Origin of the sequence: Streptomyces cellostaticus (genome assembly GCF_023630175.1) — a bacterium.
Classification (GTDB): Bacteria; Actinomycetota; Actinomycetes; order Streptomycetales; family Streptomycetaceae; genus Streptomyces; species Streptomyces cellostaticus_A.
This window is the reverse complement of sequence record NZ_JALLIN010000032.1, coordinates 1-55,360: the sequence shown is the minus strand read 5'-3', so window position 1 is coordinate 55,360 and position 55,360 is coordinate 1. Positions and strand designations below refer to the sequence as shown.

At 72.9% G+C, this 55,360-nt stretch carries 57 protein-coding genes and 1 pseudogene (1 of these 58 cut by a window edge); 31 read left to right on the top strand and 27 right to left on the bottom strand.

Annotation, left to right across the window (positions count from 1 at the left end):
* Positions 1-309, bottom strand: the 5' end (the start) of a protein-coding gene (locus MXD57_RS20890; protein ID WP_250403214.1) for an inorganic phosphate transporter. It extends 975 nt beyond the left edge of the window; only the first 309 of its 1,284 coding nucleotides appear in the window; its start codon is at positions 307-309; its stop codon lies off the left edge, out of view.
* 143 nt (positions 310-452) lie between these two features.
* Positions 453-1,235 (bottom strand): lysozyme, encoded by a 783-nt coding sequence (locus MXD57_RS20885; protein WP_250403212.1) that lies wholly within the window; start codon positions 1,233-1,235, stop codon positions 453-455.
* Positions 1,236-1,426: 191 nt separating this feature from the next.
* Here MXD57_RS20885 and MXD57_RS20880 point away from each other — a divergent pair, with 191 nt between their 5' ends.
* The 3 genes from MXD57_RS20880 to MXD57_RS20870 all read left to right on the top strand — a co-directional run bounded on the left by MXD57_RS20880 (position 1,427) and on the right by MXD57_RS20870 (position 4,974).
* Positions 1,427-2,095, top strand: coding sequence for a class II aldolase/adducin family protein (locus tag MXD57_RS20880; protein WP_250403211.1), 669 nt, complete (start codon positions 1,427-1,429; stop codon positions 2,093-2,095).
* A 142-nt stretch (positions 2,096-2,237) separates the two neighbouring features.
* Positions 2,238-3,365, top strand: a complete 1,128-nt coding sequence (locus MXD57_RS20875) for an alpha/beta hydrolase (RefSeq protein ID WP_250403209.1) — start codon at positions 2,238-2,240, stop codon at positions 3,363-3,365.
* Between the two features lie 181 nt (positions 3,366-3,546).
* A complete protein-coding gene (locus MXD57_RS20870) occupies positions 3,547-4,974 on the top strand; it encodes a hypothetical protein (protein ID WP_250403208.1) in 1,428 nt (475 codons plus the stop codon).
* Positions 4,975-5,023: 49 nt separating this feature from the next.
* Here the strand turns inward: MXD57_RS20870 and MXD57_RS20865 are convergent, their stop codons facing one another.
* Positions 5,024-5,434: a VOC family protein gene (locus MXD57_RS20865; RefSeq protein WP_250403206.1), complete on the bottom strand. Its 411-nt coding sequence runs from the start codon at positions 5,432-5,434 to the stop codon at positions 5,024-5,026.
* Between the two features lie 216 nt (positions 5,435-5,650).
* Here MXD57_RS20865 and MXD57_RS20860 point away from each other — a divergent pair, with 216 nt between their 5' ends.
* From MXD57_RS20860 to MXD57_RS20850, 3 genes are all read left to right on the top strand, one after another.
* A complete protein-coding gene (locus MXD57_RS20860; protein WP_250403205.1) occupies positions 5,651-7,249 on the top strand; it encodes an ABC-F family ATP-binding cassette domain-containing protein in 1,599 nt (532 codons plus the stop codon).
* Between the two features lie 335 nt (positions 7,250-7,584).
* Entirely contained in the window at positions 7,585-7,806 is a 222-nt protein-coding gene (locus MXD57_RS20855) for a helix-turn-helix domain-containing protein (protein ID WP_004002281.1), read from the top strand.
* A gap of 128 nt (positions 7,807-7,934) precedes the next feature.
* Positions 7,935-8,738, top strand: a complete 804-nt coding sequence (locus MXD57_RS20850) for an enoyl-CoA hydratase/isomerase family protein (protein WP_250403203.1) — start codon at positions 7,935-7,937, stop codon at positions 8,736-8,738.
* 33 nt (positions 8,739-8,771) lie between these two features.
* On the opposite strand, the gene MXD57_RS20845 is transcribed toward MXD57_RS20850, so the two are convergent.
* Positions 8,772-9,500, bottom strand: coding sequence for a nucleopolyhedrovirus P10 family protein (locus MXD57_RS20845; protein ID WP_250403201.1), 729 nt, complete (start codon positions 9,498-9,500; stop codon positions 8,772-8,774).
* Between the two features lie 87 nt (positions 9,501-9,587).
* Here MXD57_RS20845 and MXD57_RS20840 point away from each other — a divergent pair, with 87 nt between their 5' ends.
* From MXD57_RS20840 to amaP, 5 genes are all read left to right on the top strand, one after another.
* A complete protein-coding gene (locus MXD57_RS20840; protein WP_250403199.1) occupies positions 9,588-10,061 on the top strand; it encodes an Asp23/Gls24 family envelope stress response protein in 474 nt (157 codons plus the stop codon).
* 63 nt (positions 10,062-10,124) lie between these two features.
* Complete coding sequence (locus MXD57_RS20835; RefSeq protein WP_250403197.1) at positions 10,125-10,319, top strand: hypothetical protein; 195 nt, start codon at positions 10,125-10,127, stop codon at positions 10,317-10,319.
* On the top strand, positions 10,316-10,735 hold the full coding sequence (locus MXD57_RS20830; protein WP_284505870.1) for an Asp23/Gls24 family envelope stress response protein: 420 nt from the start codon (positions 10,316-10,318) through the stop codon (positions 10,733-10,735). The genes MXD57_RS20835 and MXD57_RS20830 overlap by 4 nt, the downstream gene beginning before the upstream one ends.
* A complete protein-coding gene (locus tag MXD57_RS20825; protein ID WP_250403193.1) occupies positions 10,732-11,367 on the top strand; it encodes a DUF6286 domain-containing protein in 636 nt (211 codons plus the stop codon). The genes MXD57_RS20830 and MXD57_RS20825 overlap by 4 nt, the downstream gene beginning before the upstream one ends.
* Positions 11,367-11,954 (top strand): alkaline shock response membrane anchor protein AmaP, encoded by a 588-nt coding sequence (amaP, locus tag MXD57_RS20820; RefSeq protein ID WP_250403191.1) that lies wholly within the window; start codon positions 11,367-11,369, stop codon positions 11,952-11,954. Before MXD57_RS20825 ends, amaP begins: the two co-directional genes overlap by 1 nt.
* 22 nt (positions 11,955-11,976) lie before the next feature.
* On the opposite strand, the gene MXD57_RS20815 is transcribed toward amaP, so the two are convergent.
* The 5 genes from MXD57_RS20815 to MXD57_RS20795 form a co-directional block, all read right to left on the bottom strand.
* The gene (locus MXD57_RS20815; RefSeq protein WP_250403189.1) at positions 11,977-12,732 is read right to left on the bottom strand and encodes an SDR family oxidoreductase; all 756 of its coding nucleotides are present in this window, start codon (positions 12,730-12,732) and stop codon (positions 11,977-11,979) included.
* Positions 12,733-12,737: 5 nt separating this feature from the next.
* Positions 12,738-14,522 carry a glycoside hydrolase family 15 protein gene (locus tag MXD57_RS20810; RefSeq protein WP_250403187.1) on the bottom strand — a complete coding sequence of 595 codons (1,785 nt, stop codon included), beginning with the start codon at positions 14,520-14,522 and terminating at the stop codon, positions 12,738-12,740.
* A 99-nt stretch (positions 14,523-14,621) separates the two neighbouring features.
* Positions 14,622-15,419 carry an SURF1 family cytochrome oxidase biogenesis protein gene (locus MXD57_RS20805; RefSeq protein ID WP_250403186.1) on the bottom strand — a complete coding sequence of 266 codons (798 nt, stop codon included), beginning with the start codon at positions 15,417-15,419 and terminating at the stop codon, positions 14,622-14,624.
* Positions 15,420-15,468: 49 nt separating this feature from the next.
* On the bottom strand, positions 15,469-15,702 hold the full coding sequence (locus tag MXD57_RS20800; RefSeq protein WP_250403185.1) for a hypothetical protein: 234 nt from the start codon (positions 15,700-15,702) through the stop codon (positions 15,469-15,471).
* 79 nt (positions 15,703-15,781) lie between these two features.
* Positions 15,782-16,768: a DEDDh family exonuclease gene (locus MXD57_RS20795; RefSeq protein ID WP_250403183.1), complete on the bottom strand. Its 987-nt coding sequence runs from the start codon at positions 16,766-16,768 to the stop codon at positions 15,782-15,784.
* A gap of 241 nt (positions 16,769-17,009) precedes the next feature.
* Here MXD57_RS20795 and MXD57_RS20790 point away from each other — a divergent pair, with 241 nt between their 5' ends.
* Positions 17,010-17,720 carry a VIT1/CCC1 transporter family protein gene (locus MXD57_RS20790; protein ID WP_250403181.1) on the top strand — a complete coding sequence of 237 codons (711 nt, stop codon included), beginning with the start codon at positions 17,010-17,012 and terminating at the stop codon, positions 17,718-17,720.
* A 121-nt stretch (positions 17,721-17,841) separates the two neighbouring features.
* Positions 17,842-18,888, top strand: coding sequence for a zinc-dependent alcohol dehydrogenase family protein (locus tag MXD57_RS20785; RefSeq protein WP_250403180.1), 1,047 nt, complete (start codon positions 17,842-17,844; stop codon positions 18,886-18,888).
* Between the two features lie 341 nt (positions 18,889-19,229).
* Here the strand turns inward: MXD57_RS20785 and MXD57_RS20780 are convergent.
* From MXD57_RS20780 to MXD57_RS20770, 3 genes and pseudogenes are all read right to left on the bottom strand, one after another.
* Positions 19,230-19,589, bottom strand: a pseudogene (locus MXD57_RS20780) (hypothetical protein); the annotation flags it as partial.
* Positions 19,590-19,632: 43 nt separating this feature from the next.
* Positions 19,633-21,012: a CoA transferase gene (locus MXD57_RS20775; protein ID WP_250403178.1), complete on the bottom strand. Its 1,380-nt coding sequence runs from the start codon at positions 21,010-21,012 to the stop codon at positions 19,633-19,635.
* A 103-nt stretch (positions 21,013-21,115) separates the two neighbouring features.
* A complete protein-coding gene (locus MXD57_RS20770; RefSeq protein WP_250403176.1) occupies positions 21,116-22,642 on the bottom strand; it encodes a S8 family peptidase in 1,527 nt (508 codons plus the stop codon).
* 286 nt (positions 22,643-22,928) lie between these two features.
* Here MXD57_RS20770 and MXD57_RS20765 point away from each other — a divergent pair, with 286 nt between their 5' ends.
* The 3 genes from MXD57_RS20765 (at position 22,929) to moaA (ending at position 26,052) form a co-directional block, all read left to right on the top strand.
* Positions 22,929-23,285, top strand: a complete 357-nt coding sequence (locus MXD57_RS20765; protein WP_250403175.1) for a DUF485 domain-containing protein — start codon at positions 22,929-22,931, stop codon at positions 23,283-23,285.
* Positions 23,282-24,907 (top strand): solute symporter family protein, encoded by a 1,626-nt coding sequence (locus MXD57_RS20760; RefSeq protein ID WP_250403173.1) that lies wholly within the window; start codon positions 23,282-23,284, stop codon positions 24,905-24,907. The genes MXD57_RS20765 and MXD57_RS20760 overlap by 4 nt, the downstream gene beginning before the upstream one ends.
* A gap of 155 nt (positions 24,908-25,062) precedes the next feature.
* Positions 25,063-26,052, top strand: a complete 990-nt coding sequence (gene moaA, locus MXD57_RS20755; RefSeq protein WP_250403171.1) for a GTP 3',8-cyclase MoaA — start codon at positions 25,063-25,065, stop codon at positions 26,050-26,052.
* Between the two features lie 127 nt (positions 26,053-26,179).
* Here the strand turns inward: moaA and MXD57_RS20750 are convergent, their stop codons facing one another.
* On the bottom strand, positions 26,180-26,413 hold the full coding sequence (locus tag MXD57_RS20750) for a hypothetical protein (protein WP_250403169.1): 234 nt from the start codon (positions 26,411-26,413) through the stop codon (positions 26,180-26,182).
* Between the two features lie 222 nt (positions 26,414-26,635).
* Positions 26,636-27,037 carry a DUF3099 domain-containing protein gene (locus tag MXD57_RS20745; protein ID WP_250403167.1) on the bottom strand — a complete coding sequence of 134 codons (402 nt, stop codon included), beginning with the start codon at positions 27,035-27,037 and terminating at the stop codon, positions 26,636-26,638.
* A 244-nt stretch (positions 27,038-27,281) separates the two neighbouring features.
* On the opposite strand from MXD57_RS20745, the gene MXD57_RS20740 reads away from it, so the two are divergent.
* Positions 27,282-27,566 carry a GlsB/YeaQ/YmgE family stress response membrane protein gene (locus tag MXD57_RS20740; RefSeq protein ID WP_250403165.1) on the top strand — a complete coding sequence of 95 codons (285 nt, stop codon included), beginning with the start codon at positions 27,282-27,284 and terminating at the stop codon, positions 27,564-27,566.
* 64 nt (positions 27,567-27,630) lie between these two features.
* Here MXD57_RS20740 and tyrS read toward each other — a convergent pair whose 3' ends face one another.
* Genes tyrS through MXD57_RS20725 form a run of 3 tightly spaced genes read right to left on the bottom strand, consistent with a single transcriptional unit; the run spans position 27,631 to position 31,870 of the window.
* Entirely contained in the window at positions 27,631-28,899 is a 1,269-nt protein-coding gene (tyrS, locus tag MXD57_RS20735) for a tyrosine--tRNA ligase (RefSeq protein WP_250403164.1), read from the bottom strand.
* A gap of 56 nt (positions 28,900-28,955) precedes the next feature.
* A complete protein-coding gene (locus MXD57_RS20730) occupies positions 28,956-30,350 on the bottom strand; it encodes a TldD/PmbA family protein (protein ID WP_250403163.1) in 1,395 nt (464 codons plus the stop codon).
* On the bottom strand, positions 30,347-31,870 hold the full coding sequence (locus tag MXD57_RS20725; protein ID WP_250403161.1) for a TldD/PmbA family protein: 1,524 nt from the start codon (positions 31,868-31,870) through the stop codon (positions 30,347-30,349). Before MXD57_RS20725 ends, MXD57_RS20730 begins: the two co-directional genes overlap by 4 nt.
* 332 nt (positions 31,871-32,202) lie before the next feature.
* Here MXD57_RS20725 and fabG point away from each other — a divergent pair, with 332 nt between their 5' ends.
* The 3 genes from fabG to MXD57_RS20710 all read left to right on the top strand — a co-directional run bounded on the left by fabG (position 32,203) and on the right by MXD57_RS20710 (position 34,232).
* A complete protein-coding gene (gene fabG, locus MXD57_RS20720) occupies positions 32,203-32,907 on the top strand; it encodes a 3-oxoacyl-[acyl-carrier-protein] reductase (protein ID WP_250403160.1) in 705 nt (234 codons plus the stop codon).
* A 5-nt stretch (positions 32,908-32,912) separates the two neighbouring features.
* Positions 32,913-33,680 carry an enoyl-ACP reductase FabI gene (gene fabI, locus MXD57_RS20715; RefSeq protein ID WP_250403158.1) on the top strand — a complete coding sequence of 256 codons (768 nt, stop codon included), beginning with the start codon at positions 32,913-32,915 and terminating at the stop codon, positions 33,678-33,680.
* Positions 33,681-33,881: 201 nt separating this feature from the next.
* Positions 33,882-34,232, top strand: a complete 351-nt coding sequence (locus MXD57_RS20710; protein WP_250403156.1) for a hypothetical protein — start codon at positions 33,882-33,884, stop codon at positions 34,230-34,232.
* Here MXD57_RS20710 and MXD57_RS20705 read toward each other — a convergent pair.
* Entirely contained in the window at positions 34,210-34,902 is a 693-nt protein-coding gene (locus MXD57_RS20705) for a FadR/GntR family transcriptional regulator (RefSeq protein ID WP_250403154.1), read from the bottom strand. The genes MXD57_RS20710 and MXD57_RS20705 overlap by 23 nt on opposite strands.
* Positions 34,903-35,026: 124 nt before the next feature.
* On the opposite strand from MXD57_RS20705, the gene MXD57_RS20700 reads away from it, so the two are divergent.
* The 4 genes from MXD57_RS20700 to MXD57_RS20690 all read left to right on the top strand — a co-directional run bounded on the left by MXD57_RS20700 (position 35,027) and on the right by MXD57_RS20690 (position 37,475).
* Positions 35,027-36,292, top strand: coding sequence for a CynX/NimT family MFS transporter (locus MXD57_RS20700; protein WP_250403267.1), 1,266 nt, complete (start codon positions 35,027-35,029; stop codon positions 36,290-36,292).
* 94 nt (positions 36,293-36,386) lie between these two features.
* Positions 36,387-36,506, top strand: coding sequence for an SGM_5486 family transporter-associated protein (locus tag MXD57_RS31565; protein WP_284505867.1), 120 nt, complete (start codon positions 36,387-36,389; stop codon positions 36,504-36,506).
* Between the two features lie 166 nt (positions 36,507-36,672).
* Positions 36,673-36,879, top strand: coding sequence for a hypothetical protein (locus tag MXD57_RS20695; RefSeq protein ID WP_250403152.1), 207 nt, complete (start codon positions 36,673-36,675; stop codon positions 36,877-36,879).
* A gap of 77 nt (positions 36,880-36,956) precedes the next feature.
* Positions 36,957-37,475, top strand: a complete 519-nt coding sequence (locus MXD57_RS20690) for a SixA phosphatase family protein (protein WP_250403150.1) — start codon at positions 36,957-36,959, stop codon at positions 37,473-37,475.
* A 101-nt stretch (positions 37,476-37,576) separates the two neighbouring features.
* Here MXD57_RS20690 and serB read toward each other — a convergent pair whose 3' ends face one another.
* Together serB and MXD57_RS20680 are read right to left on the bottom strand one after the other, a co-directional pair.
* Positions 37,577-38,785, bottom strand: a complete 1,209-nt coding sequence (gene serB / locus MXD57_RS20685) for a phosphoserine phosphatase SerB (RefSeq protein ID WP_250403148.1) — start codon at positions 38,783-38,785, stop codon at positions 37,577-37,579.
* A gap of 132 nt (positions 38,786-38,917) precedes the next feature.
* The gene (locus MXD57_RS20680; protein ID WP_250403147.1) at positions 38,918-40,801 is read right to left on the bottom strand and encodes a streptophobe family protein; all 1,884 of its coding nucleotides are present in this window, start codon (positions 40,799-40,801) and stop codon (positions 38,918-38,920) included.
* 241 nt (positions 40,802-41,042) lie between these two features.
* On the opposite strand from MXD57_RS20680, the gene MXD57_RS20675 reads away from it, so the two are divergent.
* Complete coding sequence (locus MXD57_RS20675) at positions 41,043-43,640, top strand: ABC transporter ATP-binding protein/permease (protein WP_250403265.1); 2,598 nt, start codon at positions 41,043-41,045, stop codon at positions 43,638-43,640.
* Between the two features lie 94 nt (positions 43,641-43,734).
* Here the strand turns inward: MXD57_RS20675 and MXD57_RS20670 are convergent, their stop codons facing one another.
* From MXD57_RS20670 to MXD57_RS20660, 3 genes are all read right to left on the bottom strand, one after another.
* Positions 43,735-44,478, bottom strand: coding sequence for a transglycosylase SLT domain-containing protein (locus MXD57_RS20670; RefSeq protein ID WP_250403144.1), 744 nt, complete (start codon positions 44,476-44,478; stop codon positions 43,735-43,737).
* A gap of 279 nt (positions 44,479-44,757) precedes the next feature.
* A complete protein-coding gene (locus tag MXD57_RS20665) occupies positions 44,758-45,918 on the bottom strand; it encodes an S-adenosylmethionine:tRNA ribosyltransferase-isomerase (RefSeq protein WP_250403142.1) in 1,161 nt (386 codons plus the stop codon).
* Positions 45,915-46,610, bottom strand: coding sequence for an SDR family NAD(P)-dependent oxidoreductase (locus MXD57_RS20660; RefSeq protein WP_250403140.1), 696 nt, complete (start codon positions 46,608-46,610; stop codon positions 45,915-45,917). Before MXD57_RS20660 ends, MXD57_RS20665 begins: the two co-directional genes overlap by 4 nt.
* 242 nt (positions 46,611-46,852) lie before the next feature.
* On the opposite strand from MXD57_RS20660, the gene MXD57_RS20655 reads away from it, so the two are divergent.
* Both MXD57_RS20655 and MXD57_RS20650 read left to right on the top strand, forming a co-directional pair.
* Complete coding sequence (locus tag MXD57_RS20655; RefSeq protein WP_250403139.1) at positions 46,853-47,998, top strand: GAF domain-containing sensor histidine kinase; 1,146 nt, start codon at positions 46,853-46,855, stop codon at positions 47,996-47,998.
* Positions 47,991-48,632 (top strand): response regulator, encoded by a 642-nt coding sequence (locus tag MXD57_RS20650; RefSeq protein WP_250403137.1) that lies wholly within the window; start codon positions 47,991-47,993, stop codon positions 48,630-48,632. Before MXD57_RS20655 ends, MXD57_RS20650 begins: the two co-directional genes overlap by 8 nt.
* A gap of 178 nt (positions 48,633-48,810) precedes the next feature.
* Here the strand turns inward: MXD57_RS20650 and MXD57_RS20645 are convergent, their stop codons facing one another.
* Positions 48,811-49,599 carry a hypothetical protein gene (locus MXD57_RS20645; RefSeq protein ID WP_250403135.1) on the bottom strand — a complete coding sequence of 263 codons (789 nt, stop codon included), beginning with the start codon at positions 49,597-49,599 and terminating at the stop codon, positions 48,811-48,813.
* A 151-nt stretch (positions 49,600-49,750) separates the two neighbouring features.
* On the opposite strand from MXD57_RS20645, the gene MXD57_RS20640 reads away from it, so the two are divergent.
* From MXD57_RS20640 to MXD57_RS20630, 3 genes are all read left to right on the top strand, one after another.
* The gene (locus tag MXD57_RS20640; RefSeq protein ID WP_250403133.1) at positions 49,751-50,542 is read left to right on the top strand and encodes an ABC transporter ATP-binding protein; all 792 of its coding nucleotides are present in this window, start codon (positions 49,751-49,753) and stop codon (positions 50,540-50,542) included.
* 61 nt (positions 50,543-50,603) lie between these two features.
* Positions 50,604-51,035 (top strand): NfeD family protein, encoded by a 432-nt coding sequence (locus MXD57_RS20635; RefSeq protein ID WP_250403131.1) that lies wholly within the window; start codon positions 50,604-50,606, stop codon positions 51,033-51,035.
* Between the two features lie 111 nt (positions 51,036-51,146).
* Positions 51,147-52,115: an SPFH domain-containing protein gene (locus MXD57_RS20630; protein ID WP_250403128.1), complete on the top strand. Its 969-nt coding sequence runs from the start codon at positions 51,147-51,149 to the stop codon at positions 52,113-52,115.
* 80 nt (positions 52,116-52,195) lie between these two features.
* Here the strand turns inward: MXD57_RS20630 and MXD57_RS20625 are convergent, their stop codons facing one another.
* From MXD57_RS20625 to MXD57_RS20615, 3 genes are all read right to left on the bottom strand, one after another.
* Entirely contained in the window at positions 52,196-52,702 is a 507-nt protein-coding gene (locus MXD57_RS20625; RefSeq protein WP_250403126.1) for an HNH endonuclease, read from the bottom strand.
* A gap of 167 nt (positions 52,703-52,869) precedes the next feature.
* A complete protein-coding gene (locus MXD57_RS20620) occupies positions 52,870-53,409 on the bottom strand; it encodes a YbhB/YbcL family Raf kinase inhibitor-like protein (RefSeq protein WP_250403124.1) in 540 nt (179 codons plus the stop codon).
* A gap of 43 nt (positions 53,410-53,452) precedes the next feature.
* On the bottom strand, positions 53,453-54,235 hold the full coding sequence (locus MXD57_RS20615) for a sporulation protein (RefSeq protein ID WP_250403122.1): 783 nt from the start codon (positions 54,233-54,235) through the stop codon (positions 53,453-53,455).
* 100 nt (positions 54,236-54,335) lie between these two features.
* On the opposite strand from MXD57_RS20615, the gene MXD57_RS20610 reads away from it, so the two are divergent.
* The gene (locus MXD57_RS20610) at positions 54,336-54,986 is read left to right on the top strand and encodes a DNA-3-methyladenine glycosylase (protein ID WP_250403120.1); all 651 of its coding nucleotides are present in this window, start codon (positions 54,336-54,338) and stop codon (positions 54,984-54,986) included.
* Positions 54,987-55,360: the final 374 nt, after the last annotated feature.

The window sequence follows — 55,360 nt, the reverse complement described above, 5'->3', positions numbered from 1 at the left end:
GGAGGGCAGTCCCACCAGCCAGGTCAGCAGGTTCCAGAGGATCGCGCCGACCAGGGCGGCGAAGATGACCTCGGGACGGATGCCGTTCTCATCGACGAGACCCTTGGAGATCGTGTTGGCGACCTCCACGGAGAGGAAAGCGCCCACAAGGTTGAGCGCGGCGGACATGGCCACCGCGACCTTGGGCTTGAGCGCGCCGGTCGAGATGGTGGTGGCCATCGCGTTGGCGGTGTCGTGGAAACCGTTCGTGAAATCGAACGCGAGAGCGGTTACCACCACTATCGCGAGGATCAGCGAGAAGCTTTCCATTTACCCAGGCAATCGTTCGAGCGTCATTGGCGGGTTGAACGTAGGCAACCTGGGTGAACGGAAGATGAACTGGGTCGGGCGCAGGGGTGTCGGAAGCGGGGGGCGGAGCTTCCGTTTCGGGCCGGAGTCCGGGCGCCCCTTGGCTACCGGCCGCGCGCGAGGGCCCGCAGCCGGTCCGGCGGCCCGTGAAAGAGATTCTGGTCACCCGGCAGGCCGCCCTCGGCGCCGTACTGCCAGAAGGTCCAGGACTGCCAGCCGCCGGGCAGCGCTCCCGGTTCCGACGTGCCGTGACGGGCGATCCACAGCGGGTGGTCGGAGGCGAAGGCGCGGCTGTCCCCGGTGCAGGAGGCCCACCAATGGGCGGTCGTGTAGATCACCGGGCGGCGGCCGGTGAGCCGGGCCACTTCGTCGCTGAACGAGCGGATCCAGTCGACCATCCGCCCGCGGTCGAGCCCGTAGCAGACGTTCCTGTCGTCGTACGGGTTGTACTCGATGTCGAGGGCCGGCGGCAGGGTCCAGCCGTCCGCCCGCCAGTCGCCGCCGTTGCGTACGAAGTACGCGGCCTGCGCGGCTCCGGAGGACCGGTCGGGCCGGGCGAAGTGGTAGGCGCCGCGGATCAGGTGCGCCCGGCGCGCGCCCGCGTACTGCCGGGCGAAGTAGGGGTTGCGGTAGGTCGTGGACTCGGTCGCCTTGACGTAGGTGAACCGGGCTCCGTCCGACCGGGCGGCGGGCCAGTCGACATGTCTCTGGTACGACGACACGTCGTGCCCCAGGGGCAGACCGGCCGCGGGCGCGGCCGGCGCCGCCGCGGCCCAGGCGCAGCCGGGGCCCGCCAGGACGAGCGCCGCCGCTGCGGCCGCTGCGGCCACGACGGCCGCGCGGCGGGGGCGGCGGCGGGGGCGAGAGGATGAACGGTCGCGGGCCATGGGTCCCCCTGGTGTGACGGCCGTACGTCGTGCGGCTCCGGGCATGGACGATCATTGAAGGTCCCGCCCTCGCTCAAAAAGTGTGTTCATGGGTGTTTCGTACCGGTGTCCACCCGTCCGGCGGCACGGGTTCCGGTCCGGAGTCCGCCGACGGCCCCGCCCCGCCCCGGGTGGGCTGGCAGGATCACGGCATGGCTGAACAGCGGCGGTACCCGCAGGAGCAGCAGGAGCGGAGCTGGGCGGAAGTGGTCGCCACGGCCCGCCGGACCGTGGCCGACGGGCTGGTCGTCGGCACCTCGGGCAACGTCTCCGCGCGCGTGGGGGACCTGGTGCTGGTCACCCCGTCGGGCGTGCCCTACGACCGGCTCACCCCGGCCGACATCACCGGCGTCGACCTCGACGGCCGGCAGGTGCTCGGCACCCTCGTGCCGACCAGCGAACTGCCCATGCACCTCGCCGTCTACCGCACCACCGACGCCCGCGCCGTCGTCCACACCCACGCCGTGCACGCCACGGCCGTCTCCACCCTCGTCACCGAGCTGCCCCCGATCCATTACATGACCGCCGCCCTCGGCGGCAGCGTGCGCGTCGCCCCCTACGCGGCCTACGGCACCGACGAACTGGCCGCGAACATGCTCGCCGCGCTCGACGGCCGCTCCGGCTGCCTGCTGCGCAACCACGGCGCGATCACCCACGGCGCCACGCTCGACCAGGCCTACGACCGCACCGCCCAGCTCGAATGGATGTGCCGGCTGTGGCTGACGGCGTCCTCCGTGCCGGGTCTCACGCCCGCACTGCTGACCGAGGCACACATCGCCGAGGCCGGGGCACGCTTGAAGGGATACGGCCAACGGAGGTGACCCCTTGTCGTCGCACAGCCACCCGCTCCGTCCCCCCGCCGTCCGCACGCTCCTCGGCGGGCCGACCCGCGGCCGCCGCTCCGGGCCTGCCGCGGCGGTCCTCCGGCTGGCCGGTTCCGGCGCCCGCCACGAAACTGGAGCCGTGCGCACCGTCAGAGCGACCGCCGCCGCCCTCGGCGCCGTCCTGGCCGCCGGGGCGGCATCCGTCGCCGCCGGCCGACTGGCCAGCGACGCCGCGCTGAAGGCGCCTCCCGGCCGTCCGCTGCCCACCGAACCCCGGCTCACCGTGCACGAAACCGCGCCCGGGCGGATCGCCCTCACCCGCGACCTGGCCTCGCTGCGCCCCGGCACCTACGGCCTGGCAGGCGACGGCTCCCACGCGGTCGTCGGGCCCCCGCTGGACGCGGCCGCACACACCGCCGACACCGTCGTCAGACGTCTGGAACGCGTCACCCACGGCACCCTCGCACCCGGCGACGCCGTGTGGCTCACCCCGAACGTCCATGTCGGCAACCCCGGCGCCGCGCTCGGCCTCGACCACGCCGACATCGACGTCCCCGGTGAACTCGGCCCGCTGCCCGCCTGGTTCGTACCCGGTCACCGGGACACCTGGGTGATCGCGGTGCACGGCCTGGGCACCACCCGGGAGCAAGCCATGAACGTCATGGCGTATCTGCACGGCCGCCACGTCCCCGTCCTCGCCCTCGCCTACCGCGGCGACCTGGGCGCCCCGAGCCCCCCGGACGGCCTGAACCACCTCGGCGAGACGGAGTGGCGCGACGTGGACGCGGCGATCCGCTACGCCGTCCGTTACGGCGCCCGCCGGGTCGTCCTGCTGGGCTGGTCCACCGGCGCCACCATGGCCCTGCGCGCCGCCGAGCACTCCGCCGTGCGCGAGCGCGTCGCCGGGCTGGTCCTCGACTCCCCGGTGCTGAGCTGGCAGGCCACCCTGCGCGCGCTCGCCCATGCCCGCCACACCCCCGACGCCCTGCTGCCGCTCGCGGTACGGGCCGCGCAGGGCCGGGCCGGGCTGCACGCCGAACGCGGTGCCGGGACCGCCGACCCCGACCGGCTCGCCGTGCCCACGCTGATCGTGCACGGCCCCGACGACGTGGTGGCCCCGTGGGAGTACTCCCGCCGCCTCGCCGCCCGCCGCCCCGACCTCGTGGCGCTGCACCCCGTGCCCCGTGCCCCGCACGGGGCCATGTGGAACGCCGACCCGGAGGGCTACGAGGAGCGGCTGCGCCGCTTCCTGACCCCGCTGGTGTGACCGCCCCGCGGCACCTCCGGTACGGGCCGGACCCGCCGCGTCCGGCCCGGCCGTCAAACGGTGTACCACTGGCCTGATCCCGCCTTCCGTCCCGCCCCCGGACCGGGCGCGCCGGCCGCCCCGGTGGCCCCCCGTGACATTCCGTTTGGGATTTCGGACCGTCAACCGGAAGACTGCTCCTGTGACGTCCCGTATCCCGCGCGACTCCAGGCTTCGACTCGTCCGACCGCGACCCCTGGCCGCCGCCCCCAGAGCTGTGAACCAGCGGCGCCCGCGCCGCCTCGCGCCCCGGCCGCCGGAGGGCACCCCCGCCCCGGCCGAACTGGCCAGAATGGCGCGCACCGGCCTGGCCGGCGCGGTCCGCGTCGCGCGCTGGGCCGACTCGGCCCTCGGACCCGGCGGCGACGCCGCCACCGCGGACGGCAAGGCCACGCTCTCCGACGCGACCGCCGAGCGGGCCGCGGCCGGCCTCGGCCTGGACGCCGACCGGATCCGCGCCGACTGGGACACCGCCCGGCTCGCCGGCCTCATCGAGGTGCACGGGGACAAGGCGCGCCCCGGCTGGCGCCTGCGTGCCTGGGACCGTGACGACAGCGCCGTGCTGCGCGGCTGGGTCGCGCTGTTCGACGCGTGGTCGCTCGCCAGCCCGGAGCCCGCGGAGTTCGAGCCGGCCGCCGTCGCCGAGGTCGTCTCCGCCATGCCCCAGGTGCTCTCCTTCCTCCAGCTCTCCGCCGGCCCCGTGCCCGTCGAGCAGCTCCTCGACCTGCTCCAGCAGCGGGTCACCGAACTGCGCACCGAGCGCTGCGAGATCTCCTACGCCCCCGGTGCCGCCGGCTCCCGGGCCCCCGCCGGGAGCGCCGCCCCCGCGGAACCCGGACCCGCCGGGGACACCCCGCTCGCCCCGCTCCTGGAGTGGGCCCTCACGGCCCTCGCGTCCGTGGGCGCCCTGACCTACGGCGCCGGCCAGGCCACCCTCACTCCGCTGGGGAGCTGGGCGGTCTGGGTCAAGCTGGAGCAGATCTGCGTGGCCGCGCAGAGCCCCGCCGGCAACATCGAGCAGTCCGCCGAGGACATGCTCCGCGGCTGTGCCCAGCTCCGCCCGAACGCCGCCCGCGCCGAGTACCGCGCCTGGCTCGCCGCCCGCCCCGTCGGCAGCGCCGTCACCGAGCTGCTCGCCGCGGCCCGGGGCGACGACGCCCTGCTGCGCGGCCTCGCCTTCGAGGCGCTGCGGGTCGTCGGCGCCCCCGCCGAACCCGAGGTGCACGCGGTACTGGACGACTCCGCCCTGCGGCCCTACGCGCTGCTGTGGCTGGCCGAGCACGACGGCGTCGACCCGGAGGACGCCCACGAGGTCCTCACCCGCGAGGAGGCCACCTGGCTGTGGGTCGACACCGCCGCCGCCGTCGCCGACCACGGCGAGACGTCGATGCTCGTACGGCACCTGGAGGCCGCGGTGCAGCCGACCGTCCCCCTGCTGCTGGACGAAGTCCGCGCCGTCGGCCACCCGCGCACCGTGCAGGTCCTGGTGGCCCTCGCCGCCGCCCACCCCGACCCGGCCCTGGCCAAGGCCGTGCGACGGGCCGCCTTCCAGGTGCACACCGGCGGCTGATCCGCTGCGCCGGGGCCGGCCGGGAGCGCCCGCGGCCGGCCCGGTCCGGTCAGCCGCCGATCTCGGGCGCGTAGGTGCCGAAGCTCCAGACGTTGCCCTCCGCGTCCCGGGCCATGTAGTCCCGCGAGCCGTAGTCCTGGTCCGTCGGCGGCATCAGGATCTCCGCGCCGTGCGCCACGGCCCGCCGGTGATGGGCGTCGACGTCGTCCACGACGACGTACACCCCGGCGGGACCAGCGCCCCGCATGGCCGCGTCGAAGAGCCCGCCGCGGCCCTTGGAGCCGAGCATCACCGCGCCCTCGCCCTGGACCAGCTCGGCGTGCATCACCGTGCCGTCCTGCGCCTCGTACACCGACAGCTCGGTGAAGCCGAAGGCCTCGGTGAGCTGCCTGATCGCGGCTTTCGCGTCGGTGTACAGCAGCGTCGGAAAGACGCTCGGCCGTCCGCCCGTGCCCGCCATGCCGATCACTCCCTCGTGCGCCGGTCGCCGCCCCCGCTCCCTCGAGTCTCGCAGCCGCCACCGGCACCCGGCGGCCGTCCCGGACGCACGGGCGCCGAAAAATCCGCTTGCACGGTCCCGTTAGACTTGGCCCATGGCCATTCTCCTCGCGCATTAGACGGCGGGAACGTCCTCAGCCGCCCACCGCCAACCCTCAGTACGCCCTGGAGTCTGTCCGTGATCTCCGCTTCCGGTATCGAGCTGCGCGCCGGTGCGCGCGTCCTCATCGAGAACGCCACCTTCCGTATCGCCAAGGGCGACCGCATCGGCCTCGTCGGCCGCAACGGCGCGGGGAAGACCACCCTCACCAAGTGCCTGGCGGGCGAGGGCATCCCGGCCGGCGGCCAGATCGCCCGCTCCGGCGAGGTCGGCTACCTGCCGCAGGACCCCCGCACCGGCGACCTCGACGTCCTCGCCCGCGACCGCGTCCTCTCCGCGCGCGGGCTCGACACCCTGATCCGCAAGATGCGCGAGAACGAGGAGCGCATCGCCAACGGCAAGGGCGCCACCCGTGACAAGGCCCTCAAGCAGTACGAGCGCCAGGAGACCGAGTTCCTGACCAAGGGCGGTTACGCGGCCGAGGCCGAGGCCGCCACCATCGCCGCGGCGCTCAACCTGCCCGACCGGGTCCTCGGCCAGCCGCTCCACACGCTCTCCGGCGGTCAGCGCCGGCGCATCGAGCTGGCCCGCATCCTGTTCTCCGACGCGGACACCCTGCTGCTGGACGAGCCGACCAACCACCTCGACGCCGACTCGATCATCTGGCTGCGCGACTACCTGAAGTCCTACCGCGGCGGCTTCATCGTGATCTCCCACGACGTCGACCTGGTCGAGACGGTCGTCAACAAGGTGTTCTACCTGGACGCCAACCGCGCCCAGATCGACGTCTACAACATGGGCTGGAAGCTCTACCAGCAGCAGCGCGAGGCCGACGAGAAGCGCCGCAAGCGCGAGCGCGCCAACGCCGAGAAGAAGGCCGCCGCCCTGCACTCGCAGGCCGACAAGATGCGCGCCAAGGCCACCAAGACGGTCGCCGCGCAGAACATGGCCCGCCGCGCCGACAAGCTGCTCTCCGGCCTGGAGGCGGTCCGCCAGTCCGACAAGGTCGCCAAGCTCCGCTTCCCCGAGCCCGCGGCCTGCGGCAGGACCCCGCTGATGGCGGAGGGCCTGTCGAAGTCGTACGGCTCCCTGGAGATCTTCACCGACGTCGACCTGGCCATCGACAAGGGCTCGCGGGTCGTCATCCTCGGCCTCAACGGCGCCGGCAAGACCACGCTGCTGCGCCTCCTCGGCGGAGTCGAGCAGCCCGACACCGGCGAGGTCGTGCCCGGCCACGGCCTCAAGCTCGGCTACTACGCCCAGGAGCACGAGACCCTGGACCCCGACCGCACGGTCCTGGAGAACATGCGCTCGGCCGCGCCCGACATGGACCTGGTCGAGGTCCGCAAGGTGCTCGGCTCGTTCCTGTTCTCCGGCGACGACGTCGACAAGCCCGCCGGGGTGCTCTCCGGCGGCGAGAAGACCCGGCTGGCCCTCGCCACGCTGGTCGTCTCCTCCGCCAACGTCCTGCTGCTGGACGAGCCGACCAACAACCTGGACCCGGCCAGCCGCGAGGAGATCCTCGGCGCCCTGCGCACCTACAAGGGCGCGGTCGTCCTGGTCACCCACGACGAGGGCGCGGTCGAGGCCCTGCAGCCGGAGCGCATCATCCTGCTGCCGGACGGCGTCGAGGACCTGTGGGGCTCCGACTACGCGGATCTCGTCGCCCTGGCCTGATCGAAGGCGTGATCCACGGCGTATGGATCATTCGGCCGAGCCGTGATCCATCATCTGCGTGAGATCTCCTCGTACCGACGTGTGTCGTACACCGATTTCGCGGCCGATCCCTTCCGTACCAAGGGGTCGGCCGTCGCGCGTCTCTGACCTGGCACTTCGCGGAACCACTCGTTCGGCCGTGTGTCCCCGAGATCGCGGAATCGTCGATTCCGCATGTGGGGACGTGCTCCTGTCGTCACGTCGATGTCCCACGGACCTTGCCGAATGGGTGGCCATCGCGCCCCGGAGGGGTGATCATGAGGAGACCAGAGCGCACTTCCCATGAGGAGGCACGGGTGGCCGAGACTCTGAAGAAGGGCAGCCGGGTGACCGGCGCCGCGCGCGACAAGCTCGCGGCAGACCTGAAGAAGAAGTACGACTCCGGTGCGAGCATCCGGGCGCTGGCCGAGGAGACCGGCCGCTCGTATGGCTTCGTACACCGGATGCTCAGCGAGTCGGGCGTCACGCTCCGTGGGCGTGGCGGAGCGACCCGGGGCAAGAAGGCCGCTTCGTCCTGACTCCGGGCGGCCCATCGGCTTCGATGGTGGCCACCCGGTCGGCGGTCTGAACGACCGGGTGGTTACTGTGCAGTCACTTAGCATGCCGTACGGCAATGTGTGATGACCGCACTCATCGGAGGCGCCCCATGGCTTCGCCCGACCAGGACCTCGCTCCTGTACTCGACAAGGACGGCGTACGGCTCACCGTCGACGACGCGCTCGCCACGGTGACGCTGGCCAATCCGGCCAAGCGCAACGCGCAGAGCCCCGCCATGTGGCGGACGCTCGCCGAGGCCGGCCGGCTGCTGCCGGGCTCCGTCCGGGTCGTGGTGCTGCGGGGTGAGGGCCAGTCCTTCTCCGCCGGGCTGGACCGTCGGATGTTCAGTCCGGAGGGGATCCCGGGCGAGCCGACCTTCATCGAACTCGCGCGTCGTGACGACGCCGGGCTCGACGCGACCATCGCCGAATACCAGGAGGCGTTCACCTGGTGGCGGCGCAACGACATCGTGTCCGTCGCAGCCGTCCAGGGGCATGCCATCGGTGCCGGGTTCCAGCTCGCGCTCGCCTGCGACCTGCGGGTCGTGGCGGACGACGTGCAGTTCGCCATGCGCGAGACCGCGCTCGGCCTCGTTCCCGACCTGACCGGCACGCATCCGCTGGTCGGGCTGGTCGGGTACGCCCGCGCACTGGAGATCTGCGCGACGGGCAGGTTCGTCGGCGCAGCGGAGGCGGTGGCCTCCGGCCTGGCCAACCTCGCGGTGCCCGCGGCCGAGCTCGACGGCGCGGCACGGGACCTCGCCGCGGCGATGCTGGCGGCCCCGCGCGACGCCGTGGTGGAGACCAAGGCACTGCTGCGGGGCGCGCCGGAGCGGGACTACGACGCCCAGCGCGCCGCCGAGCGGGCCGCCCAGGCCCGGCGGCTGCGGGACCTGGCCGGCGTGGGCGAATGAGCCCGTGGGGCGGAGCGCCCCCCGGCCGGACGCTCAGGCCACGCTCGTGACCAGCACCGCCACGGTCGGGTGATCGTCCAGCGCGTCCCGCACCGCCGCGCGCACCCGCCGGGCCACCTCAACGGCCCGGTGGCCCGCACCGACCGCCAGCTCCACCCGGACGTGCCGGTGCGGCAGCGCGGCCGCCCCGGCGCGTTCCTCGACGTGCACGGCCGCCCGGCCCAGACCACCGAGCGACCCGGTCAGCCGCGCCACCCCGGGCACGGACAGCGCGGCCGCCGCCGCCCGTGACTCCTCGGGGTCCGTGCTGTCCCGGGCGGCCGGCGGCCGCGGCGCCTCCACCGGCGTGACCTGCCCGTCCGCCGTCTCCAGCAGCTCCGTCACCCGCAGGTCCACCTCCGTGACCGTGAGACCCAGCTCCTTGGTGGCGGCCGCCACCAGGGCGAGCCGCAGCCGGGACGCCGTCGCCGGCAGCGGCCGGGCGGCCGGGGCCGCGAAGTCCGCCGTCACCCGCAGGGCACCCGGAGGCAGCGCCCCCGGCGGCCGCGGTACGACGGGTTCGCCGACGTCGTCCGGGTCGGCGAGCGAGATCCGCGGGATGCCGAGACGCACGCCCGGTACCCCGTTCGCCGCGCGCCGCAGTACCGCCCCGACCGCGCCCTCGACGATCCACGCGCCGTCGCGCGGGCCGCCGAGCGGCAGCAGTCTGTCCAGGGCCAGCCGGTGCTGCCCCGACACCCGTGTCCACCGATCCGCCGTCATTCCTCCAGCCTGCCGTATCCCTGGCGCGCGATCGCGCAACCCCGCTTACGGTGGTCGGAGAACGACGACCGAAAGGGACGTACGGCGATGACCGATATGACGACGACCCCAGCCGGTGAGAACGAACGACAGCCCGCGAGCCGCAAGGTCACCGGTCGCGGTGGCGGTGACGCGGCGACCCGCGGGCGGACGACCATCGCCGACGGCGTCGTGGAGAAGATCGCCGGGATGGCCGCCCGCGACGTGGTGGGTGTGCACGCCCTGGGCAGCGGCCTGGCCCGGACCTTCGGGGCGGTGCGCGACCGGGTGCCGGGCGGTTCGAAGTCCGTGACCCGGGGAGTGAAGGCCGAGGTCGGCGAGGTTCAGGCGGCCCTCGACCTGGAGATCGTGGTGGAGTACGGCGAGGCCATCTCCGAGGTCGCCCGCTCGGTGCGGGAGAACGTGGTCACCGCCGTGGAGCGGATGGCCGGACTGGAGGTCGTCGAGGTCAACATCGCGGTGAGCGACGTCAAGCTGCCCGACGAGGAGGACGAGGAACCCGAGCCGCCCCGGATCCAGTGACGCCCCGCCCGCCCGGGGCCACCGGCCCGGAACCGCACCGCCGACGGACACGAGGAGCGCTGCATGAGCATGGCCATGGTCGGCATGATCGCCGGGATGGCGCTGGGGTTCGCCGGGTACTTCGGCGGCTTCGGAGCCTTCCTGCTGGTGGCGGCGCTGGGCGCCGTCGGGTTCGTCGCCGGCCGGTTCCTGGAGGGCGACCTGCAACCCGGTGATCTCTTCCGGAGCCGCGGCGACCGGCGCGACCGGCGGGGTTGACCGCCGTGAGCACCGAGACCGGCAGGGCGCGCCCGCGCCAGGACCCGGTGCCGCCCGGCGAGCGCGGCGCTCTCAGGATCGCGGACCGGGTCGTGGCCAAGGTCGCCTCGCGGGCCGCCCGCGAGGCGCTCGGCCCGCTGCCGGCGGAGGCCGGAGCCCCGCACGCCGTGGTCGTCGTCCACCCCCGCCCCCGGGCCGGCTCGGGCCCCGGGAGCCCGGTGGGAACGGCCCGCGTCCGGGTCCAGATCGAACTCGCCCACCCCGACGACATCGGCGCCCGGTGCGCCGCGGTGCGCCGGCATGTGACCGAACGGGTCACCGAGCTGGCGGCCATGGAGGTGCTGGAGGTCGCCGTCCGGGTCGAGCGGCTGCATCTGGCGACGCTGCCCGGCGCCCACGGCGGGAGGATTCGATGAGCGGACCCGAGCCGTCCGAGGACACCCGGCGACTGCCCGTCCTCGGCCTCGACGAGCCCCCCGGCGCCCCACCGCCCCTGCTCGACCGGGGCAGCGGCCGCTTCTGGTCGCCGCGCCGGGTCCCCGCCGGCGTCGTCGCCCTGCTCCTGCTGGCCGGCGCGGGCGTCCTGCTGTACGACGTCGTCGCCGTACGCGCCCACCACCCCGCGATGCACTGGCGCCGCGCGCTGGCCCGGCAGCTCGCCGAACGCCCCCTCGACGACGTCTGGGTGCTGACCGGCGCCGGTGTGGCCGCCGCCCTCGGCCTGTGGCTGATCGTGCTCGCCGTCACGCCCGGTATGCGCTCCCTGCTGCCCATGCGGCGCCCGCACCCCGACGTCCGTGCCGGACTGCGCCGCGAGGCGGCCGCCCTGCTGCTGCGCGACCGGGCCCTGGAGGTCTCGGGCGTGCGGGAGGCGCGGGTGCGGATGAGCCGCCGCCGGGCCCGCGTCCGGGCGGTCGCGCACTTCCGCGACCTGGACGAGGTGCGCTCCGACCTGGACGTCGTGCTCGACGACGCGGTGCTCGGGCTCGGGCTGGGCCGGCCGCCCGCGCTGTCGGTGGACGTCCGGCGGCCCGGACGGAAGGGGTGATGACGGTGCGCACCGGTCGTGTGAACCGCGTACTGCTCTGTCTCGTGGGGCTCCTGCTGCTCGTCGCCGGCGGCTCGGTACTGGCCGTGGGCCTGGGCGCCCCGCCGCCGCGCCACTGGCCGCACACGGGCCCGCACGACGTCCTGCTCAGCACCGCCGAGCGCACCCGGTGGCGGGACGCGCCCTGGTGGTGGCCGGCGGTCATCGCGGGCCTCGCCGTCCTCGTCCTGCTCGCCCTGTGGTGGCTCGCCGCGGTCCTGCGCCGGCGCCGGCCGGCCGAGATCATGGTCGACACCGGGGACGGCGAGGGCGCCCTGCTGCGCGGACCGGCCCTGGAGGCCGCGCTGGCCGGGGACGCGTCCCGGCAGCCGGGCGTGGCCGACGCCGACGTGCTGCTCACCGGCCGCCGCACCGGTCCCGCGGTACGGGCCGGGCTCCGGCTGGAACCGGCCACCGACCCCGCCGCCGCCCTGAGCGGATTCACCGCCGGGCCCCTCGCCCGCGCGCGTGACGCGGCGGGCCTGGAGCACCTCCCGGCCGAGGTGCGGCTGCGGGGTGTCAGGCACCGCGCGGAGCGCGTCTCATGACCGTCCGCGGTGGCGGGGCACCTCAGAACCCGTGCCGCATCCCGCCGTCCACCGGCACCATGATCCCGGTCAGGTAGGAGGCCGCGGGGGACAGCAGGAACGCCGCGACCCTGCCGAACTCCTCCGGGGCGCCGTACCTGCGCAACGGGATCCGGGACTCGCCGGCCGCCCGGGTCGCCTCCGGATCGGCGGACAGCGCGTCCAGCTCACGCACCCGGTCCGTGTCGATACGGCCCGGCAGCAGACCCACGACGCGGATCCCGCGCGGCCCCAGCTCGTCGGAGACGGACTTCGCGAACCCGGCGAGCCCCGGCCGGAGCCCGTTGGAGACGGTCAGCCCGGCGATGGGCTCGTACACCGATCCCGACAGCACGAACCCGATGACGCCGCCCGGCTCCAGTTCGGCCGCCGCCGTACGGGCGAACCGCACCGCCCCGAGGAACACCGACTCGAACGCGTCCCGCCACTGCTCGTCCGTGTTGTCCGCGACGAACCCCGGCGCCGGCCCGCCGACGCTGACCAGAACGCCGTGGAAGCCGCCGAAGTGCTCCCGTGCGGCCGCGATCAGCCGCTCGGCGGCCTGCGGGTCGGCGTTGTCGGCGGCCACGCCCACCGCGTTCGGCCCCAGTTCGGCCGCCGCGCCGGCGACCCGCTCCTCGTCACGGCCGGTGACGACCACCTTCGCCCCGTCGGCGACCAGCTCCCGCGCGGCGGCGTTGCCCAGCCCTCGCGTCGCGCCGGTGACGACGTACACCCGGTCCTTCAGTCCAAGATCCATGGCGTCTATCCTGCCCCCTCGCCGCCGAACAGGGCGAGGGCGGTGTTCACCAACGCGATGTGGCTGAACGCCTGCGGGAAGTTGCCGAGTTGGCGGCCCGGTTCCGGGTCGTACTCCTCCGCCAGCAGCCCCACGTCGTTGGCCAGGCCCACCAGCCTCTCGAACAGCTCGCGTGCCTCCTCCTCGCGGCCCGTCAGGTGCAGGGCCTGGGCGAGCCAGAACGAGCAGGCCAGGAAGGCGCCCTCGCCGCCCGGCATGCCGTCGACGCCGACCGCGTCGGTGTCGTAGCGCCGGACCAGACCCCCGTGGTCCAGGTCGTCGCGGATGGCGTCGACCGTGCCGATCACCCGCGGGTCGTCGGGGGGCAGGAACCCGTAGTGGGGGATCAGCAGCAGGGCGGCGTCCAGTTCGCGCGAGCCGTAGTACTGGGTGAACGTGTTGCGCTCGGGGTCGTATCCCCGCTCGCACACCTCCCGGTGCACCTCCTCGCGCATCGCCCGCCAGCCGTCGAGGTCACCGGGCAGCTCCGGATACCGCTCCAGGGTCCTCACGGCGCGGTCGGCGGCCACCCACACCATCACCTTCGAGTGCACGAACTGGCGCCGGCCGCCGCGCACCTCCCACAGGCCCTCGTCGGGCTGCCGCCAGGCCGACTGCAGGAACGCCATCAGCGCGCACTGCAGGGACCACATGTGCGGCTTGGTCGACAGTCCGGAGGCGCGGGCCAGGAACAGCGAGTCCATGACCTCGCCGTACACGTCGAGCTGGAGCTGGTCGACCGCGCCGTTGCCGACCCGCGCCGGCGCGGAGTCGGCGAAGCCGGACAGCCAGGGCAGCTCCCACTCGGGCAGTCGCCGCTCGCCCGCCAGGCCGTACATGATCTGCAGGTCCGCCGGGTCGCCCGCGACCGCCCGCAGCAGCCAGTCGCGCCAGGCCGCGGCCTCGCTGTGGTAGCCCGCCGCCAGCAGGGCGCCCAGGGTGAGGGTGGAGTCACGCAGCCAGCAGTAGCGGTAGTCCCAGTTGCGCACCCCGCCCGGCTCCTCGGGCAGGGAGGTGGTGGCCGCGGCGACGATCCCGCCGGTCGGGGCGTAGGTGAGTGCCTTGAGGGTGATCAGGGACCGTACGACGGCGTCCCGGTGCGGCCCGTCGTAGCGGCAGCGTGACGTCCAGCGCCGCCAGTCCCGCACGCTGGTGCTCAGCGCCGCGTACGGGTCGACGAGCGCGGGACGCGGTTCGTGCGAGGGGTGCCAGGTCAGCACGAACGCGACCCGCTCGCCCTCGGCGAGGGTGAACTCCGAGTGGGTGCAGAAGTCCTCGCCCCAGGTGCGCACCTGGGGCTCGGCGCGCAGCCACACCGAGTCCGGTCCGGCGACGGCCACCCGGTGACCGTCGGAGCGGCGCATCCACGGAATGATCGAGCCGTAGTCGAAGCGCAGGCGCAGCACGCCGCGGACGGTGACCCGGCCGCTGACGCCCTCCACGATCCGTACGACGTCGGGGGCGCGGTCGCGCTGCGGCATCAGGTCGGTCACCCGCACGGTACCGTCGGCGGTGTCCCACTCGGTGTCGAGGACCAGGGTGTCGGGCCGGTAGGCGCGGCGGGTGCAGGTGCCCGCGCCCTGCGGCGCGATCCGCCAGTGGCCGTTCTCCTCGTCACCCAGAAGCCTGGCGAAGCAGGCGCCGGAGTCGAAGCGGGGCAGACACAGCCAGTCGATCGAGCCGTCCCGGCCCACCAGGGCCGCGGTCTGCTCGTCCCCGATGACGGCGTAGTCCTCGATGCGCTCGTTCACAGCATCCGGTTTCCCGGGGGCTCGCGCGGCCAACCAGGTGGTGCGCCGGGGGAGTGACGGCCACCCCGGGCGACCGCCGCCTCCGGAGGACCGGTGCCGTCACACGGCGGCCGGTTCGCTCTTCTCCGGCGCCGGCTGGGCGGCCGCCTCGTCCTGGTCCCGGATCTCGCGCCGGACCAGGAACCACCAGCCCACCGGGACGGCCGCGGCGAACAGCCACCACTGGAGCATGTACGCGTAGTTCAGCGGGGCGTCCTCGCGGCCCGGGTCGGAGATCTGCTCCGGGGTGCCGCCCCTGGCCGCCGGCGCCGTCTGCTCGACGTAGCCGCCGAGCACCTTCGCACCGAGCCGTCGCGCCTCCTCGGCGCTGTCGATCAGCATGATCTGGCGGTCCGGCAGGCCCCTGACGTTCTTGATCCCGCTCGCCGAGGTCGTCTCGTCGGCCTCCAGCCGCCCGGTGACGGTGAGCCGGCCCGCGGGCGGCGCGGGGATCTCGGGGAAGTCGGTCTGCACGCCGTTCGCCGGGATCCAGCCCCGGTTGACCAGCAGCACCCGGCCGTCGGTCAGGACGAACGGGGTCAGGACGTGGAAGCCGACCTCGCCGTCGGAGTTCGTCCGGCGCCGGACCACCACCTCCCGGGAGGCGTCGAAGGCGCCGGTCGCGGTGACCGTGCGGTACTTCTCGGTCCGGGTCACGGAGTGACCGGGGGAGGTGAGCCGTTCCACGGGGACGGGATCGGCGTGCAGCGCCTGGGAGACGAGGTCGTTGCGGGCGGTGCGCTCCTGGTACCGGTGCTGCTGCCAGAAGCCCAGCTCGATCATCGTCGGGATCAGCGCGATCGCGACGACGGTGAGGATCACCCACTGGCGGGTCAGCAGGAAGCGGTAGCGGTGCACCCCACGACGGTACCTCCGGGTCGTGGGGTGCGTTCGCGCGGGTACCGGGTCACACCCGGTCCACCACCCCCGTCTTCCCCTCCGCCCGGGCGCAGTGGGCGCCGCAGTACCAGTGGCCCTCGACCTCCACGCCCTGCCCGATGATCTGCACCCGGCAGTGCTCGCAGATCGGGGCCATGCGGTGGATCGCGCAGGAGAAGCAGTCGAACACGTGCACGGCGCCCTGTGCGTGCACCTCGAAGGTCATTCCGTAGTTGTTGCCGCATACTTCGCATGTCGCCATGGGGCCCAGCGTGAGCCGTGGCCGACCCCCGGGCGAGCGGGCACGGGGCGAGTCGCGCGCCAATCACCCGTCCGTACGGTCACCCGTCGGCGGGCTCGACGTCCCGCAGCAACTGCCCGAAGGCGGCCTCGTCGACCACCGGCGTCCCGAACTGCCGCGCCTTGACCACCTTCGAGGTGCCCGAGCCGGGGTCGTTGGTGACCAGCAGACTGGTCAGCCGGGACAGGGACGTCGCCACGTGCAGTCCGGCCTCGGTCGCCCGGTCCTCCAGCAGTTCGCGCTCGGTGGAGGTGTCCCCCGAGAACGCCACCCGCATGCCCTGTTTGAGGCGTTTGCCCGTCTCGTAACGGCCGGGGTTGGGGTAGGGGCAGGCGGGCCGCTTCCGGGACGGGCGCCAACCGCCGTGACCCTGGCCGCCGTGGCCGCCGCTCGCCTGCCGGCCGATCCGGGGGGTGTCCGACCACTCCGTCAGCGGCCGGCACTCCAGCAGCGGAAGCCGTACGTCACCCGCCGCCGCGGCCCGCAGGCTGGGCCGGAACGCCTCGGCGAGCACCCGCGCGTCGTCCAGCGCGTGGTGCGCCCGCTGCTGGACCACCCCGAAGTGCGCGGCCAGCGACTCCAGCTTGAAGTTGGGCAGCGGCAGCCCCAGCTCCTTCGACAGCGCGATGGTGCACAGCCGCTGCCGCACCGGTGCCTCGCGCCGCGCGCGTGCGTACTCGCGCGCGATCATCTGCCAGTCGAACACCGCGTTGTGCGCGACGAGCACCCGGCCGTCGAGACGGGCCGCGAACTCCTCCGCCACCTCCCCGAACAGCGGCGCCCCTTCGAGCACCTCGCTCGTCAGGCCGTGTATCCACACCGGTCCCGGATCGCGCTCCGGGTTGACCAGCGTGTACCAGTGGTCCTCGACCTCGCCCCGCGCGTCCAGCCGGTACACGGCCGCGGAGATGATCCGGTCGTCCCGGGCCAGGCCGGTGGTCTCCACGTCAACGACCGCGTATCCCTTGGGATACGCGGCCGGCCACCGGGTGGCGGAGGACACTGCGGTCGCACGGTCTTCGAGCATGGTCACTGAGGATACGGGCCACGACCGACATCCCCGTCCCCCAGGTCCGGCGGCGGTGCCCCGGACCCGTCCCCCCGCTCGGTGCCCGCACGCGCGTACGGGCCGCCAACCCGCTCCGGACGCACGGCGGTTCCGGAGACCGGGCCCGAACCCGGCGCGCCGGCGCGGGAGTACGCCGGGGAGCGGCGGCACGGTCCCGGCGACGCTCCGGAGCGGCCGCGGCTGTGCGATTCTCCCTGCTGTGACGGAACCAACCCATGACGAGACGCACGGCGGCGCGCTGGGCTCCCGCCTGAACTGGCTGCGGGCGGCCGTCCTCGGCGCGAACGACGGCATCGTGTCCACCGCCGGCCTGGTCGTCGGCGTGGCAGGCGCGACCGGCTCCCGCGCCGCCCTGCTCACCGCCGGCCTGGCCGGCCTGCTCGCCGGGTCGATGTCGATGGCGGCCGGGGAGTACGTGTCGGTCTCCACCCAGCGGGACTCGGAGAAGGCCGCGCTGGCCCAGGAACGGCGGGAGCTGCGCGAGCAGCCGGACGCGGAACTGCAGGAGCTGACCCAGATGCTCGAGGAGCGCGGCCTGTCCGAGGAGGTCGCCCGGGAGGCCGCCGAACAGCTCACCGAGCGGGACGCGCTGAGGGCCCACGCACGCGTGGAACTGGGCATCGACCCGGACGAACTCTCCAACCCCTGGCACGCGGCCTGGGCGAGCTTCCTCGCCTTCACCGTGGGCGCCCTGCTCCCGCTGCTGGCGATCGTCCTGCCGCCGGCCGCCCTGCGGCTCCCGGTCACCGTGCTCTGCGTACTGGCCGCGCTCGTGCTCACCGGCTGGAGCAGCGCCCGGCTCGGCGCCGCCGCGCCCGGCCGCGCGGTGCTGCGCAACACGGCGGGCGGCGCCCTCGCCATGGGGGTGACGTACGTGGCCGGGACGCTGCTGGGCGCGGTGGGGGTGTAGCCGGCCGGTGAGCGGACCCGGGCCCCGCCCGCGCGGCCCGCGGCCGCCAGGACGTACCGTGAGGTGCGCTCGACCACCCCCCGGGCACCGCACGACACCCCGCACGAGAAGGATCCTCGACATGCGCGCCACCACCATCCACGCCCCGTACGACATGCGCGTGGAGGACGTCCCCGAACCCGTGGTGCAGCTGCCCACCGACGCCGTCGTGCGGGTGCTGCGCGCCTGCATCTGCGGCAGCGACCTGTGGGCCTACCGGGGTGAGGCGGCCCGGCAGCCAGGGCAGCGCATCGGCCACGAGTTCCTCGGTGTCGTCGAGGAGACCGGCTCCGAGGTGTCCACCGTCCGGCGCGGTGACCTGGTGGTCGCCCCGTTCATGTGGTCCGACGGCGTGTGCGACCACTGCCGCGAGGGTCTGACCACCTCGTGCGAGCACGGCGGTTTCTGGGGCTCCGTCGGGTACGACGGCGGCCAGGGCGAGGCGGTGCGCGTGCCGTTCGCCGACGGCACCCTCGTCCAGCTGCCCAAGGACGCCGCCTCCGACGACCATCTGCTGTCCGCCCTGCTGACCCTCTCCGACGTGCTCGGCACCGGCCACCACGCGGCCCTCGGCGCGGGCGCCCGCCCGGGCGCCACGGTCGCCGTGGTCGGCGACGGCGCCGTCGGTCTGTGCGCCGTGCTGGCCGCCAAGCGCCTCGGCGCCGAGCGGATCATCGCGCTCGGCCGGCACGAGGTCCGCACCGACATCGCGCGCCGCTTCGGCGCCACCGACGTCGTCGCCGAGCGCGGGGACGCGGCCGTGGAGGCCGTGCGCGAGCTGACCCGAGGCCAGGGCGCGCACGCCGTGGTCGAGGCGGTCGGCACCGAGCAGTCCATGCGGACGGCCGTGAACATCACTCGCGACGGCGGCGCCATCGGCTTCGTCGGCGTACCGCACGGCAGCGGCACCGGACTGGACCTCGGCGTCATGTTCGACCGGAACATCGCCCTGCGCGGCGGTGTCGCGCCGGTCCGCGCCTACATCCCCGACCTGCTGCCCGACGTCCTCGACGGCACCATCGACCCCTCTCCGGTCTTCGACCTGACCGTCGGCATCGAGGGCGTCCCGGACGGCTACAAGGCGATGGACGAGCGCACCGCCCTCAAGGTGCTCGTCACCAACGGCTAGAGGTACTGATCACGAGCGTTGTCGACACCGGTCGCGCTTGAGCACGGCGAAGGCCTCCGGTGTGGTGGAGCCGTCCGGGACTGCACCGCACGGAGGTCTTCGTGTCCCACACAACGCTCCGCTGACCCCGGCCGGGAGGCCGCGTCCGGCGCTGTGACCGCTGTGGTTCGCCGGGTCGAGAGGGAGGACCGGGGTGTTCGCCGAGATCGTGTTCGTGGGGCCGCCGGTCGATCGTGACGAGGTCGAGGAGGCTCTGGAGACGGCGTTCGCGTTCGACGGCGAGGTCACCGGCGCGGACAGCGGCATGGGGCGCGGCCATCTCGATCAGCCCTCGCCAGATCCTATTCCTCCGGCTCCCAGGCGCGGAGCAGGTCGAGCAGCCCTGCGTCTCCGTCAACGTGCAAGGAGTCGGCGGGGATACGGTCGTACAAGTAGAGGACCAGCTCACTGGCCGTGCCGTGGATGGAGGCGCCGGCTGTGTCCGAGTCCTCGCCGGTCGCGGCAGTGGGCGCGGGGATACGGGTGGAGCGTGCGCCGTCGCCGTCGACCGTGAGGCGCCAGGAGCGGCCCTCGGCGGCGTGGAAGTCGAAGGCCGTGGGCTTGTGCGGCCAGGCGGTGGGCGTCGCGACGCAGGTGAACAGGAACTCCTCGACACCGTCGAGGGCGACCTCGGCCGGCAGCGGCTGCGGGGCGCCCGCGGCCGCGCCGGTCGCCGGTACGGGGGGCTCCGGCCCACCCCCGGGCTCATTGCCAGCGGGCGGGGTCCGACCCCCAGGGCACCGGGGGCCGCGCCCAGCCGGCCGGGCCGCCCGTGAAGGACACCGCCGGCAGGGCGTGGCGCAGCCGTCCGAGCCGGCTGCCGGTCTCCGTCAGCCAGGCGTCCGGGCCCCCGTACCCGGCGCCCCCGCCGCCGGGGGCGGCCGGCATCCCGTCCGTCAGCCAGTGCGCGGTACGGGCGAGCGCCAGCCGCACCAGCCGGCCGCCGCCGTCGTACGACTGCTCGGTCACCGCCCGCAGCACGGCCGCCGCCAGCAGGTATCCGGTGCCGTGGTCCAGGGCCTGCGCGGGCAGCGCGCCGGGCCGCTCGGCGGAGCCCTCGGTCACCGCGACACCGGTCGCGGCCTGCACCAGGCTGTCGAAGCCGCGTCGTCCGCCCCAGGGCCCGTACGCGCCCCACGCCGACACCTGCGCCACCACCAGCCCGGGGTGCCGCTCCGCCAGCGCCTCCGGGGAGAGCCCGAACCGGTCCAGGGAGCCGGGCCGGTAGCCGGTCACCACGACGTCCGCCGCGGCCAGCAGCTCCTCCAGTGTGTCCCGGCCGGTGGAGAGGTCGAGGGCGGCCGAGCGCTTGCCGAAGCCCGTGTCGGCGTGCAGGTCGGGGAGTTCGGGCGCGTGCGGGGGGTCCAGACGCAGTACGTCCGCGCCGAGCAGCGCGAGCGTGCGGGTGGCGACCGGGCCTGCCAGCACCCTGGTCAGATCCAGGACGCGCAGCCCGGCGGCGGGCAGCAGCCGGGCCGCTGCCGGGTCGAGCGCGGGCCGTACCCGCGCGGGGGAGGTGTCCAGCCGCTCGCGTTCGACCAGCGGCCGGGCGGCCACCTCGGCGGCCTGCCCGTGCGCCGCCCACTCCCGCGGGGTGCGCAGGGCCACGGCGAGCCCGCCGGCGCGGTGGACCGCGTCCTCCACCTCCAGCGCGGACCGTCCGGCGATCCGCTCGCCCGCGTCCGCCACCGAGACGTCCTCGGGCAGGCCCAGCGCCTGCAGCAACCGGGCCCGGTGGTGCGGATAGTTGGCATGGGTGCGCACCCAGCCGTCCGCGCTCCGCCAGAACCGGGACAGCGGCGCGAAGGCCACCGGCTCCCGGCCGTCCACCCGCAGCAGCCGCTCGCTGTGGAAGGCGGCGGCGACCGCGCCGTCGTCCACCTCGGCATCCGGCAGCCGGCCGAGTCCGGCCCGTCGCGCCCCCAGCTCGGCGGCGGCCAGCGCACACGCGCCGACGCAGGCGCGCGCCAGCCGGTTCACCGGCAGCCGTGCCGGCAGGGTCCCCGCGCGCTCGACGACCGACACACACGACACCTGGGCGGGGTCGCCGCCCAGCGCGGTCCAGGCGAACTCGATCTCAGTCATGACTGAACTATGCAGTATTGATTCGATCAATCCAGCAGCCCGGGTCGTGGCCGCACGGGTGCCGCCGGAAGCCTTCCGGCGGCACCCGTGCGCGGGGGAGGGGTCAGCGCACCGCGCGCAGCGCGTTGACGATCCCGAACCCGTAGAAGCCGTTGACGCGCTTGCCGCCGACGCAGGTCGCGTCCACGACACCGTCGCCGTTCCCGTCGTACGGGCCGGCCGGGCAACCCGGGTTGTCGGCCTGCGCCTTGAGCAGCATCTGGAGCTGGGCCGGGGTGGCGTGCCGGTGCGCCGACTTCAGCAGCGCGGCCACGGCGGCCACGTGCGGGGACGCCATCGAGGTGCCCTGGAGGAAGCCGTACTCGTTGTTCGGCAGCGTGGACAGGATGCGGCCGTTCTTCGACGGCGTGTCCGGGATCTGGTACTTGTCGCCGCCCGGTCCCGCCACGTCGACCACGCCCCTGCCGTAGCTGGAGTAGTACGACTTGGCGCCCTTGACGCCCACCGCGCTCACGGTGACCACACCGGGGAGCTGGGTCGGCACGTCGTAGCACTGGTGCGGGTCGATCGTCCGGGTGGTCGCGGTCGAGTCGTCCGGACTGGAGTCGTCCACGATCGCGTCGGAGTCGAGGTCGTCGTTGGAGTTGCCCGCCGAGGCCACGTTGAGCGTGCCCTTGCGCTGTGCGTACGACTGCGCCCGGTTGACCGCGTCCACGATGGCCCGCTGGTCGGGGTCGTCCTTGCAGTTGTACAGCCACGGGTCCACGTAGTAGCTGTTGTTGGTGACCTCGATGCCGTGGTCGGCCGCGAACACGAAGGCGCAGACCACGCTCTCCGGGTAGAAGAGCTGGGTGGAGTCGGGCTGGGCGACGGTGATGCTGGCGACCTTCACCCCGGGCGCCACGCCCGCCACGCCTATGCCGTTGCGGGCCGCGGCTATCTCACCCGCGACGTGCGTGCCGTGGTAGTGGTCGGCGTCCGCCGGCCGCCAGGCGCCGTACGTCGTGTCCGCCTTGCCGCTCACACAGTTCGCCGACTGCGACGGGGAGAAGTTCGGGGCGATGTCCGGATGGGTGTCGTCGACGCCGGTGTCGATCACGCCGACGGTCACCCGCCGGCTGCCCGGGTTGATCGTCGCGGCCTTGTCGGCGCCGATCGACCGCAGGTCCCACTGGTCGGCCTCGAGGGGTTCCTCGCCCGCCGCCGCGCCCCGGGCGAGCTTCGCGGCCTCCGTCTTCGACAGGACCTGGACCGCGCCCTCGTCGGTCGTCCCCGCCGCGCTCAGCGGGGCGGTACGGGTGGCGCCCGCGGACTGCACCCCGCGCACCGCGCGCATCCGCTGGCCGAAGTCCGCCTGCGCGGAGTGCGCGACGATCACGCCGATCCGGGCGTAACTCGCCACGATGGTGCCGCCGTTGCGCGAGATCGCCCGCTTCACCGACTCGATCGTGCGGTGGTCCGTCCTGGTGTTGACGACGTACGCCAGGGCCGGGCCGTCCGCCGCCCGTGCCGTGGTGGCGGCCTCGGTCGCAGCCGAGGCCGCCGTCGGCAGGAAGCCGAGCGAGGCGGTCAGTGAGAGCACGACCGGCACGGCGAGCGCCAGCCTGCGCCTGGAGCGCAGATGAACCATGGGATCTCCACATCATCCGGTTACGGAACCGCCCGAGGCACAGGTGGTGCTTGGGCGCGTACATGACGGGTGGTGCAGGGCGAAGTTATCTCCCCGATCTGATCTCCGAAAGGGGCAGGCCGACTTGAACCGGTTCGCGCGCGGCGCCGTGACCGTGGACGGAGGGCCCGGCACGATCGTGGCCCCCCACCGGGATCACTCAGCGGAGCCGGACGGCGACTGCCGGTAACGTGATCCCTTGTCCGTGTGAGGTCGACGCACCGCAGGTCCGACGCGAGGAGAGCCCGTGGCCACCGAGACACCGCCACCCGCGAAACCGCAAGCCCACCTTCCCTCCACCGAGGAGTTCGTCGAGGTCCAGCAGAGCGCGGAGTTCAGGGAGTTGCGCCGCGCCAACCGCTCCTTCGCGTTCCCCCTGACCATCGCCTTCACCACCTGGTACCTGCTGTATGTGCTGCTCTCCTGCTACGCGGGCGGCTTCATGGGCACCAAGGTGGCCGGCAACATCAACGTGGCCCTCGTCCTGGGCATCGCGCAGTTCCTCACCACGTTCCTCATCGCCTGGTGGTACGCGCGGCACGCCGCCGCCAGGCTCGACCCGCGGGCCGAGGCCATCAAGTCCCGGATGGAGGGCGGAGCATGAACCCCGCACAGCACGTCCTGCTGGCCGCAGGTGAGGCCAGCGAGCACCGGACGCTGATCGTCACCCTGTTCGCGGTGTTCGTGACCGCGACCCTCGTGATCACCGTCTGGGCCGGCCGGCAGACCAGGGACGCCGCCGACTTCTACGCCGGCGGACGGCAGTTCACCGGCTTCCAGAACGGCCTGGCCGTCTCCGGCGACTACATGTCCGCCGCGTCCTTCCTCGGCATCGCCGGCGCCATCGCACTCTTCGGCTACGACGGCTTCCTCTACTCCATCGGCTTCCTGGTCGCCTGGCTGGTGGCCCTCCTCCTGGTCGCCGAGCCGCTGCGCAACTCCGGCCGGTACACGATGGGCGACGTCCTGGCCTACCGGATGCGCCAGCGGCCCGTGCGTACCGCGGCCGGTGTCTCCACCATCGTCGTGTCGATCTTCTACCTGCTCGCCCAGATGGCCGGCGCCGGTGTGCTCGTCTCGCTGCTGCTCGGCATCACCAGCGACGGCGGCAAGATCGGCATCGTCGCCCTGGTCGGCGTCCTGATGATCGTCTACGTCACCATCGGCGGTATGAAGGGCACCACCTGGGTCCAGATGGTCAAGGCGGTGCTGCTGATCCTGGGTGCCCTGCTGCTGACCTTCCTGGTCCTGCTGAAGTTCCACTTCAACATCTCCGACCTGCTCGGAAAGGCCGCCGACAACAGCGCCAAGGGTTCGGCGTTCCTGGAGCCCGGCCTGAAGTACGGTGCCACCGGCACCACCAAGCTGGACTTCATCTCCCTCGGTATCGCCCTGGTCCTCGGCACCGCGGGCCTGCCGCACATCCTGATCCGCTTCTACACGGTGCCGACCGCCAAGGCCGCCCGTAAGTCCGTCATCTGGGCGATCGGCCTGATCGGCGCCTTCTACCTGATGACCCTCGCCCTCGGCTTCGGCGCGGCCGCGCTGATCAGACCGGACGAGATCATCGCCTCCAACAAGGCGGGCAACACCGCCGCCCCGCTCCTCGCCCTGCACCTGGGCGGGGTCGACTCCAACTGGGGGGCGATCCTGCTCGCCACCATCTCGGCCGTCGCCTTCGCCACCATCCTCGCGGTGGTCGCCGGCCTCACCCTGGCCTCGTCGTCCTCCTTCGCCCACGACATCTACGCCAACGTCATCAAGAAGGGACAGGCCACCGAGCGGCAGGAACTGGGCGCGGCCCGCTGGGCCACCGTCGGCATCGGCGCCGTCTCCATCCTGCTCGGTGCCATGGCCCGTGACCTGAACGTGGCCGGCCTGGTCGCGCTCGCCTTCGCGGTCGCCGCCTCCGCCAACCTGCCGACCATCCTCTACAGCCTGTTCTGGAAGCGGTTCACCACCTCGGGCGCCCTGTGGTCGATCTACGGCGGCCTGGTCACCGCGGTCGGCCTCGTGCTGTTCTCGCCGGTGGTGTCCGGCAAGCCGACCTCGATGTTCCCGGACGTCGACTTCCACTGGTTCCCGCTGGAGAACCCGGGCATCATCTCGATCCCGGTCGGCTTCCTGCTGGGCGCCGTGGGCACCCTGCTCTCCAAGGAGGTCCCGGACGCCGGGAAGTACGCGGAGCTGGAGGTGCGGTCCCTGACCGGAACGGGAGCGCACTGACCTGCACGACGACGGCCGCGTCGTACGGGATCGTACGGTCCTACGACGCGGCCTCGCCGTGCCTCGTGGGATCGGGCCACCGCCGTTGTCGGTGCTCTCGCGTAGGCTCGCAGGTGACGAACAACGATGATGCGGTACCGAGGGAGGGGGCCCACGTGCTCATCGACACCTACGGCCGAGTCGCCACCGACCTTCGGGTCTCACTGACCGACCGGTGCAATCTGCGCTGCACCTACTGCATGCCCGAGGAGGGCCTGCAGTGGCTCGCCAAGCCCGACCTGCTCACGGACGACGAGATCGTCCGGCTCATCGACATCGCGGTCCGCCTGCTCGGCATCGAGGAGGTCCGCTTCACCGGCGGCGAACCCCTGCTGCGCCCAGGACTGACCGGCATCGTCGAGCGCGTCGGCGCCCTGGAGCCCCGGCCCCAGATGTCCCTCACCACCAACGGCATCGGTCTGCGGCGCACCGCGTCCGCCCTGCGGGCGGCCGGCCTGGACCGGGTGAACGTCTCCCTGGACACCCTCCGCCCGGACGTCTTCAAGACCCTGACCCGCCGCGACCGCCTCCGGGACGTACTGGAGGGCCTCGAGGCCGCCCGCGAGGCGGGCCTCGAGCCGGTGAAGGTCAACTCGGTCCTGATGCCCGGTCTGAACGCCGACGAGGCCCCGGACCTGCTGGCCTGGGCGGTGGAGCACGACTACGAGCTGCGCTTCATCGAGCAGATGCCGCTCGACGCCCAGCACGGCTGGAAGCGCGAGGGCATGGTCACCGCCGGGGACATCCTGACCTCCCTGCGCACCCGCTTCGACCTCACCCCCGAGGGCGCCGAGGAACGCGGCTCCGCCCCGGCGGAGCGCTGGCTGGTCGACGGCGGGCCGCACCGCGTGGGCGTGATCGCCTCGGTCACCCGCCCGTTCTGCGCGGCCTGCGACCGTACCCGCCTCACGGCCGACGGCCAGATACGGACCTGCCTGTTCGCCACCGAGGAGACGGACCTGCGGGCGGCCCTGCGCTCCGGCGCCCCCGACGAGGAGATCGCCCGCCTGTGGCGCCTGGCGATGTGGGGCAAGAAGGCCGGAGCGGGTCTCGACGACCCCTCGTTCGTACAGCCGGACCGCCCGATGTCGGCGATCGGCGGCTAGTGCCGCGTCGGTCGCGGTTCGCCCGTCGAGGAGCGGCGTCCGGCGGGTGGCGAGAGAGCGCCTGCCGGACGCCGCGGCGTCGGCTTCCTCGGCCGACGCGGTAACGGGGCCCGCGCCTGCGGCGTGATCAGCCGGGCAGGCCTCCGGAGCCCTCGGGAGCCTCCCAGTCCGCGAAGCGCACCACGTCCTTGAGGAACCCGCGGACCCCGAGGAACTGCGAAAGATGCTCGCGGTGCTCCTCGCAGGCGAGCCAGGTCTTGCGCCGCTCCGGCGTGTGGATCTTCGGGTTGTTCCAGGCCAGCACCCACCCGGCGGCGGCACGGCAGCCCTTGGCGGAGCAGATGGGGGTCTCGTCACTCACAGGTTCGTCACTGGTTCCGTCGCACAGCCCCCGCAAACAAGGCGACGCCGAGCAGCCACGGGGGGAGCTGCCCGGCGTCGGTCCGTCGCTCCGACGGGGGATGCGGAGCGCGTACGCAGTATGTCATGGGTCACCCTGCGTCCGGCACTGAACCGCACGAATGAATTGAGCTTTTCTTGAGCTTGGCCGCGCCCCCGGTCCGCCGCCCCGCATCCCCCGTGGTCAGGCCCGGTCCGGCCGCTCACCGGGCCCCGGTGGCCCGGGCTCCGCGGACCGGTCCTCCGGTACGGATTCCGCCCGCGCGCCCTCGTCCCCCGCGGGCGGCGGCGTGATCATCGGCCGGGTCGGGACCGTGACGAAGGTCGACGGAAGAGTGGGCGGCCGCTCCCGGCCGGCGTTAGCGATCACCACCGCCACGTAGGGGAGCAGCGCGCCGAGCACCAGCGCCACGATGGCGACGTACCGTTCGACGTTCCACAGGGTCGCCGCGAGGATCACCGAGGCCGTCCGGATCGTCATCGAGATGACGTACCGCCGCTGCCGGCCCCTCACATCCTCGGCCAGGCCGGTCCGGGCGCCGGTGATCCGGAACACCTGGACGTTGCCGCCGTGCTGCTTCCGCATCACCATCCACCATCCGCCCGCATCGGACTCCGTGGTCCGCAACCGTCGCCCGCGCGTGGGCGCGAGACCCGTGCGGAACAACTCCACCGTACGCCGCGCCCCGACCGCCCACGAGACCGGGTCGCCGCCCGCCCGCACGGACGCCGTCGGCCGGGCCACGTACGGGTGTGCCCGACATGCGCCGCACGGACCTCACCCGGAGACTTGCGGTAGTGCTCACGCCGATCGGTACGAGGAGGCAGCCATGGGCTGGTTGTGGGCGATCATCGTGGGGTTCGTGCTGGGCCTCATCGCCAAGGCGGTCATCCCGGGCAAGCAGCACAGTCCGCTGTGGCTGACCACCATCGGCGGCATCCTCGGCGCGATCGCGGGCAACGCGATCGCCGCAGCCCTCGGCGTCGCGGAGACCAGGGGCATCGACTGGAGCCGGCACGCCTTCCAGCTCGTCGCGGCGATCATCATCGTCGCCCTGTTCGACGCCCTCTACATGGCGACGATCGGCAAGCGGAAACAGCAGCAACGCGTCTGACGGCGGACACACCGACATGCCGAAGGGCGGCCCCCGGGAACCGGGAGCCGCCCTTCGGCATGTGTCACGCGGGCTTGACCTCGACCGCGGCCAGGTTCCTCTTGCCCCGGCGCAGCACCAGCCAGCGCCCGTGCAGCAGGTCCTCCCGGGCGGGAACCGCGTCCTCCGCGGCGACCTTCGCGTTGTTCACGTAGGCACCGCCCTCCTTGACCGTCCGCCGGGCGGCCGACTTGCTGGCCACCAGCCCGACCTCGGCGAACAGGTCGACCACCGGACCCAGCTCGGTGACCTGGATGTGCGGCACCTCGGACAGCGCCGCCGACAGCGTCCGGTCGTCCAGCTCCGCGAGCTCGCCCTGACCGAAGAGGGCCTTGGACGCGGCGATCACGGCCGCCGTCTGGTCGGCGCCGTGCACCAGCGTCGTCAGCTCCTCGGCGAGCGCGCGCTGCGCGGCGCGGGCCTGCGGGCGCTCCTCGGTCTGCCGCTCCAGCTCCTCCAGCTCGTCCCGGGACCTGAAGGAGAGGATCCGCATGTACCGCGAGATGTCCCGGTCGTCCACGTTCAGCCAGAACTGGTAGAACGCGTACGGCGTCGTCATCTCCGGGTCGAGCCAGACGGCTCCGCCCTCGGTCTTGCCGAACTTGGTGCCGTCCGCCTTGGTCATCAGCGGGGTGGCCAGGGCGTGCACGTCCGCGTCCGGCTCCAGCCGGTGGATCAGGTCCAGGCCGGCCGTGAGGTTGCCCCACTGGTCGCTGCCGCCCTGCTGGAGCCTGCAGTCGTACCGCCGGTAGAGCTGCAGGAAGTCCATGCCCTGCAGGATCTGGTAGCTGAACTCGGTGTAGCTGATGCCCTGGTCGGACTCCAGGCGGCGGGCCACGGAGTCCTTCGTCAGCATCTTGTTGACCCGGAAGTGCTTGCCGATGTCCCGCAGGAACTCGATCGCGGACAGGCCCTGCGTCCAGTCGAGGTTGTTCACCATGACCGCCGCGTTCTCGCCCTCGAAGGACAGGAACGGCTCGATCTGCCCGCGCAGCCGGCCCACCCAGCCGGCCACCGTCTCCGGGTCGTTCAGCGTGCGCTCGGCGGTCGGGCGCGGGTCGCCGATCAGGCCCGTCGCACCGCCGACCAGCGCCAGCGGCCGGTGCCCGGCCTGCTGGAGCCGGCGCACGGTGAGCACCTGCACCAGGTGCCCCACGTGCAGCGACGGCGCCGTCGGGTCGAAGCCGCAATAGAACGTGACGGGACCGTCCGCGAGCGCCTTGCGCAAGGCGTCCTCGTCGGTGGACAGGGCGAACAGCCCACGCCACTTCAGCTCGTCGACGATGTCCGTCACGGTTCTCGTGTCTCCTTGAAGATCTTCGGGCAGCCGGGTGACAGCCGAGTACGAGGTTATACGCCCTGACTGACAGAGCTCATGTTGAAGTCGGGGATCCGCAGCGCCGGCATCGCGGCCCGGGTGAACCAGTCGCTCCACTCGCGCGGCAGCGTCTTCTCGGTGCGCCCGGCCTCCGTGGCCCTCCCCAGCAGGCCCACCGGCGACTCGTTGAAGCGGAAGTTGTTCACCTGTCCGGTGACCTCGCCGTTCTCCACGAGGTAGACGCCGTCCCGGGTCAGACCGGTGAGCAGCAGCGTCGCCGGATCCACCTCGCGGATGTACCACAGGCAGGTCAGCAGCAGTCCGCGTCCGGTGTCCGCGACCATCTCCTCCAGGGAGCGGTCCCGCCCGCCGTCGAGGACGAGGTTCCCGAGCGCCGGGGCGACCGGCAGCCCGGTCAGGCCCGCGCTGTGCCGGGTGGTGGTCAGGTTCCGCAGCACGCCCTCGCCGACCCAGTCGGTGGCCCGCACCGGCAGCCCGTTGTCGAACACGGACTGGTCGCCGCCGGAGGAGTGGGCGACCACGAACGGTGCGCACTCCAGGCCCGGCTCGTGCGGGTCGCTGCGCAGGGTCAGCGGCAGCCCGCTCAGCTTCTCGCCGACCCGGGTGCCGCCACCGGGCTTGGAGAACACCGTCCGGCCCTCCGCCGCGTCCCGGCCCGAGGCCGACCAGAACTGGTAGATCAGCAGGTCCGCGACCGCGGTCGGCGGCAGCAGCGTCTCGTACCGGCCCGCGGGCAGCTCCACGCGCCGCTCGGCCCAGCCGAGCCGTACGGCCAGCTCGGCGTCGAGCGCGCCCGGGTCGACGTCCTTGAAGTCGCGCGTCGACCGGCCCGCCCACGCCGAGCGGGTGCCGTCCGGCGACTTCGCGTTCATCTCCAGCGTGCCGGTGGGCTGGTCGTGCCGCAGCCGCAGCCCGGTGGAGGTGCCCAGGTACGTCGACACCAGCTCGTGGTTGGCGAAGCCGTACAGCTCGCGGCCCCCCGCACGCGCGCGTGCGAAGGACTCGCCGAGTGCCGGGGCGAAGTCCGCGAACACCGCGGAGGAGGTCTCGGCCGGCGCGTCGGTGAAGTCGGGGGACGCGGGCACGTCGCCGACGAGCGGCTGCGCGTCCTCGGCGGGCCCGGCGCCGCGCGCGGCCGCCTCGGCGGCCCGCACCAGCGGCTCCAGCTCGGCGGCCGTCACCGCCGACCGGGACACGACACCGGAGGCGGTGCCCTCCCGGCCGTCCACGGTCGCGATCACGGTGAGCGTGCGGCCCCGCGTCACACCGTTGGTGGTGAGCGCGTTCCGCGCCCAGCGCAGGTTGGCGGTCGACTGCTCGTCGGCGATGACCACGCAGCCGTCGGCCCGGGACAGCGCCAGCGCCTGCTCGACGACCTCGTGCGGCTTGTGGGTACGGGCGCTCATCGACCGGCCTCCTGGGTGGTGTTGAGAATGTTGACGCCCCGGAACAGGGCCGAGGGGCACCCGTGAGACACGGACGCCACCTGCCCCGGCTGGGCCTTTCCGCAGTTGAAAGCCCCTCCTAGCACGTAGGTCTGGGGGCCTCCGACAGCTTCCATGGAGCCCCAGAACTGGGGGGTGACCCCCTGATATGCAAAGTCCTTGATCTGCCCCTCAAGGCGGCCGTTCCGGATCATGTATGCCCTCTGACCCGTAAACTGGAAGTTGTAGCGCTGCATGTCGATCGACCAGGACCGGTCGCCGACGACGTAGATTCCCCGGTCGACGCCCCCGATCAGGTCCTCGGTGGACAGCCCCGCCGGATCCGGCCGCAGCGACACGTTGGCCATGCGCTGCACCGGCACGTGACCCGGCGAGTCGGCGAACGCGCACCCGTTGGACCGCGCGAACCCGGTCAGTCGCGCGATCCGCCGGTCGAGCTGGTAGCCCACCAGCGTGCCGTCCTTCACCAGGTCCCAGGACTGGGCCTCGACGCCCTCGTCGTCGTACCCGACGGTCGCCAGGCCGTGCTCGGCGGTGCGGTCGCCGGTGACGTTCATCCGTTCGGAGCCGTACCTGAGCTTGCCGAGCTGGTCGAAGGTGGCGAAGGAGGTGCCGGCGTAGGCGGCCTCGTAGCCGAGGGCGCGGTCCAGCTCGGTGGCGTGCCCGATGGACTCGTGGATGGTCAGCCACAGGTTGGACGGGTCGACCACGAGGTCGTACACGCCCGCCTCCACGCTGGGCGCCCGCATCTTCTCCGCCAGCAGCTCCGGCATCCGCTCCAGCTCGGTGTCCCAGTCCCAGCCGGTGCCCGTCAGGTACTCCCAGCCCCGGCCCACCGGCGGCGCGACGGTCCGCATCGAGTCGAACTCACCGCTCGACTCGTCCACCGACACCGCCGTGAGCTGCGGGTGCAGCCGGACCCGCTGCTGGGTCGTCACGGTGCCGGCCGTGTCCGCGTAGAACTTGTTCTCGTGCACCGTGAGCAGCGAGGCGTCGACGTGGTTCACCCCGTTCGCCGTGAGCAGCCGGGCGCTCCAGTCCGCGAGCAGCGCCGCCTTCTCCTCGTCCGGCACGGTGAACGGATCGATCTCGTACGACGAGATCCACGTCCGGTCGGCGTGCGCCGGCTCGTCGGCCAGCTCCACCCGCTCGTCGGCCCCGGCCGCCTTGATCACCTGCGCGGACAGCTTCGCCATCGCCACCGCCTGCGAGGCGACCTTGGCGGCCGCGTCCAGGGTCAGGTCCACCCCGGACGCGAAGCCCCACGTACCGCCGTGCACCACGCGGACCGCGTAGCCGAGGTCGGTGGTGTCCGACGACCCCGCGGGCCTGGCGTCCCGCAGCCGCCAGGACGCGCTGCGCACCCGCTCGAACCGGAAGTCGGCATGCTCGGCCCCCAGCGCACGCGCGCGTGCCAGCGCGGCGTCGGCCAGGGCCCTCAGCGGCAGCGCGAGGAACGATTGATCGATCTCATGGGCCACGGGCGGCGTCTCCTTCGGTCGGGGCACGGTCGGGGTGAGAGAACCATGTCGCAAAGGGTCGTGGTGTGGCCACCTGATAGTGACGGAAGCCCTCGGGACCTCAGGACGCGCGGGACGGCTCGCGCCGAGGGGTTGCCCGCCCACGCCCCCGGGCCGGCCGGCCGACCCGGCGGCCGACTGTAGAAACCCCACAGTGACGCACTTCAGCCACTGTCGGTGCCCGCTTGCCCACGGAAGGGGCGCTACCGATAGGTTTTCGATGAAGCCGCCTGTCATCGAGGTGTTCGGGCGGGTGCCGTACCGCATCAGACCGCTATCGAAAGGGTGATCCGTTGAGCCGCTCGGTTCTCGTCACCGGAGGCAACCGGGGCATCGGCCTCGCCATCGCCCGCGCTTTCGCCGACGCCGGCGACAAGGTCGCGATCACGTACCGCTCGGGTGAGCCGCCGGCCGGCTTCCTCGCCGTCAAGTGCGACATCACCGACCCCGAGCAGGTGGAGCAGGCCTACAAGGAGATCGAGGAGCAGCACGGCCCGGTCGAGGTCCTGGTCGCCAACGCCGGCGTCACCCGTGACCAGCTCCTGATGCGCATGTCCGAGGAGGACTTCACCTCGGTCATCGACACCAACCTCACCGGCACCTTCCGCGTCGTGAAGCGCGCCAACCGCGGCATGCTGCGGGCCCGCAAGGGCCGCGTCGTCCTGATCTCCTCGGTGGTCGGCCTGCTCGGCTCCGCGGGGCAGGCGAACTACGCCGCCTCCAAGGCCGCCCTCGTCGGCTTCGCGCGCTCCCTCGCCCGTGAGCTGGGCTCGCGCAACCTCACCTTCAACGTCGTCGCGCCCGGCTTCGTCGACACCGACATGACCAAGGTGCTCAGCGACGAGCAGCGCAAGGACATCGTGTCCCAGGTGCCGCTCGGCCGGTACGCGCAGCCGGAGGAGATCGCCGCGACGGTGCGGTTCCTCGCCTCGGACGACGCCTCGTACATCACTGGAGCCGTCATCCCCGTTGACGGCGGACTGGGAATGGGTCACTGATCACCATGAGCGGAATTCTCGAGGGCAAGCGCATCCTGATCACGGGTGTGCTGACGGAGGCCTCCATCGCCTTCCACGCCGCGAAGCTGGCCCAGGAGCAGGGCGCCGAGGTCATCCTGACCGCGTTCCCGCGGCCCACGCTGACCGAGCGCATCGCGAAGAAGCTCCCCGCGCCGGCCAAGGTCATCGAGCTGGACGTCACCAACGACGAACACCTCGGGCGCCTGGCCGACGTCGTCGGCGAGGAGCTGGGCGGCCTGGACGGCGTCGTGCACTCCATCGGCTTCGCGCCGCAGGACGCGCTCGGCGGCAACTTCCTCAACACGCCGTTCGAGTCGGTCTCCACGGCCATGCACGTCTCGGCGTTCTCCCTGAAGTCGCTGACCACGGCCTGCCTGCCGCTGATGCAGAACGGCGGCTCGGTCGTGGGCCTCACCTTCGACGCGCAGTTCGCCTGGCCGCAGTACGACTGGATGGGCCCGGCCAAGGCCGCCCTCGAGGCGACCAGCCGCTACATCGCGCGCGACCTGGGCAAGCAGAACATCCGCTGCAACCTGATCTCGGCGGGCCCGCTCGGCTCCATGGCCGCCAAGTCCATCCCGGGCTTCAGCGACCTGGCCGCCGTGTGGGACTCGCGCTCCCCGCTGGAGTGGGACCTGAAGGACCCCGAGCCGGCCGGCCGCGGCATCGTCGCCCTGCTGAGCGACTGGTTCCCGAAGACCACCGGCGAGATCGTCCACGTGGACGGCGGCCTGCACGCCATCGGCGCCTGAGCCGCGCACGTCACCCGGTGACCCGCGCACCGCGCGGGTGAGCGCCGTACGACGTCGACGCCCCGTTCCCCGCGCACCCCGGGGAACGGGGCGTCACTCGTTCGGCGTACCCGGCCGGGCGGGACGGGCGGCCGTCGGCGCACCCTGGAGGCAGCGTTCACCTCGCGCATCCCTCCGCAGCCCGGCCGAGGAGGTCCGCTTGTGCGCCTGTACCGCAGCCTGGCCCCGGTGACCGTGGCCGCCGCCCTCGTGTTCTGTCTGCCGTACGCCGCGCTCGCCCACACGCGCGTGGGCGACGGCAAGCCGCCGGAGCCGAAGCTGTTCGGCGCCGCGTGCCGCACGGCCGTCACCGGCTCGCACGTGGTCGCCCACTGCCACAACCCCTACGTCGACACCGACCGCGTGCGCCTGCACATCGAGTGCGCCCGCTGGTGGGACATCGACACCGACAGCGCCCCGGTGGACACCGGCGCCGCCATGACCGTGCGGCTCACCGGCCGCTGCTGGAAGGAGGTCCGCTCGGTGTGGGTCAGTCACCAGCGGGCGCGCTGAACCGGTCCGGACGGCACAGGAACGGATAGCTCGCTGCCTCCTCGGCCGCCGCCGCCGCGTCACCCGCGCGGATCGCGTCCACGAGGCGGGCGTGGTCCATGTGCGTCTCCGGGGTCAGGCGCGCGCCGACGTCGGCGCGCAGCCAGTCGCGCAGCACCTCGCCGAGGTCGGCGTACATCGCCGTCATGACGTCGTTGTGGGAGGCCGCCACCACGGCCAGGTGGAAGGTCGCGTCGGCCGTCACGAACGCCTCGGCCTCGCCGGACTCCCAGGCCTCCTCGCGCCGCGCCAGCAGCGCGTCGAGCTGCTTGAGGTCCTTCTCGGTGCGCCGCTCGGCCGCCAGCCGGGCGGCCGCCGACTCCAGCGTCGAGCGCAGCTCCGCGATGTGCCGTGGATCCGCCCCCGCGAAGCGGCGGTGCATCACGCCGGCCAGCTCGCTCGTCGCCGCGACGTAGGTGCCCGAGCCCTGCCGGATGTCCAGCAGGCCGTTGTGCGCGAGTGCCCGCACGGCCTCGCGGACGGTGTTGCGGGCGACGCCGAGCTGCTCCACCAGTTCCGGCTCGGTCGGGATGCGCGAGCCCACCGGCCACTCGCCGGAGGCGATCTGTGCGCGCAGTTCGGCGATGACCTGCTCGGAGAGCGCCGAACGGCGCGGGTGGCTCAGAGGCATGGCACACCTTCGCACGGGAATCCCGGCCGTGATCGCCGGGGGAGTGGACAACCAATCATCCCATGATTCTATGATGAGGGACATGGCCAGTGAGGAAACGCGGATCGCGGACACCCGTACGGAGATGCATTCGACCGGACGCGGCGCGAGCACGGCGCCGGGCACCCGTACGGCGCCGCCCACGCGCGCGTGGGCGACCCGGCTGGTCGTCGTCGGCATCGTGCTGACCGCTGTCAACCTCCGCCCCGCCATCACGAGCCTCGGCGCGCTGCTGGAGGAGGTCCGCGACGGACTCGGCATGAGCGGCAGCGTGGCCGGGCTGCTCACCTCGGTGCCCCCGCTCTGCTTCGCCGTCTTCGGCGTCACCGCGCCCCGACTGGCCCGCCGCTTCGGACCGGCCGCCGTGGTGTGCGCCGGCATGGCCGCCATCGCCGCGGGCCTGCTCCTGCGCCCCTATGCCGCGGGCGCGGCCGGATTCCTCGCCGCCAGCGCGCTCGCCCTGATGGGCATCGCCGTCAGCAACGTGCTGATGCCGGTCATCGTCAAGCGCTGGTTCCCCGACCGCGTCGGCTCCATGACCGGCCTGTACTCGATGGCCCTCGCCCTCGGCACCTCCCTCGCCGCCGCGGTGACCGTGCCGCTGACCGGTGCGCTGGGCGGCGGCTGGCGGTCCGGGCTCGCCGTGTGGGCCGGGCTCGCGGCCGCCGCCGTACTGCCCTGGCTGCCACTGGTGCGGAACCGGGACGCGGCCCCCGCCCCGGAGCCGGTGCGCACCACGCCGGACGGGCGGGCGCCGGCCCCGCTGCGCGTCACCCGCAGCCGCACCGCCTGGGCGCTCGCGGTCTTCTTCGGGCTCCAGGCCACCGCCGCCTACGTCACGATGGGCTGGATGGCGCAGATCTTCCGGGACGCCGGTGTCCCGGCCGGCACGGCGGGCCTGCTCCTCGCCGTCACCATGGTGATGGGCGTCCCCCTGGCCTACGTGATCCCGCGGCTCGCCACCCGGCTGCCCCACCAGGGGCCGATCGTGCTGGCGCTGGGCGTGTGCGGCCTCGCCGGGTACGCCGGCCTGTACCTGGCGCCGGCGGGCGGCGCCTGGGCCTGGGCCGTGCTGCTCGGTGTCGCCAACTGCGCCTTCCCGCTCGCGCTGACGATGGTCGGCATGCGGGCCCGGACCGGTGCGGGCGTGGCCCAGCTCTCCGCGTTCGCGCAGAGCACCGGCTATCTGATCTCCATCCCCGGCCCGCTGCTGGTCGGCGTGCTCTACCAGCACAGCGGTGGCTGGGGCCTGCCGATCGCCCTGATGGCGGGCCTGACGCTGCCCCAGATGGCGGTGGGCTTCCTCGCGGGCCGCGACCGCACGGTGGAGGACGAGGCGGGCCGCGCCTGAAAGGCCGTCCCGGCCCGGCACCGGCCGCCGTCCCGGCCCGGCCGGGACGGCACCCGCCCGGCCCGGCCGGGACGAAGGGTGCGAGACTGGACGCATGGAGCCTGTGCTCGACCCGAACCCCAAGAACGGCCAGAAGAAGCTGCTGCTCGTCTTCGGCTCGTTCCTCGCCATCTTCGTGATCATCGGCGTCATCGCGACGATCGCCTCGCCCTGACCCGGCCGCGCCCTGAGGGTGGGGCTGTCCCCACCGTCCCCTAGGGGGCAAGGGTCAGGGTCGAGTGGGTGGGTCACCGGATGGGCCGGCGGCCCCGTACTCCGTAACTTCGAGACATGACCGCGGCAGGCGGCCAGAACCACTCGAGGACCCCACGGAGGCGACCATGCCGGTCCGTACGCAGACCCGGCCCCACCCGGCGACCACGGGTGGCGCCGACAGCAGGTTGCCCTGGTGGGCGCTCGCCCTCCCCGCGCTCGCCTTCGCCGTGCTGCTGGCACTGATACTGAACCCGTCCGACGCGCACGCGGCGGCCGGCGACCCGGCGGTCGCCCAGCTCCTCGAGCGCGCGCAGCGACTCCTCGCCCGCTGACACGGGGCCCGCGCCGCGGTGATCTCCGATGTCAACTCCCTGCGCCGGGTGGCCTGTTTCATGCGAAGCTGGTACCCATGAGCGTCGCAGAACCCCGCAGGATCGTCATCTTCCGGCATGCGAAAGCCGACTGGCCCCAGGTGTCCGACCATGAGCGCCCCCTCGCCGAGCGGGGCCGCATGGACGCCGCGGTCGCCGGACGCAAGCTGGCCGACACCGGCTACACCTTCGACCTTGCCCTGTGCTCCACCGCGGTACGGACCCGCGAGACCTGGAAGCTCGCCGTCCACGAACTCGCGCACCGGCCGAAAACCGTCTACGAGGAGCGGGTCTACGATGCCTCTCCCGGCGAGCTGATCGCCGCGCTCAACGAGGTCCCGGACGACGCGCAGAACGTGATCCTCATCGGCCACAACCCGGGCGTGCACGGCCTGGCCGAGGTCCTGGCCGGCGAGTCCGGGGGCGACGCCCGCAAACGGATGGAGCGCCGCGGCTTCCCGGCCGCCGCCTTCGTGGTGCTGACCTTCGACGGCGGCTGGAAGAGCCTGGAGCCGGGCACGGCCACGCTGGTGGACTACTGGGCGCCCTCCGAGTGACGGCACACCCCGCGCGAGGGCCCGGCACCACGACGCCCGACGGTGCCGGGCCCTCGCGCGTCCGGGGCCGTCCGGCGCGCGAGGGCGTCCGGGGCGGCGGCTCAGCCCTCGTCGTGCGTGTCGGCCGCCTCGACCTCTTCGCGGGTGACTCCCAGCAGATAGAGCACGGTGTCCAGGAAGGGGAAGTTCACCGCCGTGTGCGCGGCCTCGCGGACCACCGGTTTGGCGTTGAAGGCGACCCCCAGCCCGGCCGCGTTCAGCATGTCCAGGTCGTTGGCGCCGTCGCCGATCGCCACGGTCTGCGACAGCGGCACCCCGGCCTCGGCCGCGAACCGGCGCAGCAGCCGTGCCTTGCCCGCCCGGTCCACGATCTCCCCGGTGACCCGCCCGGTGAGCTTGCCGTCGACGATCTCCAGCGTGTTGGCCTGCGCGAAGTCCAGCCCCAGCCGTTCCTTCAGGTCGTCCGTGACCTGCGTGAAGCCGCCGGAGACCACACCGACCTGGTAGCCGAGCCGCTTCAGGGTGCGGATGAGCGTGCGGGCGCCCGGCGTCAGCCGTACCTCGTTGCGCACCTTCTCCACCACCGAGGCGTCCAGCCCCTCCAGCAGCGCCACGCGCGCGTGGAGCGACTGCTCGAAGTCCAGCTCCCCGCGCATCGCCGCCGCGGTCACCCCGGCGACCTTGTCCTCGCAGCCCGCGTGCGCGGCGAACAGCTCGATGACCTCGTCCTGGATGAGGGTGGAGTCCACGTCCATGACCACCAGCCGCTGGGCCCGCCGGTGCAGGCCGGCCGAGACCACGGCGACATCGACACCCAGTGCCGCCGCGTCCGAGACCAGTGCCGTCCGCAGCGGCTCGGTCTCGACTCCGGAGACGGCGAACTCCACAGCGGTCACGGGGTATTTGGCGAGCCGGAAGATACGGTCGATGTTGCCGCCGGTCTTCGCGATGCGGGCGGCGATGGCCGCCGTGGACTCGGCCGTGAGCGGATGACCGAGCACGGTCACCAGGGAGCGCCCGAGCCCGCGCGGCCGGTTGTCGCCGCGCCCGGAGATGATCTCCGCCTGCATCTTCATCGACTCGGCCCAGCCGTGCACGGTGGCCCGCAGTTCGCCGTCGAGCCCGGCCGGGGGCTGGGTGACCAGCGCGCACAGCACCAGACGGCCCCGGGTGACGACCTGCTCGATGTCGACGACGTCGACGTGGAAGGCGGCAAGGGTGTCGAAGAGGCCGGCCGTGATGCCCGGCCTGTCCCTGCCGAAGATCTTGACGAGGAGAGTGGGGACCTCGGAGGTCTGCGAAGCGCTCATGGTGTCACCACCGTATCCGGCACCCAGTGCCTTCCGCCCGTGCGGTCCGCCTGACGGACACGGAACAACGGGTGTCCACCAGATGTCCCGCACCTTGCCCGCCGCGGTCCTCCCCGGGTACCCGCCCGCCGGTCACCGCCCGGTACCGGGACGCGGTGGAGGCGGTGGAGGCGGGGGATGTGGGGGTGGCGGGGGTGGCGGCGGTGGTGCGCCGTCGTCCGGGCCGTGCGGCGAACGACGCGGCGGGCGGCCCGGACCACGGCCCCGGGGCGCGTCCAGGCGGCCGGAGACGGTCGGCGCGCCGTACATGTCGTCCCCGGCGGAGGGCGGGCGCCCGTCCTCGGGCTCCGCAGGCACCTCCTGCGGCATCCGGAGGTAGGGATTCGTGCCGGGGTCCGGCGGCCGGTACGGCCGGCCCGGCGCGTAGGGCCCCGCCGCGCCGCCGGACGAGGGCTGCGTGGGGCCGCCGCCCGGTGACGGCCACCCGGGACGGCCGTCACCGGGCGCGGGCGGCCCGGACCTCCCGTCGCCGTACGGTGCGTGCCCGGACCTCCCGTGGCCGGCACCGTCCCACGCCGGCGCGCCGTACCCCGCTCCCGCGCCGCCCGCCCCGGCCGTTCCGTCCCGCGCCGGCCCCGCCACCCGGGTCCCCGCCGCGCCCAGTGCCCGGGCGAGCAGCGCTCCCGCCGCGCCGGCCCCCGCGCCCCACACGGCACCCAGGAGCAGCGCCGGGCCCATCCGGCCGTGCAGTTCTACGCCCGTGCCGAACGCGTCGAAGCCCAGCACGGACAGCGAGGCGTGCGCCGATACGTCCGTCAGCCAGGCGATCAGCGGCCAGGCGAGCGCGGTCACGAGCCCGAGCCGCAGCGCGCAGCGTCCCGCGAGGCCCGCCGCGCGCGTCCCGCCCGGGACCAGTGTGCGCACCGCGGTCAGCACCCCCGCCAGCAGCATCGCGGAGGCGGCCGCCACCGTGAGCAGCCACACCCGGCCGTCCAGCCCGGCCAGCCGGCCCAGGGTGACGGGCTGGTCCCGCGTGGCGCTCAGCAGCCGGTCCAGCGGGTGGGGCAGCACGCCGCCCAGAGCGCCCGTGGCCCGCCCGTCCCAGGGGACGAAGAGACCGAGCGGGACGCCGAGCCACGCCCCGTTCGGCGCGCCGAGCAGGGCCGCGCCGGTGATCCGCCCGGGGTGGTCGTCGCCGATCGCCGCGTACACCGCCGCCGCGAGCCCGGCGGCCGCGGCCAGCAGCAGCACGGTGACGAGCGCCGAGACGGCGGGCCGTACCGAGCGGTTCAGGGCGTCCCAGCCGGGCGGCAGAGGAGTGCGGCGGGAGGCGAGCAGCGCGAGGAGCAGGACACCGGCGGACCAGGCGAGCCCGCCGAGGAGGGTGGGCGCGGTGTCCACGGTGAAGCCCACGGTGGCCTTGGCGTGGATCAGGTCACCGACCCGGTCCGGGAGCAGCCCGCCGAGGTCGCCGAGGCCGCCGAGGCCGCCGAGGCCGGGAACGCCGGTGCCGCCCCCGCCGGGCGGCCCGTCGAGGCCGAGCCTGCCGCCGTCGACGGTGACGACGTCGTGCCCGACCCGGGCGAGCCCGCCCAGCATCGCCACGAAGAGGGCCACCACCGTGCCCGCGCGCGCGAGGAGTTCGTTCGGCGCGATCACAACTCCCGCCGTACGCAGGGACCGCAGGAAGAACCACGACAGCAGCAGGGCGCCGGTCAGGCTCACGCCGAGTGGCGTGATCTCGACGGCGGTGTGCGCCTCGGCGCCATCGAGCCCGAAGGCGGACACGTCTCCCGAGGGGGTGACCGAACCACCCGCCCCGAGAGCCACAACGGCCGCCGTCATCGGGCCCAGTGAACCCGCCGCGTCCGCCCGTATCAGGTGCAGCCCCAGTGCCGCCGTGGCCGTCATCCCGGCCAACGCCCAGCTCACCGCGGCGACCGCGGACAGCAGGATGTCCACCCAAGGCAGCGGCGCGCCCCGGCGTGCGGTCCCGGCACCCGTGGCAGCACTCATGGCAGACCCCCCGATCCGCGGTGCGGCACCACTGCCGCGCTTGTCCCCCTCGCGGGGGATTACCACTCTCCGGCCGCTTTTCAACCCCGTCAACGGGGCGAGTCGAGGCGGGTGCCGTCCCGCGTCGCAAGGCCCGGGTTTCGGTCAGGGGGCCGAGCCTGAAATAGTTCCCCACGATGTTCGACATCCCTAGACTCCCTGTGACGGGGGAAAATCGGGGGACAACTCAGTGGGGCATGGAGTGCCGGAACTCGTACTGCAAACAAACGGACGGACCTGGACGCTCGAGCCGTCCAGGCCCTACACCCTCGGCCGCGATCCGCAGGGTGACATCGTCTTCGACGACGCCAGGGTGTCCTGGCGTCACGCCACGGTCAGCTTCAACGGCCGCAGTTGGGTCATCGAGGACCACGGCAGCACCAACGGCACGTTCGTGCGGGGCCAGCGGATCCAGCAGATGGAGCTCGGCCCCGGCTCGGCGGTGCACCTCGGCAACGCCACCGACGGACCGCGGCTGGACCTCTCCGGCGCCGCGGCCGCGGTGGCCCAGCCCCAGCAGCAGGCCCAGCAGCCGCAGTCCGCGCCGTACGCCGCCCAGGGCGCGGGGCCCGGCTGGGCCCAGCCGCAGGCCGGGCAGCAGCAGCCCCCGCACCAGGGGGTACCGCACCAGGCCGCCGCGCACCAGCAGGAGCCGCGGGCCGACCTGCGGCAGTCGCCGCAGTCCCCCGCGTTCCCGCAGCAGCAGGGCGGTCCGGCGGAAAACCCGGTGCAGAAGACGCCCGGTGGCGCGGCGGGGGCGCCGCCGGTCTACGGCGACCGCAGCCCGACCACGTTCCACCAGTTCGCCGTCGGCCGCGTGATGCGCATCGGTCGTTCCCTGGAGAACGAGCTGGTCGTCTCCGACCTGCAGGTCTCCCGGCACCACGCCGAGTTCCACTCGACGCCCGACGGCCGCTTCGAGATCCGCGACCTGGGCTCGCACAACGGCACCTACGTCAACGGCCAGCCGATCGCCAAGGGCGGTTCGGCGCTGCTCGGCCCCAACGACATCGTCGGTGTCGGCCACTCCACCTTCCGTATCGTCGGCGACCGGCTCGAGGAGTTCGTCGACACCGGTGAGGTCTCCTTCTCCGCGCGCCAACTGACCGTCACGGTCGACGGCGGCAAGCAGATCCTGAAGGACGTCTCCTTCGGCGTTCCGGAGAAGTCCCTCATCGCGGTCATCGGCCCGTCCGGCTCCGGCAAGTCGACGCTGCTGAAGGCGCTCACCGGCTACCGGCCCGCCAACCAGGGCGAGGTCCTGTACGACAACCGGAACCTGTACAAGCAGTTCGCCGAGCTGCGCCAGCGCATCGGTCTGGTCCCGCAGGACGACATCCTGCACAAGGAGCTGACCGTGAAGCGGGCCCTGAAGTACGCGGCCAAGCTGCGCTTCCCGGCCGACACCACGGCCGCCGAGCGCGACGCCCGCATCGACGAGGTGCTGCGCGAGCTCAAGCTGGACATCCACAAGGACAAGAAGGTCACCTCCCTCTCCGGTGGCCAGCGCAAGCGTGTCTCGGTCGCCCTGGAACTGCTGACCAAGCCCTCGCTCATATTCCTGGACGAGCCGACCTCCGGCCTCGACCCGGGCATGGACCGCGATGTGATGCAGCTCCTGCGCGGCCTCGCCGACGACGGCCGTACGGTCCTGGTGGTCACCCACTCCGTGGCCGAGCTGGCGATCTGCGACAAGCTCCTGGTGATGGCGCCGGGTGGCGCGGTCGCCTACTTCGGCCCGCCGGAGGAGGCGCTGAACTTCTTCGGCTACGAAAGCTGGGCCGACGTCTTCTCCGCCTTCGAGAACTACCGCGACTACGACTGGGCGGGCCGCTGGAAGGGCTCGCAGCACTACCAGATGTACGCCGCCGACATCGACGCGGTCGCCCCGCAGTCCGTACACATGCCGCCGCCGCAGGCCATCAGACCGCCCAAGCCCCAGGGATGGGCCTCCCAGTTGATGACCCTGATCCGGCGCTACGTGGCGGTCATCGCGTCCGACAAGGGGTTCCTGGCGCTCACGGTGATCCTGCCGGCGGTGCTCGGCGCGGTCAGCCTGCTGATCGACTCCGACCGGGGCCTGCTGGTCAACCCGGTCAACCCGCGCACCGGCGTGCCCGTCCCGAACGGCACGGCGACCACGGTCCTGCTGATCCTCGCGGTCGGCGCGTGCTTCGCGGGCGCCGCGAACTCCGTGCGGGAGCTGATCAAGGAACGGGTCATCTACGAGCGGGAGCGCGCGACCGGTCTGTCCCGCTCGGCCTACCTCATGTCCAAGGTGGTCGTGCTCGGCGCCGTCACGGTGCTCCAGGGTCTGATGGTGGGCGTGATCGGCTTCTCCAGCCGTGAGATCCCCGACCGGGGGCTGGTGCTCGGCGGTTCGACGCTGCTCGAGCTGTGCCTGCCGATCATGGCGCTGGGCTTCACCTCGATGATGTTCGGCCTGGTGATCTCCTCGCTGGTGAAGACCGCCGAGAAGACCATGCCGCTGCTGGTGATGTTCGCGATCATCCAGGTCGTCTTCACCGGCTGCCTCTTCACCCTGCACGGCACGCTCGGCGTGAACGAGTTCTCGTACCTGATGCCGTCCCGCTGGGCGGTGGCCGCCGCCGGCGCCACGCTGGACTTCAACAAGATCGCCCCGAACACCGACGACCCGACCAGCACCGATCCGCTGTGGGACCACGCGGCCTCGGCCTGGGGCCTGGACATGGTCGCGCTGCTCGTGCTCGGCGCGGTCTGCGGCTTCCTCGTCGCCCGCTTCCTGCGCCGGCACGAGCCGGAGGTCATGCGCAAGTGACGGCGGCCGCGTGGCGCGCGGCCGCACGGACGAAGGGCGGCACCCCCAGTGGGGGTGCCGCCCTTCCGCGTCGTCTCAGAGGTCCGCGCCGGCCTCAGTACGCGCTGTTCACGTTGTCGATCGTGCCGTACTTGTCGGCCGCGTAGTTGGCGGCGGCGGTGATGTTGGCGACCGGGTCGTAGATGTTCCACGAGGTGCCGGCCACGTGGTACGCCTTGAAGGTCGGCGGGATGACCTGCAGCAGGCCCTTCGACGGGATGCCGTTGATGGCGTTGATGTCCCAGTCGTTGATGGCCTTCGGGTTGCCGGAGGACTCCCGCATGATGTTCTTGTGCAGGCCGTGGTAGCTGCCCGGGATGCCCTTGGCCTTCATGATGTCCAGGGACTCGCGGATCCAGCCGTCCAGGTTGTCGGGGTAGGTCTTGGCGGCGACCATCTGCATCGCGGGGCGCTGCGCGGAACGGCTCGCGGCCTTGTCGGCGCGCTCCTGCGCGGCCTTCTTGGCGGCGGCCTGGGCGGCGGCCTTCTTCTTCGCCTCGGCCTGCTTCTTGGCGGCGGCCTGCTTCTTGGCCTCGGCCTGCTTCGTGGCGATGGTGTCGAGCTTGACGGTCTGGCCGGCGTGCGGGCCGGTGAGCGAGCCCTTGACGTCCTTGACCGGGGTGTCGGCGTAGTGCACCTGCTGCGCGGCCGCGGCGTCGGTGGTGACGGTCTGGGCGCTGCCGGGGACGGCCGTGAAGGCCAGGGCGGCGGCACCGAGGGCGCCGACACCGGCGATGGCGATCTTGTGCTGCTTGCTCAGCGTACGACGATAAGCACGGTTGAGGATGTTCTTGGGCATGGCTTGATGGACCTCTTCGATAGCGCGGAGGTCGCTCTCCTGCGTCCGCCGGGGGAATCGGTTCCTCCCGCACGAGGGCCGCGGCGGGTAACCGCGGCGCCGAGCGACGGGAGCCATTCTTAGCGGGCGCAAAATGCCCAGGCAAAGGTGTGATGTACGAAGCCGCATAGTGGATCAGGGAAGGGCAAAACGGGACAGACTGGACCGTCTGTCCCGTTCACCTATGGGTGGTTTATCTCCTATGCCCCTTCGTACGTGACGTGGACCCTATGTGCGGGCTCACATCGACGACGCACAGGTCTCACCTCGAGTTGCCGTCGCAACGCGCTCAGTGAGTGGATTCCGGGGCAGCAGCAGATGCGCGTCACCGAACTCGTGCCACAGGTAGCGCCCGCGCAGCGCCTCCTCGTAGGCGCGGTCCACCGCGGCCCGGCCGGCGACCGCCTCCAGCATCAGCAGATGCGAGGCCTCCGGTTCGTGCAGCCCGGTCAGCAGCCCCTCCACCACGCGTACCCCGCGCTCGGGCGTCACCACCAGATCGGTCCAGCCCTCGGCCGCCCGCACCACCCCGTCCGGACCGGCCGCCGACTCCACCGCCCGCACGGCCGTCGTCCCGACCGCGACGACCCGCCCGCCACCGGTCCTGGCGGCGTTGATGAGCCGCGCCGAAGCCTCCGGGACCCGGTACCGCTCCGGATACGGCGGCTCGTGCGCCTCCGCCGAGGCCACCCCCGTGTGCAGCGTCACCGGCGCGAACTGCACCCCCCGGCTCACCAGCTCCACCACCAGCCGCTGTGTGAAGGGCCGTGCCGCGCTCGGCATCTCCGCGCTGCCCGCCCCGTCCGGCGCGGGCAGCGCGAACACCGTCTGGTACACCGACAGCGGCTGGTCCCGCTCCGTATAGGAGTAGCGAATCGGCCGCCCGTGCTCCCGGAGCACCCGGACCACCGCCGCCCCGGCCGGCCGGGCCCACCACAGCCGCTCACCCCGCCCGTCGAGCGGCTCCTCCAGCACCAGCCGCGCCCCGCCGGGCAACCGCACCACCGCACCCGCGGGCACGCACGCCCGCCGTCCCGCGGTCCCGCCCGTACCCGCGCCCCCACCCGTGGGGACGCCCGCACGCGCGCGGGTGGTGCCGTGACCGTCCGGTTCCCGCAGCTCCACCGCCCACCTGCCGTCGTCCCCGCGGGTGGAGAAGTGCACCACCACGCGCGCGTGCCCGATCCGCCCGTTCACCGCGGCGGCCAGCGTCGGCGAGGTGTTCACCACCAGCAGGTCCCCGGCCCGCAGCAGCTCCGGGAGCTCCCGGAAGGCGTGGTGCGCCACCTCGGTGCCGTGCGACACCAGCAGCCGCACGGCGTCCCGGTCCAGGCCGGGCCCGCGCTGCTCGGCCGGTATCCGCGCCGACAGCTCCGCGGGCACCCTCACCGCCGTGGTCATCGTGCCTCCAGCAGCGCCGGCGCCGCGTACCGCCCGCTCGCCGGCCGCTCGTCCAGCAGCCGCAGGAACGCCGGCACCACGCGCGCGGGCGCCGGCCGCGGACCGTGGTCGTCCGGCACCGCAGCCGCGTACAGGTCCGTCGCCATGTCCCCGGGGTCCACCGCCCACACCCGCAGGTCCGGCTCCTCCCGGCCGAGCACCGCCGCGAGCTGGTCGAGCGCGGCCTTCGAGGCGCCGTACCCGCCCCACGTCCCGTACGCCTCCACCGCCGCGTCCGAACTGACCGTGACCACCGTGCCCGCCGCCGACTCCCGCAGCAGCGGCAGTGCCTCCCGGACCAGTCCCAGCGCCGCGACGACGTTCACCTCCAGAGCCCGCCGCAGCCCTTCCGGCGGCAGCTCCGCCAGCCGCACCAGCGGCTCGGCACCCAGGGCACTCGCGTTGCTCACCACGAGGTCGAGCCCGCCCAGCCGGCGCGCGGCGGCCACCAGCGCGGCCCGGTGCCCGGCATCCGTGACATCGCCGGGCACCGCCGTCACGCCCGTGCCGTGCCCGGCGACCGCCTCCGCCGCCTCTGCGAGCGCCCCGGCGCCCCGGGCGCCGAGCACCAGGTCCCAGCCGCGCGCGGCCAGCCCCTCCGCGAGCGCCCGCCCCAGCCCTTTCGAGGCTCCCGTGATGATCGCTACCGGCATGGCAACCGTCCCCTCGTCACCCGGGGCCGTTCGCCCCGGCCGCCCCGGCGGGCGGTGACCACAACCTAGGAACGGCCGCCCCCGCGCCGCCTCGGACGCGGGCACCAGAACGACGGGGTCCTTCGGCGTACGCCGCACGTCCGGGCCGGGGGACCTACCTCCGGCGCCCTACGTCCCGCGGACGGGTCCCCGCCGCCTCCGGTCCGATCCACGCCCTCACGTCCCGCCGGTACGGTGAGGGCATGAGCCAAGGCCCCCGGTCCGGCCTCGCCGCGGTGAGTTCCGCGCTGCTGGCCATGAGCAGGCACCTCGAGGTGCGCGACGTACTGAAGACGATCGTGGCCTCGGCCCGCGAACTGCTCGACGCGCAGTACGCCGCCCTCGGCGTCCCCGACGACCACGGCGGCTTCGCGCAGTTCGTCGTCGACGGCGTCAGCGACGACCAGTGGAAGGCCATCGGCCCGCTGCCCCGCCGGCACGGCATCCTCGCGGCCATGCTGGACGAGGCCCGGCCCGAACGTCTCGCCGACGTCCGCAAGGACCCCCGCTTCGAGGGCTGGCCGGCCAGCCACCCGGACATGTCCGACTTCCTGGGGCTGCCGATCAGGGACGGCGAGGAGGTCATCGGGGCCCTGTTCCTCGCGAACAAGCGCTGCGCGAAGCCCGAGGGCGGCTGCGGCTTCACCGAGGAGGACGAGGAACTGCTCGCCATCCTCGCCCAGCACGCCGCGATCGCCCTCACCAACGCCCGCCTGTACGAGCGCAGTCGGGAGCTGACGATCGCCGAGGAACGCTCCCGGCTCGCCCACGAACTGCACGACGCGGTCAGCCAGAAGCTCTTCTCCCTGCGCCTGACCGCCCAGGCGGCGGCCGCGCTGGTCGACCGCGACCCCGCCCGGGCCAAGGGCGAGTTGCACCAGGTCGCCGCCCTCGCCGCCGAAGCGGCCGACGAACTGCGCGCCGCCGTCGTGGAGTTGCGCCCGGCCGGGTTGGACGAGGACGGGCTGATCGCCACCCTGCGCAACCAGACACAGGTCCTCGACCGCGCCCACACCGCACGTGTGACCTTCACCGCGGGCGGCTTCCGCGCCCTGCCCGCGGCCCAGGAGGAGGCCGTGCTGCGGGTCGCCCAGGAAGCCCTGCACAACGCCCTGCGCCACTCCGGCGCCCAGCACGTCCGGGTGACCGTGGACCGGCGCGGCCGCGGAGCCGTCCTGCGCGTCGCCGACGACGGCAGCGGCTTCGACCCCAAGGCGGTGCGCCGGGCCGGACGCCATCTGGGACTGGTCTCGATGCGGGACCGGGCCGGCGGGGTCGGCGGCACCCTCACCGTGCACGCGGAGCCCGGCAGGGGCACCACGATCGAGATGGAGGTACCCGGTGGCTGACCCGATCAGAGTGCTGCTCGTCGACGACCACCAGGTCGTCCGCCGTGGCCTGCGCACCTTCCTGGAGGTGCAGGACGACATCGAGGTCGTCGGGGAGGCCGCGGACGGCGCCGAGGGAGTCGCCCGCGCCGAGGAACTGCGGCCCGACGTCGTCCTCATGGACGTCAAGATGCCGGGCACGGACGGCATCGAGGCCCTGCGCCGGCTCCGCGGACTCGACAACCCCGCGCGCGTGCTCATCGTCACCAGCTTCACCGAACAGCGCACGGTGGTACCGGCCCTGCGCGCGGGCGCCGCCGGTTACCTGTACAAGGACGTGGATCCCGACGCGCTCGCCGGGGCCATCCGGTCCGTGCACGCCGGTCACGTGCTGCTCCAGCCCGAGGTCGCCGACGCCCTGCTCTCCCAGGACGAGGTCGGCTCAGGTCAGGGAAGAGCGGGTGCACTGACCGACCGGGAGCGGGAGGTGCTCGGCCTGATAGCCGACGGCCGCTCCAACCGGGAGATCGCCCGCGCCCTGGTGCTCTCCGAGAAGACCGTCAAGACGCATGTGTCCAACATCCTCATGAAGCTCGACCTGGCCGACCGCACCCAGGCCGCCCTGTGGGCGGTGCGCCACGGCGCGGCCCGCTGAACCACCCCCGGGTGCCGCGACGCGGAAGGTTCCGTTCCGGGCTGAGGTTCATACCGTCGTGGGAACGTCCCCCGGATGGCCGTACCCTCCGGCGGCCTCCCGCCACAGGCCCTCCGGGAACCTCCCCCCGGGCGGGCCTGACGGCCCGCCCCACCCACGCCCCGGAGCACCGGCCGGCTCAGCGGACCCCCCGCTCCCGTTCCTCCACCATGGAGTTGTACGCCGCCACCTGGGCCCGCCGCGCGGTCCGCTCCACCGGCCGCAGCGCCGCACCCCGCGCCGCCATCTCCGACGCGCTCACCGCACCGCCGTGCCCCCTGTCCTGCGCCAGGGACACCAGCAGACCCACCCGCCGGGCCAGTTCCAGCACCCGCACCGCGCGCGGCGGATACCCCGGCGCCAGCACCTCCCGCCCCCGCTCGGCCCGCGCCCGATACGCTTCGACCGCCGCCTCCGCCACCGGCCCCGACCCGGCGACGTCCAGCTTCGACAGCACCTCGGTCGCCTCCCGCAGCGCCTCGGCCAGCTCCCGCTCGGCCTCACCCAGCGAGGGCACGTCGGCGGGCGGCGCCTCCCGCACCGGCAGCACCTGCCAGACCACCTCGACATGCACATCACCGTCCGGCCCGGCCGTGTGGACCTCCGGCACCAGCCCGACGGCCGCCCCGAAGCAGAGCACCGCCTCCTCGGCCTCCAGCGCCCGCGCGTTGAAGTCCGGCGGCCCGCTCAGCCCCAGCGGATGGCCCGGCGCGGGCAGCGCCACCCGCAGCCCGGTCACCCCCAGCGCCCGCAGCCGCCCCAGCGCCAGCGTGAGCCCGGCCGGCGCCGGATCACCCGGCAGCCCCCGCACCCGGTGCACGGCGTCCTCGCCCACGATGGCGAGCGCGGCGTCATCCGGAGAGACAAGTCCGGCCAGAAGGGCGTTTCCCCAAGCGGCGAGGCGTCCTGAACGCGGTTCCGAGAGCATGCCCCCACCCTAAGGACCGGACCGATGGAATGGTGCGGGGCACTCGTGGCGTAGATTTCATAGGGGCTGCGCCCACCGGCGCGGCGGACCGAGCCACAGGCGTAAGCGACCAGCCGAGACCGGCCACACTGCAAGGGGAGACAACGCGCTCATGAGCGATGTTCTGGAGCTTCAGGACGTATCCGTGGTCCGTGAGGGCCGGGCTCTGGTGGACCAGGTCTCCTGGTCGGTGAAGGAGGGCGAGCGCTGGGTCATCCTCGGCCCCAACGGCGCTGGCAAGACCACCCTCCTGAACGTCGCCTCCAGCTACCTCTTCCCGAGCAAGGGCACCGCCACCATCCTCGGCGACACCCTCGGCAAGGTCGACGTCTTCGACCTGCGTCCCCGCATCGGGGTCGCCGGCATCGCCATGGCCGAGAAGCTCCCCAAGAGCCAGACCGTCCTCCAGACCGTGCTCACCGCCGCCTACGGCATGACCGCCGGCTGGCAGGAGGAGTACGACGAGGTCGACGAGCGGCGCGCCCGCGCCTTCCTCGACCGCCTCGGCATGAGCGACTACCTCGAGCGCCGCTTCGGCACCCTCTCCGAGGGTGAGCGCAAGCGCACCCTCATCGCCCGCGCCCTGATGACCGACCCCGAGCTGCTGCTGCTCGACGAGCCCGCCGCCGGTCTCGACCTCGGCGGCCGCGAGGACCTGGTGCGCCGCCTCGGCCGGCTCGCCCGCGACCCCATCGCCCCCTCGATGATCATGGTCACCCACCACGTCGAGGAGATCGCCCCCGGTTTCACCCACGTCCTCATGATCCGCCAGGGCAAGGTCCTCGCCGCAGGCCCGATCGAGCTCGAACTCACCTCCCGCAACCTCTCCCTCTGCTTCGGCCTGCCGCTCGTCGTCGAGCAGGTCGGCGATCGCTGGACCGCCCAGGGCCTGCCCCTGTCCTGACTCCGGCCGCACCCCCGTTCGCGCCCTGTCCGCCGCCGGACCGCGGTCCTACCATGACCATGTGAACGACATCGACGCATGGGTGTGGTGGCTCGTCGGCGCGGCGGCGCTCGGAATCCCCCTGGTGGTCACCGCGATGCCGGAGTTCGGCATGTTCGCGGTGGGAGCGATCGCGGCGGCGGTCGTCGCCGGGCTCGGCTTCGGCGTGGTGATCCAGGTACTCGCCTTCGTCGTCGTCTCGGTCGCCCTGATCGCCGTGGTCCGCCCCATCGCGGCCCGGCACGACCGACAACGGCCCCAACTGGCCACCGGCGTCGACGCCTTGAAGGGGAAACAGGCCGTCGTCCTGGAACGTGTCGACGGCTCCGGCGGCCGTATCAAACTCGCCGGGGAGATATGGTCGGCCCGCTCCCTCGACACCGGTCGCGCCTACGACGTCGGCCAGGAGGTGGACGTCGTGGAGATCGAAGGAGCCACCGCGATCGTCATCTGAGCCGTCCTGCCCACGGGTTGGGCGACGGTCTGTCAGACTCGACCAGCAAGATCCTCAACGGCGACTGGATCCGTTGAGGGTGCCGAGGCGGAGAGGGGTACGGGGAACACGATGGAACCGGTCATCATCGTCCTGATCATTCTGGTGGTGTTGGTCTTCATCGCCCTGATCAAGACCATCCAGGTCATTCCACAGGCCAGCGCCGCCATCGTCGAGCGCTTCGGCCGCTACACGCGGACCCTGAACGCGGGCCTGAACATCGTGGTCCCGTTCATCGACACCATCCGCAACCGCATCGACCTGCGCGAGCAGGTCGTCCCGTTCCCGCCCCAGCCGGTCATCACCCAGGACAACCTGGTCGTCAACATCGACACGGTCATCTACTACCAGGTGACCGACGCCCGGGCCGCCACCTACGAGGTCGCCAGCTACATCCAGGCCATCGAGCAGCTCACCGTCACCACCCTGCGCAACATCATCGGCGGCATGGACCTCGAACGGACACTGACCTCCCGCGAGGAGATCAACGCGGCCCTGCGGGGCGTCCTCGACGAGGCCACCGGCAAGTGGGGCATCCGCGTCAACCGCGTGGAACTGAAGGCCATCGAACCGCCCACCTCCATCCAGGACTCGATGGAGAAGCAGATGCGCGCCGACCGTGACAAGCGCGCCGCGATCCTCACCGCCGAAGGTACCCGCCAGGCCGCCATCCTGACCGCGGAGGGCGAGAAGCAGTCCCAGATCCTGCGCGCCGAGGGTGAGGCCAAGGCCGCCGCGCTCCGCGCCGAGGGCGAGGCCCAGGCCGTCCGTACGGTCTTCGAGGCCATCCACGCCGGCGACCCCGACCAGAAGCTCCTCTCCTACCAGTACCTCCAGATGCTCCCCAAGATCGCCGAAGGCGACGCCAACAAGCTCTGGATCGTCCCCAGCGAGATCGGCGACGCCCTCAAGGGCCTGTCCGGCGCGATGGGCAACTTCGGCCCCCTCGGCGGCGGCCGGCCGGGCAACGGCGGCAGCTCCGTCCCGCCCCAGAACAACGGCCCCCACGCGGAACGCCGCGAGAAGCCGAGCATCGACTAGGCGTCACCACCACGTGCGGATCCCCCGCACCCCGGCCGGGGTGCGGGGGATCCGCACGAAGAACCCGGAGGCGACACGCCCTAGGCCGCGTCCCGAGCCAGCCACTCCGGGAGGGCGGCCATGTCCTCCTGTCCCAGAGCCAACAGCATCGCGTCGGCCGGTGTCGGCTCGAACGGCTCCCGCAGCAGCGCCATACCGGCCTCCTCCGGAGTCCGGTTCGCCTTGCGGTGATTGTCCTCCGCGCACGCGGCCACCGTGTTCAGCCAGGTGTCCTGCCCGCCCTGCGCCCGCGGCAGCACGTGGTCCACGGTCGTCGCCCTGCGCCCGCAGTACGCGCACCGGTGCCGGTCCCGGACCAGCACCCCCCGCCTCGACCAGGGCGCTTGTCTTCGGAACGGCACCCGTACGTATCTGCAGAGCCTGATCACGCGCGGCGCCGGTATGTCGACGGCGGCACCGCGCATGCGCAGTACGGGATGGGACTGTTCGACGACGGCCTTGTCCTGCAGCACCAGAACAACGGCCCGGTTCAGAGTCACCGTCGACAGCGGCTCGAAGCTTGCGTTCAGAACCAGCGTGTCACGCATCCAGCCCACCTCCCGTGCGCACCGGCCCACCCCCCGGCGGGCTCGGATCAACTCTGTACGGGCGCACCGAGATGGACAACGCAATAAAAAATGCCCGCCCCTGATCACTTCCAAGACCAGAGGCGGGCAAACGTTCCATGAACGCTTGGCTGGATCGGCGCGGTACGTCAGCCCTCGGCGGGCGCCTCGTACTCACCGATGAGCCGGCCACGCCCGATCGCGTGGAACCGCAGATTGAAACCGACGACCGCCGGAGAGACGTCCGCGTCCGGACCGAGCTTCTCCTGGTCCACCGCGTACACCGTGAAGACGTACCGGTGCGGGCCGTCGCCCGGCGGCGGAGCGGCACCGCCGAAGTCCTTGGTGCCGTAGTCGTTGCGGACGTGCACGGCACCCTCGGGCAGTCCCTCGAACCTGCCGCTGCCCGCACCCGCCGGCAGCTCCGTCACGGAGGCCGGGATGTCGAACAGGACCCAGTGCCAGAACCCGCTGCCGGTCGGCGCGTCGGGGTCGAAGCAGGTCACGGCGAAGCTCTTGGTCTGAGGGGGGAAGCCCTCCCAGCGAAGCTGCGGCGAGGTGTTCCCCTCCGCGTGGACCTGGGCGCTCCCCAGCGTCGCACCCTCCTCGACGTCCTCACTCGTCACCGTGAACGACGGGACGGGCGGATGGAAGTCGTGGGGGAGCGGCCGCCGCTTGAGCTCGGTCACCTCGGTACCTCCTGATCGATTACTGGAACCAGCGGTTCCGAGCCTAGAACCAGTTCCGCCTGGAGCCGACCTCGGACAGCCACTCGTTGAGGTAGGCCGCCCAGTCGGTCCCGTGGTAGTCGTTCAGCCCCACCTGGAAGGAGCGGAAGGTGTCCGAGCCCTCGCTGAACAGGCCCGACTTCTTGTCCATCTCCAGCACGACGTCCATCGCGTACGCGTCGGCGACGAAGCTCAGCTCGACCTGGTTCAGCCCCCGGTACTGCGACGGCGGGAAGAACTCGATCTCCTGGTAGAACGGCAGCCGCTGCCGCGTGCCCCGGATGTGACCGCGCTCCATGTCCGCGCTCTTGAAGCGGAAGCCGAGCTGGATGAACGCGTCGAGGATCGCCTTCTGCGCCGGCAGCGGGTGCACGTTGATCGGGTCGAGGTCACCGGAGTCGATCGCGCGGGCGATCTGCAGCTCGGTCGTCACACCGATGTTCATGCCGCGCAGCGCCTGCCCGTCGATCATCGTGACCGGCGTCTCCCAGGGGATCTCGAGCCCGAACGGCACCGCGTGCACGGCCCCCGCCTGCAGCTCGAAGGCACCACCGAGCCGCACCTTGGTGAACTCGATGTCCTGCTTGTACTCCTGGTCGCCGCTCTCCACCTCGACCCTGGCCTGCAGGCCCACGGACAGACCCTCGATGTCCTGGTTAACGGAACCGCCCTGGATCCGCACCTCACCCTGGACGACACCGCCGGGTACGACGTTGACCTCGGTGAGCACCGTCTCCACCGAGGCCCCGCCGGCCCCGAGGCTCGCGAGCAGCTTCTTGAACGCCATGACTCTCCCTTTACGAAAGGACCTTCGCCCCGTACCAACGCGACAGGGCCACCGGCGGTTCCGGTCGGGCGGCCCCACGTCCGGACTACCCTCGGAGGGCATGATCGCGCCCCCGGACCGTACGCCGCTGCCCCGAGACTTCTTCGACCGCCCGGTACTCCAGGTGGCACCCGACCTGCTCGGCCGCATCCTGCTCCGCACGACCCCCGACGGCCCGATCGCGGTGCGCCTCACCGAGGTCGAGGCGTACGACGGCCCGAACGATCCCGGCTCGCACGCCTATCGGGGCCGCACCGCCCGCAACGACGTCATGTTCGGCGAGCCGGGACACGTGTACGTCTACTTCACCTACGGCATGTGGCACTGCCTGAACCTCGTCTGCGGCCCCCGGGACCTCGCGAGCGCCGTGCTGCTCCGGGCGGGTGAGGTCGTCGAGGGCGCCGAGTTGGCACGCCTGCGCCGGGTTTCGGCCCGGCACGACAAGGAACTGGCCAAGGGGCCGGCCCGCCTCGCCACGGCTCTGGGGGTCGACCGGGCGCTCGACGGTACGGACGCGTGTGCCGCGGGCGAGACGCCGCTGAGGATGCTGGCGGGGACACCTGTCGCCTCCGACCAGGTACGGAGCGGTCCGCGTACCGGGGTGGCCGGCGAGGGCGGGGACGGTGACGTCCACCCCTGGCGCTTCTGGGTGGCCAATGACCCGACCGTGAGCCCGTATCGGGCCCATGTGCCGAGGCGCCGCCGAAGTTGACGCGACCGTGGAAGGTGCGTAATGTGGCCCGAGCCGCTGAACCGGGTACGGCGATCGCCTGCAGCCGGAGCGGCCAACCCACTGCCTAGCCACCACCCCTGATCGGGGTCGATTCCGGCGCGCCCGCGCGCCCGAATTCGAACTCGCCCGACTCGATTATGAGTCGCCGGGAGGATCGGTTAGCGTAGTGAATGTCGAAAGGCCGACGGACGAAAGTCCGGAGCCGACCGGCAAATCCCGCCGACCGGGAATCGGACGCCGAAAGGATCTGATAGAGTCGGAACCGCTGGAAAGGGAAACGCGAGAGCGGGAACCTGGAAAGCACCGAGGAAATCGGGTCGAGAAAAGATCTGATAGAGTCGGAAACGCAAGAT

Coding starts and splice junctions, on each gene's coding strand:
- MXD57_RS20885 (WP_250403212.1), bottom strand. CDS start 1,235: ATGGCCCGCGACCGTTCATCCTCTCGCCCCCGCCGCCGCCCCCGCCGC.
- MXD57_RS20880 (WP_250403211.1), top strand. CDS start 1,427: ATGGCTGAACAGCGGCGGTACCCGCAGGAGCAGCAGGAGCGGAGCTGG.
- MXD57_RS20865 (WP_250403206.1), bottom strand. CDS start 5,434: ATGGCGGGCACGGGCGGACGGCCGAGCGTCTTTCCGACGCTGCTGTAC.
- MXD57_RS20850 (WP_250403203.1), top strand. CDS start 7,935: ATGGCTTCGCCCGACCAGGACCTCGCTCCTGTACTCGACAAGGACGGC.
- MXD57_RS20845 (WP_250403201.1), bottom strand. CDS start 9,500: ATGACGGCGGATCGGTGGACACGGGTGTCGGGGCAGCACCGGCTGGCC.
- MXD57_RS20840 (WP_250403199.1), top strand. CDS start 9,588: ATGACCGATATGACGACGACCCCAGCCGGTGAGAACGAACGACAGCCC.
- MXD57_RS20835 (WP_250403197.1), top strand. CDS start 10,125: ATGAGCATGGCCATGGTCGGCATGATCGCCGGGATGGCGCTGGGGTTC.
- MXD57_RS20825 (WP_250403193.1), top strand. CDS start 10,732: ATGAGCGGACCCGAGCCGTCCGAGGACACCCGGCGACTGCCCGTCCTC.
- amaP (WP_250403191.1), top strand. CDS start 11,367: ATGACGGTGCGCACCGGTCGTGTGAACCGCGTACTGCTCTGTCTCGTG.
- MXD57_RS20815 (WP_250403189.1), bottom strand. CDS start 12,732: ATGGATCTTGGACTGAAGGACCGGGTGTACGTCGTCACCGGCGCGACG.
- MXD57_RS20800 (WP_250403185.1), bottom strand. CDS start 15,702: ATGGCGACATGCGAAGTATGCGGCAACAACTACGGAATGACCTTCGAG.
- MXD57_RS20795 (WP_250403183.1), bottom strand. CDS start 16,768: ATGCTCGAAGACCGTGCGACCGCAGTGTCCTCCGCCACCCGGTGGCCG.
- MXD57_RS20785 (WP_250403180.1), top strand. CDS start 17,842: ATGCGCGCCACCACCATCCACGCCCCGTACGACATGCGCGTGGAGGAC.
- MXD57_RS20775 (WP_250403178.1), bottom strand. CDS start 21,012: ATGACTGAGATCGAGTTCGCCTGGACCGCGCTGGGCGGCGACCCCGCC.
- MXD57_RS20770 (WP_250403176.1), bottom strand. CDS start 22,642: ATGGTTCATCTGCGCTCCAGGCGCAGGCTGGCGCTCGCCGTGCCGGTC.
- MXD57_RS20760 (WP_250403173.1), top strand. CDS start 23,282: ATGAACCCCGCACAGCACGTCCTGCTGGCCGCAGGTGAGGCCAGCGAG.
- MXD57_RS20745 (WP_250403167.1), bottom strand. CDS start 27,037: ATGCGGAAGCAGCACGGCGGCAACGTCCAGGTGTTCCGGATCACCGGC.
- MXD57_RS20740 (WP_250403165.1), top strand. CDS start 27,282: ATGGGCTGGTTGTGGGCGATCATCGTGGGGTTCGTGCTGGGCCTCATC.
- MXD57_RS20730 (WP_250403163.1), bottom strand. CDS start 30,350: ATGAGCGCCCGTACCCACAAGCCGCACGAGGTCGTCGAGCAGGCGCTG.
- fabI (WP_250403158.1), top strand. CDS start 32,913: ATGAGCGGAATTCTCGAGGGCAAGCGCATCCTGATCACGGGTGTGCTG.
- MXD57_RS20705 (WP_250403154.1), bottom strand. CDS start 34,902: ATGCCTCTGAGCCACCCGCGCCGTTCGGCGCTCTCCGAGCAGGTCATC.
- MXD57_RS20700 (WP_250403267.1), top strand. CDS start 35,027: ATGCATTCGACCGGACGCGGCGCGAGCACGGCGCCGGGCACCCGTACG.
- MXD57_RS31565 (WP_284505867.1), top strand. CDS start 36,387: ATGGAGCCTGTGCTCGACCCGAACCCCAAGAACGGCCAGAAGAAGCTG.
- MXD57_RS20695 (WP_250403152.1), top strand. CDS start 36,673: ATGCCGGTCCGTACGCAGACCCGGCCCCACCCGGCGACCACGGGTGGC.
- MXD57_RS20690 (WP_250403150.1), top strand. CDS start 36,957: ATGAGCGTCGCAGAACCCCGCAGGATCGTCATCTTCCGGCATGCGAAA.
- serB (WP_250403148.1), bottom strand. CDS start 38,785: ATGAGCGCTTCGCAGACCTCCGAGGTCCCCACTCTCCTCGTCAAGATC.
- MXD57_RS20680 (WP_250403147.1), bottom strand. CDS start 40,801: ATGAGTGCTGCCACGGGTGCCGGGACCGCACGCCGGGGCGCGCCGCTG.
- MXD57_RS20670 (WP_250403144.1), bottom strand. CDS start 44,478: ATGCCCAAGAACATCCTCAACCGTGCTTATCGTCGTACGCTGAGCAAG.
- MXD57_RS20665 (WP_250403142.1), bottom strand. CDS start 45,918: ATGACCACGGCGGTGAGGGTGCCCGCGGAGCTGTCGGCGCGGATACCG.
- MXD57_RS20660 (WP_250403140.1), bottom strand. CDS start 46,610: ATGCCGGTAGCGATCATCACGGGAGCCTCGAAAGGGCTGGGGCGGGCG.
- MXD57_RS20655 (WP_250403139.1), top strand. CDS start 46,853: ATGAGCCAAGGCCCCCGGTCCGGCCTCGCCGCGGTGAGTTCCGCGCTG.
- MXD57_RS20645 (WP_250403135.1), bottom strand. CDS start 49,599: ATGCTCTCGGAACCGCGTTCAGGACGCCTCGCCGCTTGGGGAAACGCC.
- MXD57_RS20640 (WP_250403133.1), top strand. CDS start 49,751: ATGAGCGATGTTCTGGAGCTTCAGGACGTATCCGTGGTCCGTGAGGGC.
- MXD57_RS20630 (WP_250403128.1), top strand. CDS start 51,147: ATGGAACCGGTCATCATCGTCCTGATCATTCTGGTGGTGTTGGTCTTC.
- MXD57_RS20625 (WP_250403126.1), bottom strand. CDS start 52,702: ATGCGTGACACGCTGGTTCTGAACGCAAGCTTCGAGCCGCTGTCGACG.
- MXD57_RS20615 (WP_250403122.1), bottom strand. CDS start 54,235: ATGGCGTTCAAGAAGCTGCTCGCGAGCCTCGGGGCCGGCGGGGCCTCG.
- MXD57_RS20610 (WP_250403120.1), top strand. CDS start 54,336: ATGATCGCGCCCCCGGACCGTACGCCGCTGCCCCGAGACTTCTTCGAC.